Below are 42,597 nucleotides of genomic sequence, written 5' to 3'. Positions count from 1 at the left end.
GTCGTTCTCACAAACAACATAATAACACAAGTGAGCAGTGGGACTTTTTGTTACTTCAAATGTTGCACTTCATCTTACAATTTTTAAGTAAATTCCCTTTCAACGTACCCTCCCAATTTTTAATTATTCTTATAATCCCACATATATTTTATTCGGTCAAGCATTTTTACTTATCACTTTTTACTTACATAAAAAGAAATAACTTTTCAGGATATAAAATAATTTGTTTATTCTTGTATTTTTTGTTACTCTTAATAACGCTTAAGAAAACAAACCGATAAATTTTTAAGGAGTTTCATGTTCTGCCCAAACTGCAAACGCAAGCATAAAGCACATCTGTCAGTATGCCCTTACTGCAGCAAATTATCCGCTGAAAAGACAGTGGATTTTCCCACAGTTGTTCTTGCGGTGGTTAAAAGCCAGCCAGAAGAGGACATGCTTATAAACGCGCTTAAAAAGAGTAATATTGAATGTGTTTCAAGATTAAGCTATTTAAACATAAACAGACCCCACATACAAAACATCAACGCCGCAGGGTCAGGGATTTTTTTAACTGATAACTTTTTCACAAAGGAAATACTTGTCAATAAAACTAAACTGGACAAAGCAAAAAAAGTATTGAAAAAGCTTCATGAAGAAATGGGATTAGGTTAATTGCCGTTTATTTGATTAGAGTTTCAAAATTAAACTGATACTTAAGTTACCAACTACCAAGGACATTAACATACCTGTAAATCTCAAACTTACTTGTATTCAAAAATAACAACTTGCGGCGTGTACTAAAAAAATATACCAAATTCATATAAAGAACTCCGAAGAACAAAAGTAATAACAACTGCCACGCCTTAAAAGACGCGCCTACCAGGTCAAAAAAACTAATGAAATACAACTACCGCGGGCTAAAGACCCGCGTCTACCACTTCTTAAATCCAAAAAAACACTTCATAAAAACAGATATCATATTTATTTAAACAAGAAAAGTAATTAAAACCCATTTTGGTTATAAAAAATGAGACGCAATATATTGCGTCTCTACTTTAAAGACCGAAACCCAAACCTAATTTGCCAGTTTAATGGCGGTGGAGATTCCTGCCAGGTCGTGGGTGTTTAATACGCGTTTGCCGCTGTCGGCTTTTCTTGCCAGCCTGCCTAGAAACGTACCGCAGCCCAGTTCCACAAAGGTATTAATGCAGTTTTTCATCATGTTGTGTATTATCAGGTCATTCCTTGACGGCATATACAGATAATCAAATATAGTTTTTTTAATTTCCGCGGCGTTATCGTACATATCCCCTTTTACCTGGCTGTACATTTTAAACGCCGGTTTATCCACTTTTATAACTTCATTTTTAACCGCTTCTCCGAATTCGGCGGTTAATTTATCCGCGGCTTCTTTAAATATATAAAGGCCGGACAGTTCTTCATAAGGAAGGTCAATTACTGAAGCACCCAGTTTTTTAAATGCTTCTATCAGTTTTTCCTTTAATTTAGATTCCACCGCCACAGTGGCGCTGTCACCGGAGTTATATGAAGTTATACCGCATTTTACCGCCCTGTTTATTTCCCCGCATACCTGCGCGGTTTTAGCGGTATCAAGGGTATTTATAAGCAGCTGTGAAAACTGCGCGGAGCCAAGCGCTTCTTTAAATAAAATATTTTTTCTGTAAATAAACGCCATGGCGTCTTCAAATTCAAATGTGCCGGCGCACGCGTGCGCAATAAGCTCTCCGGAGCGAAACCCCATTATCTGTTCCGGTATCACCTTCTTTTCCTTTAACACTTCAAACATCCCCGCCTGATACGCGCCGTTAAATATTGTGCCGTTTTCAGGTTTCTGCAGCTCTTCCTGCGGCCCTATAAACGCAAGTTTATTAATTTTTATATCCGGCATCTTTTTTTCCACTCGGTCAAAGAACTGCCGCATGGCCCACATGCTGTCATACACCTTGCGCCCCGCGCCCACATACTGATAACCGGCGGCGGTAAACAGGTATCCAATCGCCGCCATTATTATTTACCGGCCTTTTTCTTCTTTTTAATCACAAGCATCCCGTAATTTCCAAAAGGCAGATTTATTTTTTCAAGCAGGTCGTCAACCCACTGCACATAATGCGCAAACCTTAAAGGAAGAAATAAGGAGTATTTAACTGATATCTCAATATTATCTATTTCATTAAGCAGATTTTTCTCACACAGTTTTATAAGTTCGCCGCCTGAAAAGAATCTGGCATCCTTATACAGCCCCTCCCTGTTAAACTGCCTTAAAAGGTTGGTGACCCCTGTCCTGTTCAAAAAACCAATCCCCACTTTTCCGCGGGACACCCGAAAAGCCTCTAAAAGCGCCTTTGATTTATCATCCACGTATTCAAACGTGGTCATGAAAACTACGGAATCAAAACTTGCATCTTCAAACGGCAGTTTTTCGGCAAAACCGGTAATTACCCTTTTCCCGTCAATTCCTTCTTTCTGCCTTGCAAGCTTATTTAATTCTTCCACCGGCTCTATGCCGGTCGGTTCAAGCCCCAGTTCCTGCAGATACCTTAAATGCCTGCCGGTTCCCGAACCCACCTGAAGTATTTTTTCCCCTGTTTTTAAATGCAGGCATGTAATCATAAGTTCTTTTATTTTTTCGTCAAAGTACAGGCCCTGGGGCGTCATTATCCATTTTTCATACTGGTCGGTTAAATTGCGCGTTACAGCCACTTTTAGTTTTCTCCTTTATTGTGCAAAATCTTTCCTGTAAAGTTCCGTATATTCCGGGCCGTCGGGATTTAAATCGCTTTTATACAACACCACACAGCCCGCAGTTGATGTGCCGCTTACTTTAATTTCACCCTGCACTTTAGTGATATCCGCCATCTTCCTGCTTCTTGCCACCGTGATGTGCGGGATATATTCCTGTTTTTCCCCGGCAAACGCCATGGCACGCAGTTCTTTTTCCAGAATTTTAAAAATTGCCGATATGGCCGGTGCGCCTTCCCCGCAGTTTAACCATACAACAGACGCTTTGTCCGGCGAAGGAAAAGCTGATATGACCCCGGGTTTTATCACAAACGGCTTTATGCCTTCACAGCTTTTATCTATAATTTCTTTTATCATATCCAGTTTTCTTTCCGGGGTATTGCCGATAAATTTTAACGTGACATGAAGATGGTCCGGCTTTACAACCTTAATACCTTCAATCTGTTTTAACACCCCTTCAAAAGAGCCTATTTCTTCCTTTAATTCCTGCTGCAGCGGGATTCCGATAAAAATCCGCACTAAAGCCGGCGGTGCCTTTTTTAATTTCCCTTTGCCCAATTTATCACATCCCTCATTCCTTCTTCAAACGGTATTTCAGGTTTCCATTTAAGAAGTTTTGCCGCCTTGGAAATGTCAGCCTGCATGTGGCGCTGGTCTCCCGGCCTTGCGTCAAAATATTTTACGGAATACTTTTTTGGGTCATACCCGAATATTTTTATTATGTATTTTACAAGTTCATTGACAGACACCCTGATTCCGGAGCCAAGGTTAAAAACCTCTCCGTAGGATTTGGGATTGTCAATCGCGCCTATCCACGCTCTGCAGACGTCTTTTATGTGCACGTAATCGCGCGACTGTTTTCCGTCGCCAAAAATCTTTACCTGTTCATTCCTTAGGACATTACCGATAAATATGGAAACCACACCCTGATACGGGTTGGTTAAAGACTGCCTGCGGCCGTAGACATTGAACATGCGGAAAGCTGTGGCATTGAATTTAAACGGCAGGTCATTTCTTAACCCGGTGGCAAGCACGTACCTTTCGCCGGAATATTTTGTAATGCCGTAATAGGCAATTGGCCTTGTAGCCATGGTCTCTTTTACCGGTATCGCGTCAGGAATACCGTAAGAGGTCATTGAAGACGCGTAAAGAAAGCGCGCGGTTTTGTGTTTTATTGCCGCGTTTATCATATTGACCGTGCCTAAAGTGTTTGTCAGAAGGTCTGTTGCCGGGTCATCAAAAGATTTAATAGTGGACGCGCACCCGGCTATGTGAATAACGGCATGAATTTTATCCTTAAAACACTTTTCTATGTCAGACGGATTTTTTACGTCGCCTTTTATGAATTTCGCCTTTGGATTTATGTAACCTTTGTCCCCTGTGGAAAGGTTGTCAAATACGGTAACGCTGTACCCTTTTTTAATAAGTTCATCCGCCATATTGGAACCAATAAAACCCGCCCCGCCGGTAACTAAAATTCTCTTATTTTTCATATACCCTCCGTTTTAAATAATCCCAAGCCTAAGTTTCCATACAATCACAGCCGCTTCCATTATTACGCCATGCGACATTTTAGAGCTTCCTGAATGGCGGTCAACAAATATGATAGGAGTTTCCTTTATCTTAAACCCTTTTTTCCACGCCTTGTAATGCATCTCTATCTGAAAAGCGTACCCGTCTGAATGTATTTTATTCAGGTCAATAGATTCAAGTACTTCCCTTTTGAAACATTTAAACCCGCTTGTACAGTCGGTTAACGGCAGCCCCGTAATTGTACGCGCGTACCAGCCGGCGAATTTGGAAAGCATAAGCCTTCTTATAGGCCAGTTGACCACGCTTACACCGTTTATATAGCGCGAGCCTATTACAAGGTCGCTGTTTTTTATTTCTTCAAAGAAATTTTTAAGGTACTGCGGGTCGTGGGAAAAATCCGCGTCCATTTCAAAAATATAATCGTATTTATGCTTTAACGCGTACTTAAACCCTTCCACATACGCGGTGCCAAGCCCTAATTTGCCTTTGCGTTCAATAAGTTTTATGGCGCTGTCTTTTTTCATAAGGGAACCCACCGCTTTGCCCGTACCGTCAGGCGACGCGTCATCCACCACAAGAATATGAACGCCTTTAACCGCTTTTTTTACAAGCGGAATAAGCTTTAATATATTCTCTTTTTCATTGTACGTGGGAATCACTATTAACGCTTTCATTTTAACCATCCTGCTCTTATTTTATTTTATAATCATATTATGCCACTTTGGCGGTTTTTATAAAGGGTTATTTGCAGCCGATAAATCCGCCGTACTTTAACCTTTAATTTTTTTTAAAAATATTTTTGTTAAAAGTATAATCCAGACCGTGTATGGTATCAGCGACAGAAATGAAAAAGTCATTCCCACCGCGCCAAAACTTGAAGGGATAAGCATAAAAAAACCGGAAGCAATGCCGGCGGCAATTATTGTTTTTGAAAAACCTTTGTTTAATATCATGGAATAAGAAATAAGCAGAAGCCCTGCCGCGTTCATAAAATAATAAACCACGTAAGCCGACCCGGTAAGGCCCGCCATTGCGCCTTCTCCCGCTGCAAGATAAAGGTTTCTTGCGCTGTCATCCGGCGCTGAAAAGTATTTATCCGCAAGGTTCATCATTGTAAAAGACGGGCTTGAAGAGATAAAAGCCGCAACACCGGCAATTATAAAAATAAGCCCCATTACGGCTGTCTTTTCCCCATCCTGCCCGCGCATAATGTAATAAAACGAGGCATAAACCGCCAGCATAATAACATTGGTTATAACATAAAGGATATCCGTGTTTACCAGCCCCAGAAAAACATTTGCGTTGAACACTTCAAAGACGCCGGATACGGTTTCAGGCGGAGGAAATTTTATAAACATAAATATCTGCGCCGGTATCATAGCAATAAGAAATATTCCCGCCCACGCGCCCGCGGTAAATATAAAACGGTTGTCTTTTGTCACATCAGCCATGGTGCTTTTCTCCCTAAATATTATTTAACTTCTTTAATTCCATTTTCCATATAACAAATACCCCGGCCATGAATATAATACTTAAAAGTATAATCAGATAATCCCGGAAGTTTCCGTAAACAAACCGTATATCGCTTGTCCCGGGCTGAACCTTTACCGCCATCATATTGTAATTCACACCTATAATATCCGCTTTTTTTCCGTTCACAAAAGCACGCCACTTTTTATAATTGGAAACATTTAACACAAACAGCCCCTGCCTGTCCGTTGTAACCTTTGCTTTAATCCTGTTTGGAGTCTTTTCCGTAATATCAGCCAGCGCCGGAGCGCCGCCTTTATAAACAATGCCTGTATCAGATGCGGTAAGCGCCATTCCCGTGACAAAAACGCCTTCTTTCATCATATCAAAAACTTTTTTTTCGCTTCCCGCGTTAATCACATTATCCGTAAAATACCCAAGCGGCAGCGCCGACGCGTCCGCGAAAACTTTATTGGTATAATCATCGCCTATCTTTGTTATCCCCTGCCCTATGATTTCATCACGGCTGATATAGTAACTGATGTTAAGCCCCCTGTTTACGCTTATCCTGTTAAACATACCGGATGTCTGCATGGCATAAAATTTCAGCGGAAGCATTCCGTGGAACCCTTTTGCGGATTCAATTCCGTAATACATCCCCCTGTTGGCGCCCCAGAGAAAATTAAAATCCGCAAGCCTTCCTTTATTTCCGTTTTGTTTTATTGCCGTGCTTACCATGTCATTTTTAGGAAAATACCCGTCATAATTAAACGGGGTGATGAAATTTTTCTGTATCCTGGAAGAATCAGCCGCGCTTATGGCAGCTGCTATTATCGCGATAATAAAAGCGCTTTTTAACCTGTTTTTTAAAATAAGAAACATTAAACCGCAAAACAGGCACAGGATTATTATTCCGGCTCCCGCGTCTGCCTGAGTCAGTAAAACAGCTTTATTTAAAGCGTCTGCCGGCATTTCAGCTGACCTTGTCTGCCTGAAAATACCGCTTATAAAACCCGCCGCGTTAAATGCAATGGCGGTGTATAAAAGCGCAAGAAAACCGCAAACGCCAAAAAATACGTAAAAGAAATTTTTTGACTGCTGTACTTTTTTTTCTGCAATTATTTTTATCACGTTATTCAGCCCTATCGCGGACAGCGCGCAGAAAGTGACGGTAAAAATATACATAAACCTTGAAGGGTTTCTGAACTGGTTAAAAACAGGAACGTGCCACAGAAGTTTATACAGCGGCGTATAGCCGCCCATTGAAAGCAGCAGAAACAGCAGCGACGCACCGCCAAGAAAAAAAGACAGTTTTTTTGCCTGCCCTTTCATAAAAGCAAAAGGTAATAATAAAAAAGGCATTATGCCAAAATAGTACGTGGTAAGGTTCATTGACCAGAAACCGTAGTAATTCTGCCCGTGAAGCCCGAACAAAGACGGCATAAGAAGCTGAAGTATTTCTTTTGGGTGCAGGGACCACGATATAAAATCGTTAAACGTAAATTCACCGCGCCAGGAATAATTTTTATATTCAAAGGAAGGTATAAACTGCGGTAAAGAAACCAGGATAGAAAATATTAAAGCCGCGCCCGCCGCTATTGCCGCAAACATCCTTGCTTTTTGTGATTTTTCTTCAAATATAAGGTGATACATTACATATAAAACCGCAAGCGCCGCGGTATAAGCCATAACCTGCATCCCGGTCGCGGTTATCTGAAGCCCCATAATAAGCCCCGCAAAAAGATACATGGACACTCTTTTTTCAGAAAGCCCCCTTCTTAAAAAATACAGGACAAACGGTATCAGCGCTCCGGCTTTTATATTGTTAATATGCCCCGCAAAAGCGTACGAGACGTTATAACCGGCAAACATCACACAGATGCCGCCAAAAAATGAAGCGGCGCGGGTAAGGCCGCACGCCTTTAAAAACAGGTATGTCCCCGCAAAGGCGGCAATAAGGTGAATTATGACATCAAACGCGAAAGTATTCTGCAATGGCACAGGCAATAACATAAACAGGATATCCGTGGGGTAATAAAAAATTATGCTGGAAGACGCAATGCCGGGCGCGCCAAAAAACAAATCAGGCAGCCATAAAGGCAATTGATGATATAAAAACACGGCTTTTTTAGCGAACATCTTAAACGGCAGGTATATGCTTAAAAAATCATGACCAAAAAGGATATTGCCCTGCTTCATAACGTAAGAAAATAGGTAAATAAGCGCGGCTAAAGGGACCGCTGCCGCGCCAAGTATTTTAAGTTTTTTAAATTCCATCCCTAAACCACTTTATTGTCCCGGGCAGGCCTTCTGCAAATTTTACCTTTGGCTGCCACCCAAGAATTTTTTTTGCTTTGGATATATCGGGCTTTCTTCTGGCAGGATCATCTTTGGGAAGCGGCTTGTAAACAATTTTGGACTTAGTGCCGGTTATTTTTTTTACCAGCTGTGCCGCTTCTATCATTGTAAATTCACCGGGGTTGCCGATATTTATAACTTCCCCTTTTATACCATCTTTAAACATCGCCGCAATAAGCCCTTCCACCTGGTCGGATACATAACAGAAACTGCGTGTCTGAGAGCCGTCGCCGTATATGGTAAGCGGCCTGTTATTTAAGGCCTGGTCAATAAAGTTTGAAATAACGCGGCCGTCGTCTTTTTGCAGCCTTGGGCCGTATGTGTTAAAAATTCTTATTATGCGCGCGTCTAAATTGTGCTTTCTTACGTATTCCATAACAAGCGCTTCCGCGAACCTTTTTGCCTCGTCATAACAGCTTCTTATGCCCACGGGATTCACGTTTCCCCAGTAAGTCTCTTTCTGCGGATGCTGCAGCGGGTCTCCGTATGTTTCGGATGTGGACGTGATAAGAAACCTGGCTTTTTTTGCTTTTGCGAATTCAAGAACATTATAAGTGCCAAGAGAATTTGACATTAAAGTATCTATTGATCTGGCCTGGTAATACGGCGGTGAAGCGTAAGAAGCAAGGTGAAACACATAGTGCACAGGCAGTTTCAGATTTAAAGGTTTTCTTGTGTCGTGCTTTATGAATTTAAAATTCTTGTTTTTAATCACGTTTTTTAAATTCTGCATCCTGCCTGTCCCAAGATTGTCAAAGCAGATGACTTTATACCCTTTTTCAATCAGCGCATCACAAAGGTGCGAGCCTATAAATCCCGCCCCGCCTGTCACAACTATATTTTTCATATTTTCTCCTGTTGTAGGATTTATTCTTTTGCCAAGGCGCCTGACTGCCAAGCCTCTACGCCGTTATTTTTTTTACCGCTATACCTTTTAAGTAGTATGTCTCCGGAATACTCTTTTTATACGGGTGGTCGGCTGCCTGTTCAAATATACCTGCCGGCTCTATTTCACATTTGGCGTCAGCCGCTGCGGCATAGGCGTTTTCCATAAGTTCCTGGCCGCGCACGCTGTGCGAGCATGAAAAAGACATCATAACCCCGCCCCTGTTTAAAAGTTTCAAAGCGCTTACATGCAGTTCTTTATGCCCCGCCATTGCCCCTTCTTTTTCTGATTTTGTCTTTGAAAAAGGCGGCGGGTCAAGTATTATCACGTCATACTTTTCCTTTTTTGCGGTCTGTTTCCTTAAAAATTCAAATACATCCTCTTTTATGAATTCATAATTGTCAAAGTTATTAAGTTTCATGTTATTTTCGGCGGTTTTTAAACCCTTATCGGAAATATCCACGCCGGTCACACTGCCTGCCCCAAAATGCTTCGCGTAAACCGAAAAAGCGCCAGTATAACAGAAACAGTCCAGCACGCGCGCACCTTCCTTTATATAATCTTTCAATTTACCCCTTGCGTCCCTCTGGTCAAGGTAAAAACCGGTTTTGGTGCCTGATTTTACGTTAACTTCAAACTTAAGGCCGTTTTCAGTGATGATAACCGGCTTAATTTCCGCACCTTCCGGCCACAACACGCCTTCTGACTGTTCAAGCCCCTCTTTTTTGCGCGACGGGGAAATACTTTTTTCATAAATCAGCGCCGGCTTAAGCTCCCTTTTTAATGCTTCCACAAGCATGGGTTTTAATTTTTCCGCGCCAAGGGTATTTACCTGCACAACCAAAAGCCCGTTATATAAATCCGCAATAAAGCCGGGAATGCCGTCTGCTTCAGAGAAAAAGATACGTTTGGCGTTTGTATTGGTAATCTTTTCACGCAGTTTCACAGCCCTGTTAATTTTATTATACAGGAATGACTTTAAATCTTTTATAGGCGCGTACTCTTCTTTTTTTGGCGCGATATCCAGCATCCGCACTGTGATTTCTGACTTTCTGTTAAGATAGCCAAGCCCCACGCGTTTTCTGGAACCCGCGCGCACCATTACAATATCTCCGTCCTGCGCGGCATCCGGAATAGTTTCAATTTCTGATTTAAAAACCCACGGATGCCCCGTTAATATCCTTTGTTCTTCAAATTTCTTAAGTATTACTTCCTGCAGTTTTTTCATATTTTCCTTTTATATATTTTTTCGGTTTTGTTTTCTTCCGCGTTTATCTTATTTTAATATCTTTATGTTTTCATTTTCAACTGCCGCACCCTAAAGGGTGCGCCTACCAAACCTTTTTTCCAAGCCTTCCAAGCATCAAAGCCTCTAAGCATCCGAACTATTCCACCGTCACTGACTTTGCCAAATTTCTTGGTTTATCCACATCTATACCTTTTTTCACTCCTATATAATAGGCAAGAAGCTGCATTGGAATAGCGGCAAGAAGCGGATAGTAATCCTCGTCAATATCCGGTATGTATATTACATCTTCCGCGAACTTTTTCATCTCTTTGTTTGATTTATTTGTGACAGCGATTATTGTGCCTGACCGCGCTTTAATTTCCTGAATATTGGAAATAAGTTTTTCGTATACTTTGCCCTTTGGCGCGATAAAAACATTGGGGACTTTGTCATCCACAAGCGCAATGGGGCCGTGCTTCATCTCACCCGCGGCGTAACCTTCCGCGTGTATATAAGAAATTTCCTTAAGTTTCAACGCGCCTTCAAGCGCCATCGGATAATTAATATTACGTCCATAGTAAAGAAAATCGCGGTTCTTTTTATATTTAGCCGCTATCTTTGCTATTTTTTCCTTATCTTTTAATATTACTTTAATAAGCCCCGGTACTTTTCTTAAATTCTGTATTCCGCGCCTGACGTCTTTCGCTTTTAATACCCCTTTTATTTTTCCCATATGCAGTGCAAACAAGTAAAGCACGGCAAGCTGGCTTATAAAAGTCTTTGTCGCGGCTACGCCAATTTCCGGCCCCGCGTGCGTATAAATAACGCCGTCCAGCATGCGGCTTAAGGTGGAACCCACCACGTTTACTATTGCCAGCGAATAGCCGGCTTTTGCTTTAAGGTTTTTAAACGCCTCTATCGTGTCAATTGTTTCACCTGACTGAGACACGGCAACTAAAAGCGTCTTTTTATCAACGACCGGATTTGCGTACCGTATTTCTGACGCCACTTCAACTTCCACGGAGACGCCGGAATATTTTTCTATCAGGTATTTTGCCGCGTAGGCAGCGTGATAGGACGTGCCGCACGCCACTATCTTTATTCTTTCAATCTTCGCAAGTTTTTTATCATCCACGCTTTCAAATTCAATTCTGCCTTTTAATTCATCAAACCTGCCAAGTATTGTGTCTTCAAAAGACTGCGGTTCTTCGTTTATTTCCTTAAGCATAAAATGCGGGTAGCCGGCTTTTTCCGCCTGTTTTGCCGTCCATTTTATTTCCCTTACAGCCCTTTGAACTTTCTTACCGGCATTGGTTATGTTTACTTTTTCTTTTGTCACCACTGCCACATCGCCGTCTTCAAGAAACAGCGCTTTATCCGTGAACTTTAAAAAAGACGGCACGTCTGACGCTATAAAATTTTCGCCTTTTCCTATTCCCAGCACAAGGGGCGACCCATGCCGTGCCGCGATTATTTTTCCCGGTTCTTTGGAATAAAGTATTACCATGGCATACATTCCGCGTATTCTTTTTAACGCCGCTGCCACGGCTTTTTCTATCCCCAAAGATATTTTTTCTTCTATGAGATGGGCAAAGACTTCCGTGTCGGTTTCGGAAGAAAACTTATGCCCTTTCTTAATAAGTTCTTCCCTTATCTCGTAATAATTTTCTATTATCCCATTGTGAATAAGGGTAATCATGCCCGTGCAGTCAGTATGGGGATGCGCGTTTTCATCAGACGGTTTTCCGTGCGTTGCCCAGCGCGTATGGCCTATACCTGTCATCCCCGGTATTTTATTGCCTTTTAATTTTGCCACAAGGTTTTCAAGCCTGCCCGCGCTTCTTACGCGTGTTATTTTACCGGCATTTATCACCGCAATACCGGAAGAATCATAACCGCGGTATTCAAGCTTCTTAAGCCCGTAAATTATACGCTCTGCAGCTTCGTTATTTCCCGTGTATCCTATTATCCCGCACATTTTTTGCTCCTTGAAAAAATTAAGCAGTTAAGCATTAGGCAATTAAGCTATAGCGTAAACACAAACCATAGACACCTTTTTTATTTTGCTTAACAGCTTATTTGCTTACCTTCTTCGCTTCTGCTTATCTGCTTATAGCTTAAATCGCTATTTTTTTAATATTATATATTACATCCGACAGTTTCGCAAAGTCAATTATGGAAACATCCTCTGCTCGGACATTTTCCACAATTCCCGCCTGCCTTAAAGCGTTTTTTGCCTGTTCTTCATTAAACCCAAACACCCTTTTTATATTATTACTTAACATTTTACGCCTCTGTTCAAATCCGCCGCGCGTAAGCTTAAAAAATTCAATTTCATCTTTTACTGTAAAAGGCGTTTTCTTTTCAAAGTTCATCCTTATAAACGCGGAATCCACGTCCGGCACGGGGAAAAACGCCTTTCTGCCTATTGTGAAAAGGTATTCGCAGTCAGCGTGATACTGGCAAAACACGGAAAGTGACCCGTATGTCTTTGACCCTTCCGGCGCGCATATGCGCTCTGCCACTTCTTTCTGCACCGTTAAATAAATATCTTTAACATTACTTTTGTTATTTATAACCATTTCTATTATAGGGGTGGTTATATAATAAGGAATATTGCCTATGACCCTTAACTTGCCCGCCTGCGGAAAAAACTTTGTGATATCGGTTTCAAGTATGTCCGCGTTTATAATTTCCAGCCATTCAGAGCCGCCCGTGGCTGTTTTTAACTTTTCTATCGCTTCTCTGTCAAGTTCCACCGCGTATATTTTTTTTACAAGCGGCAGTATCTTTTTTGTAAGATTACCCGAACCGGGCCCTATTTCAAGAAACGTTTCCGACGGGTCAGGCGCAATTGCCGTTATCATACGGTCAATTTTTACCGTATCATGAAGAAAATTCTGACCCAGCCCTTTTTTATACCTGAATTTTTTATCCGCCATTTACCTGTTTTTCATCCTGTTTCGTGCTATCACAACCGCAGTCTTAAAAGCTGTCAGCATTGATTCCGCGGAGGCGGTATTTGTCCCCGCTATGTCATACGCGGTGCCGTGGTCGGGTGAAGTACGCACTATGGGCAATCCCAAAGTAACGTTGACACCGGAATCAAATCCGATTAATTTTAAAGGTATAAGCCCCTGGTCGTGGTACATGCATACGGCAATATCATGGCTTTGTGTATGTACTAATTTTCCGAATATGGTATCCGGCGGATATGGCCCCTGCGCGTTAATACCCTTTTTCCGCGCGGCTTTTATGGCAGGAGTTATTATTTTTATCTCTTCATCGCCAAAAGCGCCGGCTTCGCCGCTGTGCGGGTTTAAACCCAATACCGCGATTTTTGGCTCTTTAATTCCAAAGTCATCTTTCATCGCCGTATGCGCAAGTTCTATTTTTTCAAGGACTTTTTTTACCGTCAGCAGACCGGACACGCTTTTTAAGGAGGTGTGTGTGGTCACAAGCATAACTTTTAACCGCGGGCACATAAGCATCATGCCAAAATTTTTAACCCCGGTTTCTTCCGCAAGTATTTCGGTGTGCCCGGGATACATTATTCCCGCCATGTGAAGAGCGTGCTTATTAATCGGCGCCGTTACTATCGCGTCCACTTCGCCTTTAAGCGCGGCCTCAATTGCTTTTTTCACGTAATAATACTGCGCTTTGCCGCCTTTTTTTGTTTCAGCGCCAAGCGGCACTTCGCCGTATTTTATAAGTTTCATATCAAAGAGGTTTATCACTCCCTTTGTCATTTTTTTATTAAAAGATGTGACAGGCCTTATGGAAAGTTTATTGCTTACCCGCCTTTGGGTGTCTATCATTGTGGTCAAATCGCCGATTACGGTCACAGAAGCATTTTTATAAATTTCAGGCAATAAAAACAGCTTTGCGGTTATTTCCGGCCCTATCCCGGCCGGGTCCCCCATTGTAACGGCTATTCTTAATTTTTGCATTAACACTCCGATTAAACTATTTCAGATTTAAAAAATACTGTACCGCTTCATTTGTTTCAATATTCATCTGTTCGCCTGTCTTCATATCTTTTACCGCAAGCCTGTCCGCCTGCGCTTCCGTGTCGCCTATTACTATTACGTGCTTTACGTTTTTTGAATCCGCTTCCCTGAACTGCGCTTTAAAACTTTTATCTTCAAATGATATCAGGGTTTTTATACCGCCCTGCCTTAACATATTTAATACATTAAAAGCCATATCCCTGTGTTTCGCGTCATATACTATAAACACGCCAAACGGCGATAATATCTGCGCCTGCTGTGTTTTTAAAACCTCCGCCATACGTTCCATCCCCATCGCAAATCCCGTGGCCGGAGTGCTTTTTCCGCCGAATTCCGCCACAAGGTTGTCATAACGCCCGCCCGCAAGAATTGTGTTCTGCTGCGGCCCAAGCAGTGTGGTGGTAAATTCAAATACTGTGCCTGTATAATAGTCAAGCCCCCTGACCATTTTTGGATCTTCTTCAAATTTCACTCCGGATAAAGTTAATAATCTTTTAACTTCAGCGTAATGAGCCGCGGCTTCCGGTGTAAGGTTATCGGTTATTAAAGGCGCGTCTTTTGTTGCTTCTTTACATTTTTCACTTTTGCAGTCAAGCACCCTTATCGGCGCGCGTTCTATCTTTTTAAGACAGTCTTCGCAAAGCTGACTTTTACGCTCTTCAAGGTATTTTACAAGGTTATCCTTGTAATCTTTTTTCGCGCCAAGGTTGTTTATAAGAAGTTTGCAGTCTTTTATCCCTGTTTCTGCCAAAATATCCTGCGCAAGTTTTATCACTTCCGTGTCTTTATATGGCGAAGCTTCGCCAAAACTTTCCGCTCCCACCTGAAAAAATTCCCTGAAACGCCCCTTCTGAGGCCGTTCATACCTGAACATTGGCCCGTAATAATACAGGTCGCTTTTTACCGGAAGGCTGTTTTCTATATACGCCCTTACCACAGACGCGGTGCCTTCCGGGCGCAGTACAATGTGCCTGTCGCCTTTATCCTTAAAATCATACATCTCTTTTATAACAATATCCGTGCCTTCGCCTATACCGCGGGCAAAAAGGTTAACATCCTCAATAACGGGAGTGATGATATTGTTGTATCCGTATAAAGAGAACATTTTACGCGCGGCTGCGTTTATTGTTTCCCATACCGCCGTCTCTTCCCCGAATACATCCTTAACACCGCGAAGGCGGCTGAATTTCATTTTATTCTCCCTTTATTTTTCCAAGAATTTTTATACCGTCTTCAATTTTCATAATGTAATACTCTTTTATAGGGTCGTTATTTGCGTCAAAAGAAAACCTTCCGGTTACGCCTTCGTAGTTTCTTACCGATTTAAGCATATCCTTAAACGCTTCCCTTGATTCAGCGCCGGATTGCAGTATGGCAGTCATTATTTTTATTGTGTCATATGTGTTTGCTTCAATTACACCCGGCATGGCGGCGTATTTTTCCTTATAATCAGCGATAAATTTCTGAATATTTTCAGACGGCTCATCCGGATAAAATTCGGACGTAAAATGAATACCCTGCGAACTTTCCATAAAGTTAAGAAGATACGCCGGATTGTCAAAAGTGCCGCAGAAAATAGGCAGGTCCAGGTCATAATATTTAAGCTGGTCCCTTATAAGTGTTATTTTTCTTTCGGTTGCAGGCACAAAAACAGCTTCCAGCCCAAGCGGGTTAAGCACAGGTTCTTTAAGTTTCTTAACTGTAAATTTAACTTCATCAACCGCGGTTTCATCGGTTACGGAAATGGCCCTTATGGTCACGTCAAAATAAAGATAATCTTCATCGGTAAAAGAATAGGAATACTTTGTATTGCCCTGGCTGTCATATTCAGCTTCTTTTGGAATAAAACTTGCGTATATGGTGTTGGACTGCCTTTCTTCTATAATACCCCATACTAAAATATCGCTTTTAAGCTGCTGGGCGATATTTAAAGCTATTTCCCTGTCCACATCTTCGGGTTCAACGCCTATTTCATCCATAAGCCCGTCCGTCTGCGCCTGCTTGGCAACAAACACTTTTTCGTCCCTTGCCATAGCGTATGACATCTGCTTTGTCATATCAATATCTAAATTATAGCGTTTTACGTTTTCACCCTCAGAGGAAAACCTTAAAAGGGCTATATTTACCTTTGGAAGGTCCTCTTCTTTTAATACGTCGGTTGCCGCCCAGTTACGGTACACTTTCATATACTCAAAAGCTTTTTCAAGAACCTGCCTGCCCGCTTCTTCCATTTTATCATTAACAGCCCTTGTCTCTGCCGCGCGTTTTTCCTTTAAAAGCATTGTATTAATGCCTCCAAGCGGAACAAGGTAATTAAGAAAATCGCTTTTGGAAGGTTCAAAACCCACGCTTCCGGCAAGGGAAGCCCCCTGTAATATTTTTTCAACAAAAAAATCATTAAGAGATTTGCCCAGCGCGTCATTTGGATAAAGGGAAGCCACTTTTCTGTATGGGGTTCTGTCCGTTATGTATTTGGCCATCGCGTAAGCGTGCCCTTTTACCGTTCCGCAGTTTCTGAAAAAATACGGGCTTGCGCCGGTTAAATCCGGACGCGCGGCGGTTGAAGAAAACGAAGTGACGTTGTAACTTTCCAGCAGAGGCGCTATTTTTTTAACATTATTGCTGAAGACCGGCCCTGCAAAAGCTATAACATTGTCTTCTTCTATAACTTTGACTATTTTTTTAACAAGGGCTTCGGATTCCATAGATTCATCCACAAACACAAGCGCAAGTTTTTCTTCATCTTCTTTAATTTCCGCGTTAAACTCCGCAACTCCCATCTCTATGGCATTTTTTATTGACTCTCCCGCGGCCATGCCTTTTCCTGTCAGGGGAAGTATTACGCCTATCTTTCTTTTATTAACCGGCTTATAAAGCACCGCTTTTCTGAATTCATCGGAAACTTCCTGATAAAATTCGCTGTCCCTGTATTCCATGACAAAAGACCTTGCGTGCGTGAAGAAATCAGTGGAATTATTGTTTTTTATGTCCTGTTTTATTATGTAATAAAGCGCGTATTCATCTATAAGCGCGTGATATCGCGCGGCATATATTTTTTTAAGCCCGTCCATGTCCTGCGCGGAAATTATTTCTTTAAGCCTTCCCAGTACCGCGTCCTTAAATTCCGGAAACTGGTGCCTTTTTTCCGCCAGTATTTTAAATTTTTTAAGCGCTGTTTCCGTGTCTTTTCTTTCAACGCTTATTTCAGACAGCCGCAGCACCGATAAGTATCCCCAGATAATATCGGAATAATATCTTTCATTGTGCCCAAAATACTTTTCGGCGTTTTGAATATCATTTTTATTAAGGCAGTACTGCCCCGCCCAAAACGCCCCTTTGGCGCGTTCTGCCGTATTAATACCTTCAGAAGCAAGTTTTTTCCATTCCTTATACTCTTCTTCCGTTATATCAACTTTTAAACCTGAAAGCGCGGCATTTGGGTCTTTTACAACAGCTTTGGGGGAACATCCCGGCATGCAGCAGGTAACAAAAGCCGCAATGATAAAAATAACAATAAAACTTTTATTTTTCATTTTTCGCACCCTACTTTAAAAGATTTTCATTCACGCGGACTTCGTATTTCTTTTTTAATCCGGCTATCAAAGCGTTAAAAAATTCCCTTTGTTTGTTGTTTCGCACCATTTGAATTATTTTATCCTTTGAATCGTCAAAAGATATTTTCTTTTTTTCATTAACTTTAATAAGATGATACCCGTAAATTGTTTTTACCGGATCTGACACTTCTCCCGGCGACAGCATAAAAGCCGCGTATTCAAATTCTTCCACCATTACGCCTTTTCCAAAAAGCGGAAGTTTGCCGCCCTGTTCTTTTGTAGTGGCGTCTTCACTGTATTTTTTTGTAAGCTCGTCAAAACTTTCACCCGACGCAATCCTTTTGCGCAGGTTAAGGGCAAGGTCCTTATTTTTTATAAGCATATGCTGGGATGATAATTCCACAAAGTCTTCTTTATTTTTTTCGTAATAATCCTTTGCTTCTTTATCCGTTATTTTAAGTTTGTTTTCCACGGTATCCGTATAATACGCGTGCGAAAGAATTTCATCAAAATCCCATTCATATCTGGCGGCCACTTCCGGTTTTTCCGCGTAGCCAAGTTTTCTGGCTTCTATTGCCATAAGCTTTTTGTTTATAACGTATTCCAGAAACTCTTTTTCCTGTTCCGCTGAAAGTTTATATTCATACTTTTCTTCGTTGTATTTTTTCATCATTTTGTATTTTGCGTCGGATATCACATAAGCGCCTATGGATGCCACCGTCTTTGAATCAAGTTTTGCCGCGGACTCTTCCAGCGAAGGCGCGCCTTCATCCGCGCTTACAGCCCGCGCGGCTGTGTCTTTATACGGTTTATCATCTTTTAAGGCTGAATCGCCGGTGCCGCACGATACAAATAAAAAAGATACAGCCATAATTAAAAAAAATAAATGTTTCATTATCCACCTCTTTTTATAAAATACTTTTTTGGCGCGGCCTTTTGCCGCGGCTTTTATTATCTGTTGTAATACTTTCTGTAATACTGCAGCGGGTTTGGTTCGGTGCCGCATTCCTGCCCTATTTTTATGTCCGCTATTTTATCCTGCTGCCTTAACTGCATAAGCCTGGTTATCACTTTGTCCCTTAAATCATATGGATTCATGGGATTGATGTATATTTTTGTGCCGCCTTCAAACCCCGCCGGGGTGTTTATCCTCATCTTAATCAGAATGTGCCACGGCACCGTGTCCACGCTGTCCTTGGGGGTGTAATACCATTCTTCATTGGCCGCGGTCTGATTTGTAAGCGCGGCGTGTATGGCGTGCACAATATCAGAAAACCCTTTAAGTTCATTTTCATCAAGGTCTTTTGGGAAAGGTTTTTCGCCTTTATAAAAAATTGCAATCGTGGGATACCTGTGCCCTATATCCGAAAAAGCAATAGCGTGTTCGTTTTCCGCCACTACAAGGTTGTAATACAGCGCCATGTTGGCAGCCATTTCATTGTATATGTTCGGATTTTTCCTTAACAGATCGCGTTCGCGTTCCAGCGCCACGCCCCATTCATCAAGCGCCACAAGCTGTTTGTGCAGATGGTCAAAAGAAGCGCCCGCGGGTTTAAGCCAGTTCTGAAAAACAGCCACGTAGCGCGCGTATTTGTTATGCCTGTAAATATTCATCATTCCGCTGATGGTAAATTTAAGATACTGAAAGTGTTCTTCGGGGGTTAACTCGCCGGAACTGCAAAGCTGCGTGTCATAGTCGGCGCCTTCAATATAATGCCTGGCGCCCACTATAAGTTCATGCCCGCCCGCGAAAAACGCGTCCGCAATTTCCATTTTTTCATTGTAATTAACTTCATCAGGGTTACGCCCCAGCAGTTTTAATTTCATGTCCACAATGTGCGTGACGTGTTCCAGCCCTTTTTTATCTTCAAGGTATTTTTTCTTGGCATCTTCCACTTCTTTGGGCATTACATAGCCAAAATTCTTTTTCCAGTAATCCATTGTCACTATTTCAAAAAGGTTCGGAATGCGCCTGAACACAGGCACAGTTTTATCAAGTTCGGACGGTAAAACAGCTGTCATTATTTCATACTTTTTTCCTTTCCTGACAAGCCTGTCATTTTCCGGCGGAGTGTTAGTATACTTTGTTTCACAGAAATTACAGTAATCTTCCTTTTCTTTTCTCTCTATTTTTTTTGCGCTTAAAGGCACGTCATTGGTGATGGGTTTGCTTCCGCGGCCGGGAACGTTCCATACTTCCGTGCCGGTAAAAGGGTTAATCTGTTTTATTGTACCGTCTTTTAACGTCATAAAATATTCATTGTATTCGGACATTCAGCACCTTCCTTTTAATAATTAAGGATTATTTGACGCGGGAAATCATCAAATATATTACATAACAGCCGCGCTTTATCCTGTCTGCGCGGTTTTTACCGGCGGTACGCCTCTAAATTCTGTCCAGTTCCGCCTGGCACTTTATAAGCGCGTCCGCGGGTAAATAAGCGCCATACAGCGCCGCGGAGATATATTTCTGCATTATTTCTGATGCTTTGGGATATCTTGGGTCAACCGGCCTTAAAACCGCTTTTGAAAAAACAGCGGGAAGCATGGCAAATTCCGGGCGCATTGAAATAATTTCCGGGTCAGAATATACGTCCGCCCTTGACGGTATAACGCCGCTGTTTAACGCAAGTTTTTTCTGCGCTTTTTTGGACGCAAGGTAAAACGCCAGCCTGACAGCGTTTTCTTTGGATACCGACTTTGCCGCCACTGCCATATGCAGCCCGCCCGCAACAGGCGAAGATTTTCCTTTTATCACGGACGGCACTTCATACACGGCCGTCTTTCCCTTAAGAAGCGAAATTGAAGAGTTATGAAAAACAATATCTGACGCCCAGCCCCTTGCGGCAAAAGCGCCTCCCTGCTGAAAAAACGCCCTTATGTATTCGTCTTTGCCAAGTTCATAATTTTTTGAAGAAGATACTTTATTTTTTATCAGATCAGTTAACGTCTCAAGCGCTTTTGTATTCTGCGGCGTATTGATTATAAACTTTCCGTCCTGAATAAAGATTCCGCCGCCGTTTGAAGCCGCGGCTTCAATAAAGTTGCACACTGTCTGTTCTGATATGGATCCCTGGAAAGCGTAATATGCGCCGTTTAAGACCGCGCCCCTTCCGGCGGTTCTTATCTTTTTCGCCATATTTCTGCTGTAGTCTGAAATTTCTTTATATGACGACGGAAGATTGGTAAGTTTATAAGCTTCTGCCGCGTCTTTGCGGTAAAATGCCACGCCCGCGTCCATTGTCAAAGGAAGCGCTATTGTCCTGCCTTCGCGCGTGTCAACAGGTTTGAACACATTCCGGAAAAAAACAGACGTGTCAAACTTGGAACTTATAATATATTCATCAAGCTGTTCAAACATTCCGTCAGCCGCGTAAAAAGGCACCCAGACAAGGTCAAAAATTACAAGGTCCGGGACTGACTGTGAATTAAGCGCGCCTGAAAGGTTTGACATCACCTGCTGCTGCGGCCCCTGTACTGAATTTAAAATAACTTTTATTCCTGTTTCTTTTGTAAAATCTTTTAATACGCCGTCTATGGCTGATGACTGTTCCGGTGACGCGGACACAGAGACGGCAAGCGGCCTTTTGCAGGAAATTCCCGCAATGCAGATAATAATTAATAAAGCTGACAGAACAGTTTTTTTCATTTTAAAAAATCCTCCGGCTATATGATTTAAATGTAAATATTAAGGTCAATAAACCCGTATAGGAAATCTTCATAGTCCACGTGAACGCCGGACATTGCAGGCGACGGATAAAGCCTTTTATAAGCCGCGCCCGCGTTTAATTCAAAAAGCGGCATATCAAAACCGCCGCCCGCGTAATATCCGATGCAGTTTAAAAACGGGTTTCCCTGCTGTCCGGAAGAAATATTACCGTATTGGCTTCCGTCATTTCTTATAAATTCATATGATATACCGCCGCGAAGCGCCGCCTTTGGAATAGGTTTTACTTCAATACCGCCGCGCACTTCAAAATCCGTGGTTTCGGATTTTAATGATATACCGCCTTTGTAATTTTCAGCCGTGCCGTAACCGTATTCAAATTCAACCGGCACGGTAAGCTGATCAACGGGCGTGAAGTTAAGCCCGGTTATCATTGTGTGTTTTTTCGCGATCAGCCTTCCTTCTTCATATATGGCAGATGTCTTATAGGTGTATATTTCGTCGTAATCATAGCCGTATCTTACACCGGTGGTTAAGAACGTAAAATTATTCCTAATACCCGTTTCAAATTTTACCTTTCTTCCGTTGCCAAGCCTTACTTTTTCCGTCGCGCTTCTGGTGACGTTCTGGGCGCCGCCAAAAATTAAAACATTAATTTCATCCGTGGTGCTTTCTTTATATTCAAGGTTCATCGGGGCTTCCATAAAAGCAAAAAATTCATGCTGCCCGTTGGCTGTCATGTAATGAAGGTTGCCTTTTAAATTGTATCCGGTGGTTTCAATAATAGTGGATTTATCATTTCTTATGCTGTCATATACCCCCAGCGGTGTGATAAGGTCCTGAAGCCATGTGGGGAGCGTTGAAAAATCAACGGGATTTGACATGGTATGTTTTTTATTATAACTGTATAAAAGTGATTCCGGCAGGTTTCTTAAATTTCCGTTCATTATGTCTTCAAGCGTCAATGAAGGGCTGTAACTGCCGAAAGACGCGGTAATATCAAGTTCATCCGTGGGGATTGCAAGGTAAGGTAGATAAAGTCCGGCGCTGGCGTTCCAGGTAAGCTCCGTGGAAACCACATTTGTCGCAACACCGTCATCGCTCTGCTGATAAGGCACATATTTGTACCCCGCCCTTCCGGCAATACCAAAAAGAGGTATTGGTTTAAAACCAAACAGATACATTCCGCCGTACATATTTCCGGTATTTGTGTACCTTGAAGTAACAGGATAATCGGGAGGATAATCGGTTGATGAGTTCTTTGTGAATGAATTCATATAATACGGTTTTATGCTGTTCATGAAAAATTTATTGGGCCAGCCCACTTCACCGAAAGATTCGTTTACGTCAGCGGCAAAAACTTCTGTTTTGTATTCCGCGCCATCAGGCGCTTTAATTGTATGGTTATACTTTCCAATAAACGGCTGCAGCTGAAAAAAATGTGAATCCTTTCGGAATAAAAGGCCTGCTTCAATGCCGCGCGACGCGCCGTCCATTGCCGTGCTTAAATCCGGATAAACATGCTTGATTCCTCCAAGCGATGTCATCTTGGCTTTTCCGCCTTTGCTCCACCACTCTTTTGTTTCTTCAGCGCGTTTTATTTCTCCCGCTGCCTCTGCCGCGGGCTTTACCGATGTTGTTTCCGTGACAGGCAGCGAAGTTTCCGCTTCACCAGCAGTTTTTGCGCCCTTGCCAAATAATCTGTGATACTTTTCCCTTATTTTGTCAATGTTACGCCCGCGCTGCTTTGCAATTTCAAAATACCTTTCCAGGTTGGGTTCTTTAAACGTAGGGTCAATTAATTTTGCCTTATCATACATCTCTTTTGCCAGTTTTTCTTTGCCCATAAGCATATAACAGTTGCCTTTTCCGGCAAGCGCTTCCACACTGTTTTTTTCCATTACCAGAACCGTGTCATAAAGTATAATCGCATCTTCATACTTGCCTATTTCAAACATGTTTCCGGCCTGGTAAAGGTACTGTGACTGGGCTTTTTCCAGCCCCGGCACGGCAAACAGCACAACCGGAAGAAACACAATTAAAACAAGCAAAAATAGTTTTTTTGTCATTTTTTTTCTCCTTATTTATATGCCGGAAGACCCCTTATATTATGGAACACCCGTCTTCCGGATTTATTCTTATATATAATATTATATATAAAATAACACAGGGATATTTTAATGTCAATGTGAACAAACAGGCGCTAATTAATCAGGATAATTATCCCTGCGTTTATGTATATTCCCGAATAATCCAGTTCCTGCGTGTCTTTTGTCCCGTTATTATCTTCAAGAATATTGCCGCTTTTCATAATTCCCGAAACACTGCCTGACATCATCCTGTATCCGGCTTTTACGCCAAATCCAAGATTTTTTTCCACATAGTACTCGCACCCGGCTTCCGCGTGGGCGCCGAACATGATGCCCGAATAATTAACATCGGCATAATCCAGCTGTGAACCGTCGGAATTAAACCACTTTGTCTTCGCGTAATTATCAACAGAAACCGACATCCCGGCGTCCGCAGCCGCGTAAAATATAAATTCATGTTCATAAAGCCGGTCTTTAAAGTATTTTCTTAACCCAAGACCGGCATACACGCAGTCATACTTAACCATGTTTTTTAAAAGCGCCGCGCCCCCCGGATAATTGACTTCGTTATAATCCTCTTTCATAAAGACAAACTGCGACCTTAAGTAAGGCGCCCACCCGCCGTCAAAAAAAACACCGGCGTCAATACCAAGGTTTAAATCCGAATTAATGCCTTTTAATTTTGTTTCGTACCCCATAGCTTCATAATAAATCTGAGCCGTATCCATGCCGTCATTGTAAAGCGACATGCGCGCCGCGGACCAGCCACCGTACAGGCCAATAAAAACATCAGCCCCTGCCGGAACAGCAGCCGCAATCATTAAAATAATCAGCAGACTTTTTTTCATCAGCACTCCGCCTTATAATCTTTATTTTTACATTGTCTTTATTATACATTCCGCATTAATTATTTGCTATACTCTTTTCATGGATATAAAAATTATAGATACACAGAACGGTTTAAAAGAAGTTGTGCGGCAGCTTAAAAACGAAACCATAATAGGCCTTGATACCGAAACGCGCCTTTTTGGAAATCCCCCCGCTTTATGCCTTATTCAGATTGCCGTGCAGGATGCCTGCTTTCTTATTGACCCGCTTGCCATTGAGGATATATCGCCTTTGAAGGAGATCTTTGAAGACCATAAAATAGTTAAAGCCATTCACTTTGCAAATTTTGAACGCTGTGTATTAAGGCCCTTTGGAATTGAACTGCATAACGTTTACGACACCTGCACGCATTCAAGAAAACTGCGCGGCAGGCAGGTGTCAGGCGGCCATAATTTAAAGGACGTAAGTTTTCGGGAACTTGGCATAGTAATGGATAAGTCGTACCAGCGCGCGGACTGGACAGTAAGGCCGCTTACACAAGGGATGATACAATACGCCGCCCTTGACGCAATTGTGCTGGTGAAATTGTATAAGATTTTTAAATCAATCTCAAAACCAAATTCTGAAAAAGATTTCATGGAACCACCATTTTAAGAAATATATTAATTTTTACATAAACAAATCAACAACCGCACCCTAAAAGGGTGCGCCTACCAGATCCAGATTAAATCTTTGTTCTTCCAGGCTGCCAGGCATCCAAACCTCTAAGCATCCAAGCCTCTAAGATATTCCCCTTGATAATAAAATTACTATATTATAATATATAAGTGTTAAGGCTTTTGCGTACAATAACACCTTTGAAGGGAGGAAAATATGCCTGAAATTACCTGGGATGTCAAAAAAACACTTGGAATTATAGGAGAAGGCAGCGGCGGCTGGAAAAAAGAAGTTAATATTGTTTCCTGGAATGAACGCGCTCCAAAAATAGACATAAGGCCGTGGGACGGCGAACACAAGAAAATGGGAAAAGGCATCACATTAAGCAAGGATGAGGTTTTAAAACTTAAAGAAATACTTAACAGCCTTGATATGGATACAATTGAAATAGGCTGACACGGTTTAAAGGGGAAATAAATAATGCCGGTTATAATTAAAACCGAAGGCACTATATGTGATGACAGTTCGGATGCCATAGTATCCGATGTATGCTGTTCGGGCGCGCCCAACGGCCCGCTGCACAAACTGTTTGCAAAACGTTTTCCGATAAACGAAGAAAAGTATAAAAAAGCCTGCGCGGACGGAAAAATTAAACCAGGAAAAATATTTTCAACCACCGAAGGCGATATGTTCGGAGCGTGGCACATTTTAAACTTTCCCACCCGCGTAAAGCCCGGCGAACCGTCATCCGAAGAACTTATTCTTGCAGGGCTTGATGACCTTATAAAACAGATTAAACTTTATAAAATAAAGACAATAGCCCTGCCCGCCCTTGGCTGCGGCGCCGGTAAAATGAAATTTGAACAGGTACAGCCTTTAATAGAATCAAAACTTGGTGAAATTGAGGGCCTTACGGTTTTTCTTTACAAATAGTTTTTCCAAGCATCCAATCTTCCAAGCCTCTAAGCATCTACTTTATCTGCATCATGTTCAATCCGGTAGCCGGATCAATATCCTTAAACACATTTACGCCCGTTATCTCTGTCACCATTGCCTCTATCACATTAAAAATTCTTGCGTCAGAACGCACACATCCCATTTTTGACTTTTCGCCTTTTCCAAAGTTACCGTGAATATGCACCTGCGGCTCCTTTTTTTTGTTTAAAAAGACCGAACCTGTCCCAAACACTTCCCAGCCGTCTTTGACGGATATCATATTTGCCAACGGCGGTATCACGGCCTTTTTGGGGCCTGCCGCCATCTTTGCTTTTACCACCGCTCCAAGAAATATAAAAAACGCGCATTTTATCTTTTCATTTTTTACGAAACCCTTTATTTCTTCAATGAAATCATCGTCGTTTTCAAATTTAACAAGATAAGTCCTTCCCTGTTTTGCCCGCGAATATTTCATAAACCCTCCGTATAATAAATTAAATATTACCTTAAAATCTGATTCAGAAATTTTTCCGCCATGCGCAGATGGCGCTGATTTTTTTCGTCAAACTTTTTTATATCCATCAGCGCCTTTAAAACAGGGTGCTTTATCCTCACGCGCTTATTTCCCATAACTCCAAGCAGAATCTGCGAAGACATAATATCGGCGGGGCTGCCGGCCCTGTCTATAGCGGGCATATTTGCGTTGTTCACCCCTGAAATATTATTATAAAAATCAACTGCCGCTTCTATATCCGCAGCGCTTTTTGTTTCTGCCGCTTTTAATAACATTTCAGAGAGGGAATCTATTTTTTCTTTTTCCGCGCAATCACGTAGAAGATAAAGTTTAATCTGTTCAAAAGCATCAGAAAGGCTGTCAAATGATAAAAGACTTATAACAGGCCTTATTGCGGATATTGGTTCTGCCTGCGGATAATAATGCATAAGCATATAAAATCTGCCTTCAGAAAGGGTTATTTCGCCGGATACAGAAGGGTCAAAAGAATTTTTACCGGAAACTTCATCTTTCATTATTCCCAGACTCCCGTGCCTTCTTCGCTTTGCTGCCTTTCGGGTTCTTCAGAATCATATTCATAAGTATCAGCGCTTTCTGTATTAAGGCTTACGGGGTCTGTTTCAAAAAACAGCCCTGCCGAGATAAAAAAAGCATCTGTTTTTCCGCCGTCGTACCTGCCGTTAAAAGAAGCGGAAATTAAAAGTTCAGCGGCGCCTGTTCCGCCCATTCTGTATATTTGACTGCCCGCAAAAACTGAAATAATGTATTTTTCCATTCCTGATATTTTTCTTAACCCTTCTATATTTTCATTTTCATAGATGGTTGAAAAAGAAAACCCTGCTGATTGTTTTAAATCAAATAATTCAGACGGATAAAACCCAAACGCCGCACCGGCCCGCGCGGCAAAATACCCTGCTTTACCCGGATTAAATAAAGGCGCGTCATAAACCGCGCCGTACATACCGCCGGCTTTATCCCCTTCTTTAACCGCTTCGCCCGACGCCATGCCAAAGGACATAAAAGGCGACATAAAAAAACCGTCATTGATGAATTTTACTTTTAATTCAGCCGCATGCGCAATATTATACGCGGAATTATAAAGGGGAAACGACGCCAGATAGCCGCCGCCAAATGAAATCTTCTCGTCAGAATATGAAACAGCGGATGCGTTTGAACAGAAGATAAGAATAATGAGAACCGCTGCTTTAATTTTCATAATGGAATTTAACCCGCATTGAAAGCAAATTTTATTTTTTCTTCCTGATATTTTTTTTAATTTTCTTTTTAACTTCCGCCTGCTTTACCTTGCTTACGGCTTTTAAGATTACAAATCTCATCCCGGGATACGAAGAAATACGCTCCAGCGACAGTTCTTTTATCCTGCCGTCAGTCAGGCCGCTTTCTATCGCGGCGGCAAGCGCTTCCCTTTCCACCGTTTCTTTGCCTGTTACTTTTAACCCTTTCTTAAGAAGGTCTTCCGCTATTACAATATCGCCGTTGGAAACAGCAAATACCAGCGAGCCAAAAAGTTTATCCTTAAACGCGGACTGACAGACCAGAAACCCTGACATCATATCGTTTGTGTCATCCGCGCCTTCAAGCATAAGTGTTTCCATCATTAAATTATCCGCGTAAGCGGCCGCCCAGTCAAGGGCGGAATAACCGTCATTATCCTTGCAGTTTACATCAGCGCCGGATTCAATTAAATTGCCGGCCCTTTCTGAATCTCCCTGTTTTACCGCTATCATAAGCTGTTCGTTAAGCGCTTTTCCCATTTATGCTCCTGTCGATATGCTTTTATTTTCCCTTACACGGCCTGTTTTAAGCTCCCTGGTTAAAAACATGCTTTCATCTTCGCCTTCAGCTTTTATTCTGGGATTAATACGCCCGTTAAGCTTTATTATGACACCGTCCCTTGAATTTTCCACGGCCGCTTTAAGGTCATTTAATAATTTTTCCGCTTTCTTTTCTGAAAGGTAAATGTTGGGTGTATCCGGAAGCACCAGAAATTCCGTGGGCTGAAGGACAAACAAGTCCAGTTCCACTTCAACTTCTGAACGGTCAACTTTTCTTTCCTGATTTTTTTCCATTGCGCATCCTTATTCTTTTCTTATATTTTACATCTGCCGGCCGTGTATTTCAATACCAATAAAATAACGTTTTTTTAAACTTCATTGCGCGTCCTGAATTCCGCCCGTACCCTTCTTTAAATCTTTTTTTTCACCCAGCGCTTTTCTTATTTCATCATCCCTGGCGTGGTCAAACGCGGTCATTCCGCCTTCATCCGTATTTTTTACATCGGCTCCGGCTTCAAGCAGTTCTTTTACAGTTTCAACATACCCTTCTTTTGCGGCTTCCACAGGCAGATTATGTTCGGTATGGTTATGCCCGTTTTTTTCCCATTTATCCGTATATGCTTTCATAACGTCAATATTTGCCTCTCCCACCGCTTCCATAAGCGCTGTGTATCCGTACCTGTCTTTCATTTCCACGTCCGCGCCAAGGCTTATAAGCTCCCTTACCGCTTCCGGATGACCCTTTAAAGACGCAATCATAAGCGGTGTTTTTCCCCAGAAACCCTGCACGTTTACATCCGCGCCGGCTGAAGCAAGTTTCCTTATGATAAGGCTGTTTCCGGAAAGCGCCGCGTATATCATCGCGCAGTCATCATATTTATTTTTTATGCCCGGATTCGCCCCCGCGTGAAGCAGTTCCGAAACAATATCAGCATACCCTTTACTGCACGCGTATATAAGAGCTGTTTCAGAAACTTTATTTACCGCGTTTACTTTTGCCCCCCTTGCAATAAGTTTTCTTACAACCCTTGTATTGCCCCTTTCAGCGGCAATAATAAGCGGGGTATTGCCGAATTTATTTACAGGGTCAATATTTTCCATCGCGTCTATAATCTCCCCTGCCGCTTCATAATTCCAGTTTAAGATGGAAAATACCAGCGGCGTGTTTCCTGAAGTGTCTGTTTCTTTAAGCGATTCTTTTTTATTTCTTGCGATAAAATTTATCTTTGCCGTATCTTCGGTTATCGCCGCCAGTATTATCTCTGAAAAACCGTTAATTTTCGCGTCAGCGCCTTTTGCCGCCAGAATAGCGGCAATTCTGCTGCGCCCCGTATAAGCGGCTATTTTTAATAGATTATTTCCGCTTTCATCTTCGGTATCAGGATTTACCCCGCAGCCAAGAAGTTTTTCCACCTGTGATATATTGCCGTTTCTTACAGCTGTTAAAATCTGAATGTTTTTCTCATCCATTTTTTTGCCCCCTTTTACTCTTAATTGCCTGTTTCTCCCAGTTCCACTTCTTCCAGCATATATTTTATTTTTTCGCTGCCCGCGCAGCACAGCGCTGTTTTTCCGCTGTAATCCGTTACGTTTAAAGAAGCCCCGGCTGCCAGCAGCAGCGAAACAACTTTTACGTAGCCGGCTTCCGCTGCAACCATTAAAGCTGTTTTTCCCCTGTCAAGTTTTACATCCGGGTCAGCACCGGCTTTTAAAAGTTTGGATACTGTTAAATGGTCTCCCTGGGCTGCGGCCAGCCCAAGCGGAGTGGCGCCAAGCTGGTCTTTTACATTTATTTCCGCTCCGGCTGCTATTAACGCTTCTGTTATCCCGGAAAAACCTTTCATTACTGAAATATGAATCGCCGCTTTTCTCCAGAAACCCCTGCTGTTTATATCAGCACCGGCTTTAATAAGTTTTTTTACGGATTTAAGCCTTCCATTGGTAACAGAAGAAATAAGAGGAGTATTGCCGTATTTATTTACAGTGTTTATTTTTGCCCCCGCGTTAATTAACAGTTCTGTTATCCTTGAATGGCCGTTCATAGAAGCAAGCGAAAGTGCTGTTTCTGCGTTTTTATCAGACGCGTTCACATCCGGCATGGGTTTTGTTTTTAAAAGCAGCCTTACAGTTTCAAACGCGCCCCTTTCAGCTGCTATCATTAAAGGAGTATTACCGCTTCTGTTTTTAACATCAGGATTTGCGTTTTTTTTCAATAAAAGCGAGGCGGCATAAAAGTCATTATATATGGCGGCAAAAGCAAGTTCAGAATTACCCAAAAAATCCTGTTTAAAAATTTCTTTTCTGTTATTGCTTATTATGTTGCGTATTTTACGTTTGTTTCCAAGCGCTATTGCGGTTGCCAGTTTTCCAAAACGTTTCTTTTCTGTATATGTGGCGTGTTTTAACATAAGGGCGGCTAACGGCCTGCTTCCGGAATATACCGCAAAATAAACAGCAGAACGGCCTTTTCTGTCCCTGAAATTTACACTTGCTCCCTGTTTAATAAGCATTTTAGCTGTTTCAATGTCTTTTTTCATTATAGCTTCAAAAAGGCTGTTTTCAAGATACCTCATGCAAAATCCTCCGGTACTGCTTTCAAAAGACTTCCCGGCAGAGTGTTATCCAATTGTGACGCAGTTTTTTTCCAAATGTTTGCTGTAATACATAAGCCCGTCCGCCCTGTTTACCAGATCGCCTATAGACTCGTTTCTTTTAGCAAGGGTTGCGCCTATGGATACGGTAAGTTTTATTTTTTTATCCATGTACGCAACTTCCGCTTCCTGCACAAGCGATCTTAGTTTTTCCGCAATTAAAAAAAGCGCTTTTTTATCCACATCTGAAATTACAGCTATAAACTCTTCCCCGCCCCACCTGCCTATAAAATCGTGCTCCCTTATATTGTTAATCAGAGTCCTTGCCACCATTCGTAAAGCGCGGTCGCCTGCTTCGTGCCCGTGCACATCATTTATTTTTTTAAAATCATCAACATCAACAAATAAAAGCCCAAAATCTTTTTCCCATGCGTATTTGGCGAGTTTCTGAAGTTTTACGTTTACTTTAATCTCTGTATACCTTCTATTACCCACACCTGTAAGCGAATCTATAAAAACAAGCTGTTTTAATTTTTCAAATTTTTGGAAAGCTTCCACCTTGGCAAGATTATCAGTGAAAATTTCTATAGCCCCTGTTATCACCCCGTTTTCATCAGCAATCGGGCTTATGTTTGAATCAACAGGTATCCTGAAACCTTCCGCGTGTTTTACATACATCTCTTCCTGCACAAGCCGGTTATCCACAATCGCCTTTAATATTGGGCAGTCCTGATCATTACAAAGATTTCTGCCTTTCATATCAAGGTGCGCGACCGTATTATCCCAGCAGTGTTTACCAATAACATCTTTGGCCAAATATCCTGTTATCTTTTCAGCCGCCGTATTCCAATATGTAATTACCCTGTCTTTATTGACAAAGTACACACCTGTGTAAAGGCTGTCAAAAACAGCCTTATAATTGTTAGTATTATTGATTTCAACCATGGCTTAAGCCCCCTTAAGCATTATCAAGTATATAGACAGAAGTGTTAAATGTCAAGAAAATGGGATTTTTTGTTGTTTTGATTTGTTATATTTAACTGCCTTTGCTAAAAAACTTTACAATAAAATATTTTTTCTTTGTACCGCAGCTTTTTTGACGCCTTTCAAACCGGCCATATCACTTAAATTCTTCCATTACATTTTTTACCTCATTAAAATGTTCTTTATTTTCAAATCCTGAAAGCAGGCTGTAAAACATTGGTACCACAAAAAGGGTAAACAGGGTTGATACGATAACACCGCCTATAATTACAACTGACATGGGTATTCTTGATTCCGCGCCCGGCCCCAGAGCCAAAGCCGGCGGTATTGCCGCGGCTATTGTGGCCACAGAGGTCATGATAATAGGGCGGAGCCTTAAAGGGCAGGCATATAATATTGCTTCTTTAGTGTCCATACCCTGTTCGCGCGCGTGTATGGTAAAGTCTACAAGAAGGATTGAATTTTTCTTAACAATACCCATAAGCAGAATTATACCGATGGCGCTGTAAATATTAATTGTATTACCGCTTATAAACAAAGCTATTAAAGCGCCGGTTAGACTGAAGGGAAGCGCCATAAGAACAGTAACAGGATGCACCAGGCTGTTAAACTGCGAAGCCAGTACCATATAAGAAATTAAAATTCCCAGCATCAGCGCAATAGCAAGGCTTATAAACGTATCACTGAAACCTTTTGTGCTGCCGGAAGTTTTTATAGTATAGCCTTCGGGTATTATTTCTTTTGCCTTTTTTTGGGTAAATTCTATTGCTTCTCCCTGCGAACTTCCGGTTGCCACATTGGCATATACGCGCACGGCACGTTCGCGGTCCTGCCTTGTAATTGATACAAGCGTTTTCTCTTCCACAAAATCAGCCACTTCGGAAAGTTTTATCATTTCGCCCCTGCTGTTACGGAGCATAAGATTTTTTATCTTTTCCGCGTTTTTTCTCTCTTCAGGTTTATATTGTACAATTATATCGTACCTTTTTCCTCCCCTGGTAAACTGTCCCGCGCTTACGCCGCCATAAACTGATCCCACGGCAATACCTATGGAACTTATGCTGACTCCGCGGTCAAAAGCTTTTTTTCTGTCCGGTATTATGCGAAGTTCCGACATGCCTGTCCTGTAATCCGTATCAGCGTCTGTCATAAGCCCGCTTTTATCCATTTCTTCGGCAAGGGCAGCGGCGTAGACTGACAAGTTATCCCATTCCGGCCCTGTTACAATAAATTCTACCGGATATCCCCTTCTTCCCGCGCCCACGCTTACAACCGAAGGGTCCTGTATATTGGCGCTTCTTATCCCTTTTACCTGTTTAAATTCTTTTCTTAATACATCAGATAACTGCTGCTGGCTTAAACGCCTGCCTGTGGCAGGATCAACAGGCCTTTCTTTTTTATCAAAAAGAGAGACAAACATAAATGCCGAACCCGCGCTTATATTGGCGAAATACGCGGATACTTCCGGCCTTGATGTGACTATTTTTTCAATTTCAAGCATTGCCTTATCCGTGGCTTTTAAAGCGGACCCCGGGGCAAGCTGAACCCTTATTATCATTATGGCCACATCCTGAGTCGGAGCAAATTCTTTTTTAACTGCCAGCCCTAAAAAAAGTGAAACTCCAAAAATAAAAAATGCCGCAATAACAACTTTTTTTCTGTGATTTAAGGCGGATTCAAGGGTTCTTCTATACCAGCCCTTAAACACATTAAAAGGCTTGTCTATAATACTTCCCTTATTTTTTTCCATCAGCTGAGAACTTAACATGGGCGTTAAAGTAAGCGCTCCTAAAAGTGATATTGCCACAGCAGCTGAAATAGTGACGCCAAACTGAAATAAGTATCTGCCTATCACCCCTTCCATAAAAATAACAGGAACAAATATGGCAAGTATGGCAACAGTGGCCGCCACAGCCGCGAATGTTATTTCGCGGGCGCCGCGTATGGAAGACCTTATCTTTGATTCGCCGTTTTCAAAATGACGCGTTATATTTTCAGCCATCATTATGGCGTCATCAACAACTATTCCTATTACAAGAGAAACAGCAAGAAAAGTAAATGTATTAAGAGTGAAACCCATTACCCTCATCAGAAAAAAAGCGCCCAATATGGACATTGGAATTGTAAGAAACACGCTGAACGCCGAACGCAGCGAACCCAAAAAAAGCCAGCATACAAGAGAGGTAAGAATTACGGAGAGTAATATTACAAATATCATTTCATCAGCCGCTTCCCTGATAAATTTGGTGCCGTCAGACCGTATTTCAAGCTCCAGGCCTTCCGGCAAGCTTTTCTGTATTTCAGAAACTTTCTTTTTTACCCTTTCCGCGACCTGCACGGAATTTTCACCGCGCTGTTTTCTTACCCCCAAGCCCACTGATTCTTTTCCGTCTGTCCTTGCAAGCCGTGTTAAATCTTCCAGGCCGTCTTCCACGCGCGCAACGTCTTTTATTCTTAAAGTTTTCCAGATAGGAGAACCTTTTCTTGCCGGTATTATTATTGACGCAAGTTCGTCAACAGTTCCGGCTTCACCCATAACCCTTATGTTTGTTTCCCTTGCTCCGTTATCAAGGTTTCCCGCGGGAAATTCCCTGTGCCCCTGTTCAACAGCGCTGATAATATCTTCAGCTGTTATTTCATTAGAAGCCATTTTTTTTGTATCAAGCCAGACCCTTACCTTTGGGTCAAGATATCCGCCAAGCGAGACTTCCGATACCCCTTTAATGGTGGAAAACGCGTCTTTAACATGGTCCCTTGTATATTCCATAATGAATTTTTTATCACGGCTGCCGGAAACAGACAGCCACATTATGGGCATATCTTCAGGATTACTTTTGGTTATTACGGGAATATCCGCGTCATCAGGAAGTTTTCTGACCGCCCTGTTTACCGTACTCTGCAGGTCCTGCAGCGCCGCGTCAATATTACGGTCAAGGCTGAATGAAACAGTTACATTTGACCTTCCGCGGGACGAAGAGGACGTAATTTCTTCAACACCTTCCACTCCAAGCGCCGCTTCTTCTATAATATCAGTTATTTCTTTTTCCATTACTTCCGGCGCCGCGCCTTCCCATCCCGTTGATACATTAAGCGTGGGAGCATCTACGTCCGGCATCTGACTTACGCCAAGCCCGCTGTACGCAATAAACCCAAAAAGCGCCACAGCCGCCATTATCATCCAGGCAAGAACGGGATTCTTTATGGAAAGGTCAGAAAGCGTCATTTTGTCCCCTTGGTTTCCGGAGTATATAGCTTAAGAAGCATCGCGTATTTAAGCAGCATGGCGCTTTCCCTGTCATACGCGCGCTTTGAATCTGTCACATCCATCATTGACTGAAGAACTTCAAGATTTGAAACATTGCCCAGATAATAGTCGCTTTCCTGCGCCTTGGCGCTTTTTTCCGCGGCTTCATAAGCAAGCTTTAATATTTCTTTCCTTTTTAAGGACGCTTTATAATCATTGTACAGTCCGCTTATTTTTAATTTCATGAATCTTTTTGAATCCTCATAATCCTGCTCTGCCGCTTTAGCGGCAGCTGCGGCGGCCGCAGTCTGCGCGATTCTGGCGCCGCCTTCAAACAGGCTCCATTCCGCAAAAAGCGAAACCGAAGGGCCTGTATATCTGTAATTGTCTTCACCCAGTTTATGCGAAGCCGATACGCTTACCACAGGCAGAAAACTTCCCGCCTGCGCCCATGCAACACGCTGCGCGTAATTAACTTTTTCTTTTTGTGACAGTATTAACGGGTTATTTTCGACGGCCGAATCAATGTCAAAATCTAAAATTTCAGCGTTAACACATTCAGGAAGGACAAATTCTTCCTGCGCCTCCCCTGCCATAAGGCTTATTTCGTCCGTTACTTTCTGCAGATTATTTTCATACTGTATAAGCTGGGCTTTTAAAGAATAGTACCTGACTTCCGCGGATGCTGTTTCACTTTTTCTTGATTTCCCGATTGTTTCCCTTCTTTTTAATTCTTTTAAACGCTTTTCCATAAGGGTGTATGATTCCGCGTAATCAGCGGTTTCCATGGATAAAGACGCGCCTTCAAAATACACGGATATCGCCTCTTCTGCCGCAAGTATCACGGAATACTCCGCGTTTTTCTCAAAAGAAGCTTCAAGGCTTGTCCCGGCAAGGTAATAATTAATTCTTGATAACCCCGAAAATAATACCATTCTGCCGTTAAGGTAAGTGTCCCATCCGTTCTCTTCAATCCCGTTTTCTGCCGCAAGAAAATAACGGTTATGTCTTAATGATATATTTGGAAGCATTTCACCTAAAGATGCCAATGATAACATTTTCTGCCTGTTTAAATTTTCATCGGCTTTTTTTACGGCAGGGCTGTTTTTAATTATTTTATCTATCACCGGAAGGCAGTCCGCGCCTGCTGAAACATAGGAAAATACCGTCAACAATATAAAAAAACACACTTTTTTCATCAAATACCCTTTCCTTTTTTATTTAATTATAAAGTTTGACGCACATGAAATTATAAAGGTTGCTTGTAATTAAGTCAATGGCGGCGTTTTAAGATTATTGGATGCTGATTTTCTTCTCTTTCTATCTTTGGTTTTTCTGATTTTGTCCGCCCTGTCCGTCCTTGTGCTGCGGCCGGTCTGCAGTTCTTCTATTTTATCAACTAACAGCCTTTTGGCAAGAAAACGGTTAATCTCCCTGTGCCTGGTCTCTTTACATTTAACTTCCAGGCCGGTGGGTAAATGTTTAAGATAAACCGCGTTACAGCTTTTATTCGCTTTCTGGCCGCCTTTATTTCCGGATGTCATGAATTTTTCAAATATATCGCTCTCTTTTATTCCAAGCGCGGTTATTTTATCGGAAAGAATTTTTAATTTGGTATCAGTAATCATAAAGGCAGCCTACTCCGCCCTTTTCATCATTTTTCTGGCGTCGCGCGCCTTTATATATATTTCTTTGTCATTCCACGCGGAAAAACCCCATGTTTCAAGGGCATTTTCATAATCACCGTCATTATAAAATAAAAGGCCCAGTTCTTTTTTTATCTTTTCCTTAAAAGGGTACCTTTCAAGGGCATCCTGCAGAAAATCAATTGCCTTGTCGCTTCCCTGTTCGGCGTATATCCTTGAAAGCGTTATTACCGCGTCTTCAGACGGCCTGGCTTCAATCATTGCCTCAAGTTCCGCTATTGCAGGCGCGGCTTTCTTTTTGTCATAAATATCTTTCGGGCTGTGCGGAAAAACATATCTTAAATACTTCCGCGTCTTAAAGGGATTAACAAGAAGCATCACTTCATCATCAAAATAAGCCGCTTTGTACCCCCTTAAATAAAGCGCTGACGAAAGTTCTTTGGAATCCTTTCTTATTAAAAACGAATTAAGGCTGTACCCTTCTATATAGGAATCAATTGTATCATTACCTGATAATATTTCTTTTGCTTCTTCGGATATCTTTTCATCATAACTGATAAACGGCCTGACAGCCGGGTACAGGTTATAGGCAAGAAAATTTCCCCAGGCAGGGTCATTAAAAAGATTGGCAGGCACCCCTTCTGCGGCTATATATTTTGAAGCGGCACGGGGATAATACGCTTCTTTTGCAGCGTTTGTGGAATAAGACATAAGCACAAACAAAGTAAAAAACAGCATAAGCCCGTACACAGGAAGTTTAACCCGGATAAGACTGCTTTCTGTCCACTGTTTGGGCATAACTATTTCCCATCTGAAAGCCAGATACAGGTAATACGCGCCTATGGGTATTAAAACCGCAAGCAGGTACGGAATAAATTCAGCGTTTATAACAGCCATACCAAGAAATAAAATTACAAGCACCACGTCTTTCATAAATTCGGAATTTCTTCCGGAATCTGAATTTTCCCTTGTATCAAAAATTACAAGCGCCGCTGCCATTGCGATAAACAGATAGAAAAGGATAAAATATAAAATATTGGCGCCGGAATATTCAAAACCCCTGTGAAACCCGCCTGAAAAAAGATTTTTGGCAAAGCTGACATGGCTGTTTATATCCATGGGCGACAGCAGTATTGCCGCGGAAACGGTACACAGTGAAAACAGGTATATGTAAATATTATAAAGGTATTTTTTTTCCGTGTTTTCTTTCATCTGAAGAATAAAATAACCGCCGTAAATTACCATTATTACGGGCGCCAGCAGGGCGGTGGTGGATGTATTTGCCCACAAAACAGCAGCCGCCGGAAGCGAGACATAAAACCACAATTTTCTTGGGATAGGCCTTAGTTCCATAACATAAATAAAGTATGCGGTAAAAAGTATTCCGGCCACAGCCCCGGATGAATTAAGTTTTGGCATAAGCAGAAAAGCTCCAAAAAGGCACATGGGCATAACAATGCTTATATATTTTTTCTGCTGCCTTCTGAAAACAGTGGCAAAAAGTATTAAAAATATAAGGGCATATACAAGAAAAACAGGGACAAACATGAACTTTATACCTGTCACATAGGATAAGCCATAAAATAATACATCAGATAACCAGGTCTCCGGTTTTACCATCTGCTGTCCCGTATATGAAAAATCATAGCTGTCGGGCAGCTCCATTGACCTTACAATCTGCCTGCCTTTTGAAGCTTTATCAAAGTAATCATTTGAATTATCAGGCGCTGCGGCGCAGAAAAACACAACAAGGGCGAAAAAGAATAATAAAGAGTACTTTAAAATATCTACAAGTTTTTTCTGTCGCTGTTCAGGCATATCGCCTCCATAAATTATTAATATAACGCTTTGAACCAGAGGGTTTTCAGCAGTTTTATTTTCCGATTTTCATTTTAACAAAGTTTATTTTTATCACGCCGTTTGTGTCGTTTATTAAAGCGTGCGATTCTCCCGCTTCCACAAGAAAAGCGTCGCCTTCGGACACCCTGTATTCTTTTCCACACGCTTTAAAAAGCGGAGTTCCTTTTATAAAATAGAAAAACTCTTTTTCGTCATTATGCATGTGTTCCGCTATTTCTTTACCGGGTATTAATTCAGCGCTTCCCGCGGAAAAATCAGGCTCATTAAAAAGATACCGTGAACCCCACGCGCCAAACTTCGCGGGTACTTCATTTTCATTTATTTTTTTCATTCCGTACACCCCTTCCGTAAATCATATAATATTTTGTGACCGCCATAAGGCCATCCCCTTCAAAATTGTGTTCTTCTGAATCAATACGTTCCACGCATTTTATATCAGCTTCACCGTCGTAAAAGTTTCTTCCGGCAGGCTTTATGCCCGACAAAAACATTATTTCCCTGCAACCTTCGGTTACTGCAAGCGATTTTGCGCCGCTTGTTTTTATTATTTCCGCCGCATTTAAAGAGTCATACTGTTTTTCTTCTGTTACTCCTGCCAAACCTATATATGTTTTCATTCCGGAGGTGTAAAAATGCGCAGGTATAATTATAAGCGCCAGTATAAATATATAAATACCATTTTTTACCGTATCTTTATCCAAATTCAAGCATTGAAGTAACAGCGCTGACGATAAGGCCAAAAATGGAACCGCTGTAAGAAACGGCCCCTTTTCCCCGGCTATAGATGCAATCAGGCCGCAGATTATAGCGCAGATTCCGGATATTAAAACAGGAAAACTTTCTATTTTCCCTTTTTTAAACAAGAAAATAATAATACTTATCACAAATGCGGCCGTTCCAAACAGATATACCGGAAGCACAGCTGCTATTCCAGCAGTACCGTAAAAAGAAAATTGCCCTGCAACAGCCCTTCCAAAACCCGCCAGCATCCCTTCTTTTAACATATAAATACATGCTGCAATGATTACGGTGAAAAAACCGGCTGTCAGAAACAGCAAATGTTTTAGTGCATTACTTTTTTCTCTTTTAAGAAGAAAATATAAAGGCACAAAAATAAAAAACACCGCCTGTGCCATTGTTAAAAATGCCGCGCCAATAAAAATACCTGAAAGCGCGTAGTCGGCATTTTCAAATCCTTCTTCCAGTTCCGCCACAAAAAGAAAAGCTAACAGAAGAAAAATCTGAGAAAAATATGAAGGATACGCGTTAAGCCCACCGCCGGCGTGGGTGTTCTGATATAAACCGTACATAAAAACCGCAAATAATGATAAGACGTTCCCAAAATATGTCCTTGCCGCCATAAACAGAAGCGCCGCTGTCAGTAAAAAATAAATAACGCCAAGTTTTCTTACGGCTTCCGGATTTTCACCCGCAAAAGAAAAAGCCGCCCTGTAAATATAAGCAGATAAAGGCATAAGTTTTGTATCATTTTGCGCGTACATTGTTTCCGCGCCTGTATTTTTTCCAAAATACGCAAGTTCCCCTTCCGTGGAATCAATGGGGTTATATACAAAGAAAAACCTGAACAACGCAAAAACACAGATAATGATGACAAAAAATATTACAGTCTTTAATGACAATACTTTTTCTTCTTCGCTCACAAAACCCTCTTTAAAAGTTTTTCTGTTTTTTCAGCATCCATTTTCACGGGGTTATACTGCATTGAACCCGAATATGCTGTGGTTGAAAGAATCAGTCCGGACAGTTCTTTGGCTTTGCCGCATACATCACTTATTTTTTCCGGTATGTTCATTTTTTTATTTAACCCGGAAACTGTTTCTATTATGTCATTTCCTGCTTCTTTTTCAAGGGCTTTCATCCCTTTTAAACAAGCCTTTTTATTATATTTCAAAACATAAGACAGCATTATGGCGTTTACCAGCCCGTGCGGCATTTTGCAGACAGCGCCTACGGGATGCCCAAGCCCGTGCACAGCGCCTAACCCCGCGTTTGCAAAGGCAAAACCGGCGGTTAAGCTTCCAAGAAGCATCGCGCGCCTGGCCTCTTTATTATCTCCGTTCTTATATGCTTTAACCAGGTTTGCCTGAATCATTTTTATGGCGGACACAGACAGCGACTTTGTCACTTCATTGGCGCCGGAGGAAAAATATGATTCAACAGCATGGGTCAAAGCGTCCATTCCCGTCCATGCCGTGATATCTGGCGGCATGGAATATGTAAGCTGCGGGTCAGCCAGAACCAGCCGCGGCACAAGCATATCACCCCGAAGGCTTATTTTTATTTTTTTCTCTGTCCAGGTTAGCACAGAATTTTTTGTACATTCAGAACCTGTTCCTGCGGTTGTGGGAACAGCAATAAAAAATAAAGGTGAATTTTTCAGTTTTACTTTTTCTTTTAGATAATCAACAACACTGTATTTATCCACAGCGCATCCGGCCGCGGCTTTGGCGCAGTCCAGCGCGCTTCCCCCGCCAAGCCCTATTATAAAATCCGCTTTTACGGTTTTACAAAACCGCGCCGCCTTATCAACTGTTTCAACAGAAACTTCAGGTTCCACCCCGTCAAAAATATGTATTTTTTTACCGTTTTTTTTAAGATATGCCGCCGCCCTGTCAAGAGCGCCGGATTTTTTTGAAGAATTTCCGCCTGTCACAATTACACCATTGATGCCCGGTATGTGCTCTTTTTCAAGCAGGCATAATGACCCTTCGCCAAAACGCACAACAGGCGGAAAAAGAAGATTAAAACCTGTCATATAATAATTACTCCTCCATACCCTACCACCTGTTCCGTCTCACCGGTTACATCTCCGGAAGTCATGTATCTTACAAGTTTTGCCTCTGCCGCGCCAAGCTCTTTGCATGCCAGAAGCATGACATAAACCGGCATCCAGCCGCACATGGAAATATCATATTTTTCCACAGCGTCAAGCATACCGTCAGGGTCAAGTTTTAATATCCGGTCAATAACTTTTTTATCTTTTTCTTTAACCACATCAGCGGGCTCGTAATGCGTAAGGTCGGAAGAAGCCACTATTAAAGCCTGGCTGTCATCCAGTACGCTTGCCAGCGCTTTACCCAAAAGTTTAAGTTCATCCCTTGAAGGTTCCGCCAGGCATATAGGTACAAATTTAATGTTACTGTTTATCTGCTGCAGAAAAGGAAGCATGACTTCTATGGAATGCTCCCTTGCATGCGCAGTCCTGTCCTGATGCGTGATACCGGCCTTTTTCATAATGTCAGCAGCAAGGCTTTTGTCTATCTGCATCTCACCAAGCGGAGTTTTCCACGCACCTTCGCCATAAATTGATACAGGCACGCCGACTCCTGTATGATTCGGCCCCAGTATTATCACTGTATCCGGAATTTCAACGGAATTAAATGTTTCCGCAGCCACTTTCCCGGAATACATATATCCGGCATGAGGCACCATAATACCTTTGGCAAGCACCTTTTCCGCGGGCGCGTCTTTTTTTAATTCCAATATTTGTTTAAGCAGGCCTTCTTTTGTTTTTTCATAAAACGTTCCGGCAACAACAGGTTCCCTAAGCATTTACATCCCCCAACAAATACGGTTTGCAGTTTTCAAAACCTCTCAATATAATCCTAAACTCCCGCAACCGTCCAAGTAACCCTATTTTATTATATATAATGAGTATATTCAACCTTAATAATAAAACTGAGGGACGCAGGGTCGGAAGTAAAATAAAACATCGAAAATTCGAAAATCGAAATTAGATTAATAACTACAGGGGTTGGGTGTGTTTTTTCAGTATGCGCCGCATAAGCAGATTATGTATGCGGCAGGGGCTGTTTAATGCCGCGCCGGCAGATTCGGATGTGCCGTAAGCCTGTGGCTGCCAATGACGTTAACACAGCGAAGATTTCAAACTTGTTTGCATACAAGAACACCAATTTGCGGCGCGTTCTGGAAAAATATACCCAAGCCCTGTACAACCGGAGGGACGGATGCACAGAGGGAC

Annotated in this window: 39 protein-coding genes; 4 read left to right on the top strand and 35 right to left on the bottom strand. The window is 42.0% G+C overall.

The genetic code is table 11. The features are described from left to right. Nucleotides 1-381 precede the first annotated feature (381 nt). On the top strand, nt 382-654 hold the full coding sequence (locus tag JXR81_09235; GenBank protein ID MBN2755026.1) for a hypothetical protein: 273 nt from the start codon (nt 382-384) through the stop codon (nt 652-654). Nucleotides 655-1,057: 403 nt separating this feature from the next. On the opposite strand, the gene JXR81_09230 is transcribed toward JXR81_09235, so the two are convergent. From JXR81_09230 to JXR81_09140, 19 genes are all read right to left on the bottom strand, one after another. Next, nucleotides 1,058-2,008 carry a hypothetical protein gene (locus JXR81_09230; GenBank protein MBN2755025.1) on the bottom strand — a complete coding sequence of 317 codons (951 nt, stop codon included), beginning with the start codon at nt 2,006-2,008 and terminating at the stop codon, nt 1,058-1,060. A gap of 2 nt (nt 2,009-2,010) precedes the next feature. Beyond that, nucleotides 2,011-2,703, bottom strand: coding sequence for a class I SAM-dependent methyltransferase (locus tag JXR81_09225; protein MBN2755024.1), 693 nt, complete (start codon nt 2,701-2,703; stop codon nt 2,011-2,013). Between the two features lie 15 nt (nt 2,704-2,718). Next, nucleotides 2,719-3,261, bottom strand: coding sequence for an RNA 2',3'-cyclic phosphodiesterase (thpR, locus tag JXR81_09220; protein MBN2755023.1), 543 nt, complete (start codon nt 3,259-3,261; stop codon nt 2,719-2,721). 20 nt (nt 3,262-3,281) lie between these two features. Continuing rightward, nucleotides 3,282-4,235: an SDR family NAD(P)-dependent oxidoreductase gene (locus tag JXR81_09215; protein MBN2755022.1), complete on the bottom strand. Its 954-nt coding sequence runs from the start codon at nt 4,233-4,235 to the stop codon at nt 3,282-3,284. Between the two features lie 12 nt (nt 4,236-4,247). Next, on the bottom strand, nt 4,248-4,949 hold the full coding sequence (locus tag JXR81_09210) for a polyprenol monophosphomannose synthase (GenBank protein MBN2755021.1): 702 nt from the start codon (nt 4,947-4,949) through the stop codon (nt 4,248-4,250). A gap of 96 nt (nt 4,950-5,045) precedes the next feature. Then, on the bottom strand, nt 5,046-5,726 hold the full coding sequence (locus JXR81_09205; GenBank protein MBN2755020.1) for a hypothetical protein: 681 nt from the start codon (nt 5,724-5,726) through the stop codon (nt 5,046-5,048). A gap of 13 nt (nt 5,727-5,739) precedes the next feature. After that, nucleotides 5,740-8,022, bottom strand: coding sequence for a YfhO family protein (locus JXR81_09200; protein MBN2755019.1), 2,283 nt, complete (start codon nt 8,020-8,022; stop codon nt 5,740-5,742). Beyond that, on the bottom strand, nt 8,012-8,950 hold the full coding sequence (locus JXR81_09195; GenBank protein ID MBN2755018.1) for an SDR family oxidoreductase: 939 nt from the start codon (nt 8,948-8,950) through the stop codon (nt 8,012-8,014). Before JXR81_09195 ends, JXR81_09200 begins: the two co-directional genes overlap by 11 nt. A 55-nt stretch (nt 8,951-9,005) precedes the next feature. After that, nucleotides 9,006-10,217: a class I SAM-dependent rRNA methyltransferase gene (locus JXR81_09190; protein MBN2755017.1), complete on the bottom strand. Its 1,212-nt coding sequence runs from the start codon at nt 10,215-10,217 to the stop codon at nt 9,006-9,008. A 157-nt stretch (nt 10,218-10,374) separates the two neighbouring features. Further along, nucleotides 10,375-12,195 (bottom strand): glutamine--fructose-6-phosphate transaminase (isomerizing), encoded by a 1,821-nt coding sequence (glmS, locus tag JXR81_09185; GenBank protein ID MBN2755016.1) that lies wholly within the window; start codon nt 12,193-12,195, stop codon nt 10,375-10,377. Between the two features lie 139 nt (nt 12,196-12,334). Next, nucleotides 12,335-13,159, bottom strand: coding sequence for a ribosomal RNA small subunit methyltransferase A (gene rsmA / locus JXR81_09180; GenBank protein MBN2755015.1), 825 nt, complete (start codon nt 13,157-13,159; stop codon nt 12,335-12,337). Next, nucleotides 13,160-14,167 carry a 4-hydroxythreonine-4-phosphate dehydrogenase PdxA gene (gene pdxA, locus JXR81_09175; GenBank protein ID MBN2755014.1) on the bottom strand — a complete coding sequence of 336 codons (1,008 nt, stop codon included), beginning with the start codon at nt 14,165-14,167 and terminating at the stop codon, nt 13,160-13,162. A gap of 16 nt (nt 14,168-14,183) precedes the next feature. Beyond that, nucleotides 14,184-15,419 (bottom strand): histidine--tRNA ligase, encoded by a 1,236-nt coding sequence (locus JXR81_09170; protein MBN2755013.1) that lies wholly within the window; start codon nt 15,417-15,419, stop codon nt 14,184-14,186. A gap of 1 nt (nt 15,420) precedes the next feature. After that, nucleotides 15,421-17,760, bottom strand: coding sequence for an ABC transporter substrate-binding protein (locus JXR81_09165; GenBank protein ID MBN2755012.1), 2,340 nt, complete (start codon nt 17,758-17,760; stop codon nt 15,421-15,423). A 10-nt stretch (nt 17,761-17,770) separates the two neighbouring features. After that, nucleotides 17,771-18,676, bottom strand: coding sequence for a peptidylprolyl isomerase (locus tag JXR81_09160; protein MBN2755011.1), 906 nt, complete (start codon nt 18,674-18,676; stop codon nt 17,771-17,773). A gap of 56 nt (nt 18,677-18,732) precedes the next feature. Then, entirely contained in the window at nt 18,733-20,055 is a 1,323-nt protein-coding gene (locus JXR81_09155) for a DUF4921 family protein (protein MBN2755010.1), read from the bottom strand. A 112-nt stretch (nt 20,056-20,167) separates the two neighbouring features. Beyond that, a complete protein-coding gene (locus JXR81_09150; GenBank protein MBN2755009.1) occupies nt 20,168-21,430 on the bottom strand; it encodes an extracellular solute-binding protein in 1,263 nt (420 codons plus the stop codon). A gap of 26 nt (nt 21,431-21,456) precedes the next feature. Continuing rightward, nucleotides 21,457-23,517 (bottom strand): tetratricopeptide repeat protein, encoded by a 2,061-nt coding sequence (locus JXR81_09145; protein MBN2755008.1) that lies wholly within the window; start codon nt 23,515-23,517, stop codon nt 21,457-21,459. 134 nt (nt 23,518-23,651) lie between these two features. Then, nucleotides 23,652-24,386, bottom strand: a complete 735-nt coding sequence (locus tag JXR81_09140; protein MBN2755007.1) for a hypothetical protein — start codon at nt 24,384-24,386, stop codon at nt 23,652-23,654. A gap of 79 nt (nt 24,387-24,465) precedes the next feature. Here JXR81_09140 and JXR81_09135 point away from each other — a divergent pair, with 79 nt between their 5' ends. The 3 genes from JXR81_09135 to JXR81_09125 all read left to right on the top strand — a co-directional run bounded on the left by JXR81_09135 (nt 24,466) and on the right by JXR81_09125 (nt 25,956). Then, entirely contained in the window at nt 24,466-25,020 is a 555-nt protein-coding gene (locus tag JXR81_09135) for a ribonuclease D (protein MBN2755006.1), read from the top strand. Nucleotides 25,021-25,239: 219 nt separating this feature from the next. After that, the gene (locus tag JXR81_09130; GenBank protein MBN2755005.1) at nt 25,240-25,479 is read left to right on the top strand and encodes a hypothetical protein; all 240 of its coding nucleotides are present in this window, start codon (nt 25,240-25,242) and stop codon (nt 25,477-25,479) included. A 24-nt stretch (nt 25,480-25,503) separates the two neighbouring features. After that, nucleotides 25,504-25,956 (top strand): macro domain-containing protein, encoded by a 453-nt coding sequence (locus JXR81_09125; GenBank protein MBN2755004.1) that lies wholly within the window; start codon nt 25,504-25,506, stop codon nt 25,954-25,956. Between the two features lie 37 nt (nt 25,957-25,993). On the opposite strand, the gene JXR81_09120 is transcribed toward JXR81_09125, so the two are convergent. The 16 genes from JXR81_09120 to amrB form a co-directional block, all read right to left on the bottom strand. Continuing rightward, nucleotides 25,994-26,434, bottom strand: coding sequence for a DNA-binding protein (locus JXR81_09120; protein MBN2755003.1), 441 nt, complete (start codon nt 26,432-26,434; stop codon nt 25,994-25,996). Nucleotides 26,435-26,460: 26 nt separating this feature from the next. Then, nucleotides 26,461-26,988, bottom strand: coding sequence for a hypothetical protein (locus tag JXR81_09115; protein MBN2755002.1), 528 nt, complete (start codon nt 26,986-26,988; stop codon nt 26,461-26,463). Then, entirely contained in the window at nt 26,988-27,689 is a 702-nt protein-coding gene (locus JXR81_09110) for a hypothetical protein (GenBank protein MBN2755001.1), read from the bottom strand. Before JXR81_09110 ends, JXR81_09115 begins: the two co-directional genes overlap by 1 nt. 31 nt (nt 27,690-27,720) lie before the next feature. Next, a complete protein-coding gene (locus JXR81_09105; GenBank protein MBN2755000.1) occupies nt 27,721-28,248 on the bottom strand; it encodes an ankyrin repeat domain-containing protein in 528 nt (175 codons plus the stop codon). After that, the gene (locus JXR81_09100) at nt 28,249-28,563 is read right to left on the bottom strand and encodes a hypothetical protein (protein MBN2754999.1); all 315 of its coding nucleotides are present in this window, start codon (nt 28,561-28,563) and stop codon (nt 28,249-28,251) included. A gap of 81 nt (nt 28,564-28,644) precedes the next feature. After that, nucleotides 28,645-29,739: an ankyrin repeat domain-containing protein gene (locus tag JXR81_09095; GenBank protein MBN2754998.1), complete on the bottom strand. Its 1,095-nt coding sequence runs from the start codon at nt 29,737-29,739 to the stop codon at nt 28,645-28,647. A 20-nt stretch (nt 29,740-29,759) separates the two neighbouring features. After that, nucleotides 29,760-30,842, bottom strand: a complete 1,083-nt coding sequence (locus JXR81_09090) for an ankyrin repeat domain-containing protein (GenBank protein ID MBN2754997.1) — start codon at nt 30,840-30,842, stop codon at nt 29,760-29,762. Between the two features lie 45 nt (nt 30,843-30,887). Further along, nucleotides 30,888-31,805 (bottom strand): sensor domain-containing diguanylate cyclase, encoded by a 918-nt coding sequence (locus JXR81_09085; protein MBN2754996.1) that lies wholly within the window; start codon nt 31,803-31,805, stop codon nt 30,888-30,890. A gap of 175 nt (nt 31,806-31,980) precedes the next feature. Continuing rightward, complete coding sequence (locus JXR81_09080; protein ID MBN2754995.1) at nt 31,981-35,067, bottom strand: efflux RND transporter permease subunit; 3,087 nt, start codon at nt 35,065-35,067, stop codon at nt 31,981-31,983. Then, nucleotides 35,064-36,287, bottom strand: a complete 1,224-nt coding sequence (locus JXR81_09075) for a TolC family protein (protein MBN2754994.1) — start codon at nt 36,285-36,287, stop codon at nt 35,064-35,066. Before JXR81_09075 ends, JXR81_09080 begins: the two co-directional genes overlap by 4 nt. Before the next feature lie 69 nt (nt 36,288-36,356). Then, complete coding sequence (locus JXR81_09070; GenBank protein ID MBN2754993.1) at nt 36,357-36,716, bottom strand: peptide chain release factor-like protein; 360 nt, start codon at nt 36,714-36,716, stop codon at nt 36,357-36,359. Between the two features lie 9 nt (nt 36,717-36,725). Beyond that, nucleotides 36,726-38,552, bottom strand: coding sequence for a hypothetical protein (locus tag JXR81_09065; protein MBN2754992.1), 1,827 nt, complete (start codon nt 38,550-38,552; stop codon nt 36,726-36,728). 55 nt (nt 38,553-38,607) lie between these two features. Then, a complete protein-coding gene (locus tag JXR81_09060) occupies nt 38,608-38,925 on the bottom strand; it encodes a cupin domain-containing protein (protein ID MBN2754991.1) in 318 nt (105 codons plus the stop codon). Further along, nucleotides 38,909-40,255 carry a glycosyltransferase family 39 protein gene (locus tag JXR81_09055; protein MBN2754990.1) on the bottom strand — a complete coding sequence of 449 codons (1,347 nt, stop codon included), beginning with the start codon at nt 40,253-40,255 and terminating at the stop codon, nt 38,909-38,911. Before JXR81_09055 ends, JXR81_09060 begins: the two co-directional genes overlap by 17 nt. Next, complete coding sequence (locus JXR81_09050; GenBank protein MBN2754989.1) at nt 40,252-41,370, bottom strand: iron-containing alcohol dehydrogenase; 1,119 nt, start codon at nt 41,368-41,370, stop codon at nt 40,252-40,254. The genes JXR81_09055 and JXR81_09050 overlap by 4 nt, the downstream gene beginning before the upstream one ends. Continuing rightward, nucleotides 41,367-42,167, bottom strand: coding sequence for an AmmeMemoRadiSam system protein B (gene amrB / locus JXR81_09045; protein ID MBN2754988.1), 801 nt, complete (start codon nt 42,165-42,167; stop codon nt 41,367-41,369). Before amrB ends, JXR81_09050 begins: the two co-directional genes overlap by 4 nt. Nucleotides 42,168-42,597 lie beyond the last annotated feature (430 nt).

This window comes from Candidatus Goldiibacteriota bacterium, from assembly GCA_016937715.1.
In the GTDB taxonomy this organism is placed as follows: Bacteria; Oederibacteriota; PGYV01; order PGYV01; family PGYV01; genus PGYV01.
This window is presented reverse-complemented; position numbering and strand designations above follow the sequence as displayed.

Bases quoted from the DNA above. Each gene is read 5' to 3' on its own strand.
- JXR81_09070 (MBN2754993.1), bottom strand. From the start codon at position 36,716: ATGATTACTGATACCAAATTAAAAATTCTTTCCGATAAAATAACCGCG.
- JXR81_09155 (MBN2755010.1), bottom strand. From the start codon at position 20,055: ATGTCCGAATACAATGAATATTTTATGACGTTAAAAGACGGTACAATA.
- JXR81_09060 (MBN2754991.1), bottom strand. From the start codon at position 38,925: ATGAAAAAAATAAATGAAAATGAAGTACCCGCGAAGTTTGGCGCGTGG.
- JXR81_09215 (MBN2755022.1), bottom strand. From the start codon at position 4,235: ATGAAAAATAAGAGAATTTTAGTTACCGGCGGGGCGGGTTTTATTGGT.
- JXR81_09065 (MBN2754992.1), bottom strand. From the start codon at position 38,552: ATGCCTGAACAGCGACAGAAAAAACTTGTAGATATTTTAAAGTACTCT.
- JXR81_09115 (MBN2755002.1), bottom strand. From the start codon at position 26,988: ATGAAAGATGAAGTTTCCGGTAAAAATTCTTTTGACCCTTCTGTATCC.
- amrB (MBN2754988.1), bottom strand. From the start codon at position 42,167: ATGCTTAGGGAACCTGTTGTTGCCGGAACGTTTTATGAAAAAACAAAA.
- JXR81_09095 (MBN2754998.1), bottom strand. From the start codon at position 29,739: ATGGATGAGAAAAACATTCAGATTTTAACAGCTGTAAGAAACGGCAAT.
- JXR81_09200 (MBN2755019.1), bottom strand. From the start codon at position 8,022: ATGGAATTTAAAAAACTTAAAATACTTGGCGCGGCAGCGGTCCCTTTA.
- JXR81_09135 (MBN2755006.1), top strand. From the start codon at position 24,466: ATGGATATAAAAATTATAGATACACAGAACGGTTTAAAAGAAGTTGTG.
- JXR81_09145 (MBN2755008.1), bottom strand. From the start codon at position 23,517: ATGACAAAAAAACTATTTTTGCTTGTTTTAATTGTGTTTCTTCCGGTT.
- JXR81_09190 (MBN2755017.1), bottom strand. From the start codon at position 10,217: ATGAAAAAACTGCAGGAAGTAATACTTAAGAAATTTGAAGAACAAAGG.
- JXR81_09130 (MBN2755005.1), top strand. From the start codon at position 25,240: ATGCCTGAAATTACCTGGGATGTCAAAAAAACACTTGGAATTATAGGA.
- JXR81_09100 (MBN2754999.1), bottom strand. From the start codon at position 28,563: ATGGAAAAAAATCAGGAAAGAAAAGTTGACCGTTCAGAAGTTGAAGTG.
- JXR81_09205 (MBN2755020.1), bottom strand. From the start codon at position 5,726: ATGGCTGATGTGACAAAAGACAACCGTTTTATATTTACCGCGGGCGCG.
- JXR81_09125 (MBN2755004.1), top strand. From the start codon at position 25,504: ATGCCGGTTATAATTAAAACCGAAGGCACTATATGTGATGACAGTTCG.
- JXR81_09110 (MBN2755001.1), bottom strand. From the start codon at position 27,689: ATGAAAATTAAAGCAGCGGTTCTCATTATTCTTATCTTCTGTTCAAAC.
- JXR81_09080 (MBN2754995.1), bottom strand. From the start codon at position 35,067: ATGACGCTTTCTGACCTTTCCATAAAGAATCCCGTTCTTGCCTGGATG.
- glmS (MBN2755016.1), bottom strand. From the start codon at position 12,195: ATGTGCGGGATAATAGGATACACGGGAAATAACGAAGCTGCAGAGCGT.
- JXR81_09105 (MBN2755000.1), bottom strand. From the start codon at position 28,248: ATGGGAAAAGCGCTTAACGAACAGCTTATGATAGCGGTAAAACAGGGA.
- JXR81_09230 (MBN2755025.1), bottom strand. From the start codon at position 2,008: ATGGCGGCGATTGGATACCTGTTTACCGCCGCCGGTTATCAGTATGTG.
- JXR81_09150 (MBN2755009.1), bottom strand. From the start codon at position 21,430: ATGAAAAAAACTGTTCTGTCAGCTTTATTAATTATTATCTGCATTGCG.
- JXR81_09170 (MBN2755013.1), bottom strand. From the start codon at position 15,419: ATGAAATTCAGCCGCCTTCGCGGTGTTAAGGATGTATTCGGGGAAGAG.
- JXR81_09160 (MBN2755011.1), bottom strand. From the start codon at position 18,676: ATGAAACATTTATTTTTTTTAATTATGGCTGTATCTTTTTTATTTGTA.
- JXR81_09085 (MBN2754996.1), bottom strand. From the start codon at position 31,805: ATGGTTGAAATCAATAATACTAACAATTATAAGGCTGTTTTTGACAGC.
- JXR81_09165 (MBN2755012.1), bottom strand. From the start codon at position 17,760: ATGAAAAATAAAAGTTTTATTGTTATTTTTATCATTGCGGCTTTTGTT.
- JXR81_09120 (MBN2755003.1), bottom strand. From the start codon at position 26,434: ATGAAATATTCGCGGGCAAAACAGGGAAGGACTTATCTTGTTAAATTT.
- JXR81_09090 (MBN2754997.1), bottom strand. From the start codon at position 30,842: ATGAGGTATCTTGAAAACAGCCTTTTTGAAGCTATAATGAAAAAAGAC.
- JXR81_09140 (MBN2755007.1), bottom strand. From the start codon at position 24,386: ATGAAAAAAAGTCTGCTGATTATTTTAATGATTGCGGCTGCTGTTCCG.
- rsmA (MBN2755015.1), bottom strand. From the start codon at position 13,159: ATGGCGGATAAAAAATTCAGGTATAAAAAAGGGCTGGGTCAGAATTTT.
- JXR81_09195 (MBN2755018.1), bottom strand. From the start codon at position 8,950: ATGAAAAATATAGTTGTGACAGGCGGGGCGGGATTTATAGGCTCGCAC.
- pdxA (MBN2755014.1), bottom strand. From the start codon at position 14,167: ATGCAAAAATTAAGAATAGCCGTTACAATGGGGGACCCGGCCGGGATA.
- JXR81_09050 (MBN2754989.1), bottom strand. From the start codon at position 41,370: ATGACAGGTTTTAATCTTCTTTTTCCGCCTGTTGTGCGTTTTGGCGAA.
- JXR81_09075 (MBN2754994.1), bottom strand. From the start codon at position 36,287: ATGAAAAAAGTGTGTTTTTTTATATTGTTGACGGTATTTTCCTATGTT.
- JXR81_09210 (MBN2755021.1), bottom strand. From the start codon at position 4,949: ATGAAAGCGTTAATAGTGATTCCCACGTACAATGAAAAAGAGAATATA.